This window comes from Kingella sp. (in: b-proteobacteria), assembly GCF_030527935.1.
GTDB lineage: Bacteria > Pseudomonadota > Gammaproteobacteria > Burkholderiales > Neisseriaceae > Kingella_B.
Window position 1 is genome coordinate 1 of the sequence record NZ_JAUMZV010000013.1, and the last position, 54,550, is coordinate 54,550.

Below are 54,550 nucleotides of genomic sequence, written 5' to 3' on the forward strand. Positions count from 1 at the left end.
TAAAACAATTGGTAAGAAGTAATTTATCCTAGTTATCTAGGACAGCCCCTTTTTTAATATCAAGCAAGATTCCCGCCTACGCGGGAATGACGGCATTTCTTGTGTTTCAGGCTTATTTTTCCCAAACTGTTGTGTAAACAACGCGGTTGATTTCTACACCTTAATATAGCCCACATTAGGCAGCCTGAAAACAAAAAAACAGCCAGTTGCAAAAAACAACTGGCTGCTATTCATTATTCACATCAAAAGATTACAACACCACGCGGCGGAAATCTTTCAACAAGTTTGCCAAGAACACGGTAAAGCGCATACCTGCCGCGCCATCAATCACGCGGTGGTCAAACGACAAGCTCAATGGGCACATCAAGCGTGGTTCAAACTCTTTGCCGTTCCAAACAGGTTTGATTTGCGATTTGCACACGCCCAAAATCGCCACTTCGGGTGCGTTCACAATTGGCGTAAAGCCTGTGCCGCCGATGCCACCCAAGCTAGAAATGGTAAAGCACGCGCCTTGCATTTCTTGTGGTTTCAATTTGCCTTCGCGGGCTTTTTTGCTCAATTCGGTCAGCTCTTGGCTGATTTCTTTCAAGCCTTTTTGGTCAACATCTTTGATTACGGGCACAACCAAGCCGTTTGGCGTATCCGCCGCAAAGCCAATGTTGTAGTATTTTTTCAATACCAAGTTATCGCCGTCCAAAGAAGAATTGAACTCAGGGAACGCTTTGAGCGCGGTTACAGACGCTTTGATGATAAATGCCAAAGGAGACACTTTCACGCCCGCTTTTTCCCATTCTTTGTTCAAAGTTTTGCGGAATTCTTCCAACTCGGTCATATCCGCTTCTTCGTTCACGGTAACGTGCGGAATCATTACCCAGTTGCGAGACAGGTTTTGACCCGAGATTTTTTTGATACGAGAAAGCTCTTTCACTTCCACTTCGCCAAATTTGCTGAAATCCACTTTTGGCCATGGCAACAAGTTCAAGCCGCCGCCCAAAGAAGCAGCCGCGCCACCTGATTGCAACACGCCTTTCACGAATGATTTAACGTCATCCGCTGTGATGCGACCTTTTTGACCAGAACCTTTAACCGAACCCAAATCCACGCCCAATTCGCGTGCCAATTTGCGGGTTGAAGGGCCTGCGTGCGCTTTGGAGAATGTGGCTTCGTTGATGGCAGAAGATGCCGCAACAGGAGCGGGAGCGGGCGCAGCGGGAGCAGGCGCAGCAGCTTGTTCTACGGGAGCAGGTGTAGCGGCAGGCGCGGGTGCAGCAGCAGGAGCAGCGTGTGCAGGAGCCTCTGCGGCGGCTACGCCTGTTTCAACGGTCAAAATCACCGAACCTTCGGAAACTTTATCGCCCACTTTAATTTTCACTTCTTTTACTACACCGGCCGCATCAGCAGGCACATCCATTGTGGCTTTATCGGTTTCCAGTGTAATCAGAGTTTGGTCTAATGCGATGGTGTCGCCCGCTTTTACTTCAACGGCAATCACATCTACATTATTGTGCCCGCCAATATCGGGGACTTTAATTTCTACAATGCTCATGAGTTTTCCTTGAATGAGTCTATTTAATGAAAAATGGTTTTCAGGCTGCCTGAAAAACGTGTTTCAGGCTGCCTGAATCAAACGCTGATTACAGATTCCAGCTTGCTTCGCGGTTAGCGTCGATACCGTATTTTTCAATGGCTTGTTGAACCACTTTCGCATCAACTTTGCCTTCTTTTGCCAAACCGCTCAATGCAGCAACCACAACGTTGTAGCGGTCCACTTCAAAGAATTTACGCAAGTTAGCACGGCTATCGCTGCGACCAAAGCCATCAGTCCCCAACACAGTGAACGATTGACCCGCAGGAATACCAGGGCGGATGCGTTCAGCAAAGGCGCGAACATAGTCGGTTGATGCCACAATCGGACCAGCATGACCTTGCAATTGGCGAGTAACAAATGGAACTTTTTGCTCTTTGGTTGGGTTCAAACGGTTGAAGCGTTCAACTTCCATGATGTCGCGGTGCATTTGGTTGAATGATGGGCAAGACCATACATTAGCTTCCACACCGAAGTCGTCTTTCAACAGTTGAGCCGCCGCAATCACTTCTTGCAAGATTACGCCAGAACCCATCAGTTGAACTTTCTTATCGCTCTTACCGCCTTCTTGCAACAAGTACATACCGTTCAAGATTTCTTGCTCAATGCCTTTGCGCGCAGGCATAGCAGGGTGAGCATAGTTTTGGTTCATCACGGTTACATAGTAGAACACGTTTTCATGTTCCACATACATACGGCGCAAACCATCATGCAAGATAACAGCCAACTCGTATTGGAATGTTGGGTCATAAGTGTGGCAGTTTGGAATCAAATCTGCTTGGATGTGGCTATGACCATCTTGGTGTTGCAAGCCTTCGCCGTTCAAGGTGGTGCGACCAGAAGTACCGCCCAACAAGAAACCGCGTGCATTCATATCACCTGCTGCCCAAGCCAAGTCGCCAACACGTTGGAAACCGAACATAGAGTAGTAGATATAGAATGGAATGGTGGTGTAACGGCTGTTTGCGTAAGAAGTTGCCGAAGCAATCCATGAAGAAATCGCACCAGGTTCGTTAATACCTTCTTGCAAGATTTGACCATCAGTTGATTCTTTGTAGTACATCAACTGTTCTTTATCTTGTGGAACGTAGTGCTGACCTTGGGTGTTCCAAATGCCGATTTGGCGGAACATACCTTCCATACCAAATGTACGGCTCTCATCAGGCACGATGGGCACAATGCGTTTGCCCAATTCTTTGTCTTTAATCAAAGTGTTCAAGATGCGAACGAATGCCATAGTGGTAGAAAATTCGCGGTCGCCACTTGATTCTAATTGAGTTTGGAATGCGCTCAATTCGGGGATAGGCAAGGTTTCGTTGTTTGGATTGCGATATGGCAAGTAACCGCCCAATGCTTTGCGCTGACCGTGCAGGTAGTTGTATTCAGGCGTGCCTTCTGCGAAGCGAACGTATGGCAGATGACTGCTTTCAATTTGCGCGTCCGTTACAGGGATGTTGTGGCGGGTACGGAATTGTTTCAATGAAGGAACATCCATTTTTTTCGCTTGGTGGACGGTATTTTGCGCTTCACCTGCTGCGCCCATGCCGTAACCTTTAACGGTTTTAGTCAAGATAACAGTCGGTTTGCCGTTGGCGTGGTGCACTGCTTCGTAGTAGGCGTTGTACACTTTAACGGGGTCATGACCACCAAATTCTAGGTTGTAGATTTGTTCATCGGTTAAATCGGCAACCAATGCTTTCAATTCGGGTGTGTTGAACAGGTGTTCGCGGATGTATGCACCATCTTTGGAATGGAAGTTTTGATAATCGCCGTCCACGATTTCTTCCAAGCGTGCTTTCAATGCACCAGTAGTATCTTTTGCGAACAGGGCATCCCAACTGCCGCCCCAAATTACTTTGATGGCATTCCAGCCTGCGCCACGGAAGATGCCTTCGTATTCTTGCATGATTTTGCCGTTACCGTTTACAGGGCCGTCCAAACGTTGCAAGTTACAGTTAATCACGAAAATCAGGTTGTCCAATTTTTCGCGTGCTGCCAATGCGATTGCGCCTTGTGATTCGGGTTCGGTCATTTCGCCGTCGCCGCAGAAGCACCATACTTTGCGACCTTCGGTTTTGGTTAAACCGCGTGAATCCAAGTATTTCAAGAAGCGTGCTTGGTAGATGGACATGAGCGGACCAAGACCCATAGACACAGTTGGGAATTGCCAGAAATCAGGCATCAGGTGTGGGTGTGGGTAAGAAGACAAGCCATCGGTAAAGGCTTCTTGACGCAAGTTGTCTAGTTGCGCATCGCTCAAACGACCTTCAACATAAGCGCGTGCATAGATACCGGGGGCAGAGTGTCCTTGTGTGAATACCAAATCGCCTTCTACGCCGTCGCCTTTGGCTTTCCAGAAGTGGTCGAAACCTACGTCATACAATGTTGCGGCAGAAAGGAATGAACCGATGTGCCCGCCCAGTTCCAAACCTTTGTGTTGCGCGTTAATCACCATTGCGGCGTTGTTCCAGCGAACAGCGGCGCGGATGGCGTGTTCTAGGCTTGCATCGCCCGGCATGGCAACTTGTTTGCTTGTTGGGATGGTGTTTTGGTAGGGGGTATTGATGCCAGCGGGTACGTTTACGCCTTCATCTTTGGATGTGCCCAAAAGTTGTTCCAACAAGAAACGTGCGCGATCAACGCCTTCGTTTTCCACCACTGAGCGAATTGCATCAACCCATTCCTTGGTTTCAATGGGATCGACGTCGTTTACTGCATTGTAGGTTTGAGACATGGTGTCTATCCTTCCAGGTTGTGAAGTTAAAACTTCGGTTGCGAAATCGTTATTCAATATTAAAGATGCCTTCAAGCACCCTTTCATGACACGAACTTAAAACATTGGAATTGTAGCCCTAATGGGTTTGAATAGCAAACTTAGGCAGCCTGAAAGTTTGTTTTACGTCATAAAACAATGATATGTTTTTCAGGTTGCCTTAGAACCTCTATTCACTATTTTCATGGGCATCTTTTATGCCCTAAAAACGTGGCTACTGCGTTAAAAATGCTCGCAAGGTGTCCAACCTTGCTGTGCTTTTTGCCTTGTATCCGCGATTTTATGCCATCAAATTTGCCTATGAAAATAGTGAATGCAGGTTCTTAATGGGGAATTTTGTTGCTATTGGGCTGTTAAGCGTGGCAAAATTTTGCCCTTTTTAGCGGGCGCGATGGGCGTTGTTATTATGAATAAGTTAGTTCCTACTTTTCATATTTTGTCGCAACTGGGTATGTTTTTTGCCTTGTTGATTTTGATGCCAACAGTGGTGTCGTATGTGTATGAAGATGATGCGTTTCCTGTTTTTTGGCACACGGCGGCGATTTCTGAATTATTGTTTTTTTTGATTTGGTTGTTATGCCGCAAACGGCAGCACGAATTGCGCCCGCGCGATGGTTTTTCGCTGGTGGTGATGCTGTGGCTGGGCTTTGCCTGCATTGCAGCGTTGCCGTTTTATTATTATTTTGCCGAAATATCGTTTACCGATGCGTTTTTTGAAGCGATGAGCGGGCTCACGACCACGGGGGCAACGGTGATTTCGGGCTTGGATAATTTGCCGCCGTCTATCAATTTTTGGCGGCATATGCTCAACTGGCTGGGCGGCATGGGGATTATTGTGCTGGCGGTGGCGATTTTGCCGATGCTGGGCGTGGGGGGGACGCAGTTATTCAAGGCGGAGATTGCGGGCGTGCACAAAGATAAAACTTCGCCGCGCATCTCGCAAACGGCAAAGCAGCTTTGGCAGTTTTATTTGGCGTGCACGCTGTGGATTGCGATTGCGCTGCGTTGGGCGGGGATGAATTGGTTTGACGCGATGTGCCATGCGATGTCGTCTTTTGCGCTGGGGGGATTTTCCACCCATGATGACAATATTGCGTTTTTTAATTCGCCCGCGATTGAATGGGTGATTATTGGCGCAACGCTGCTGGGTGGTATCAATTTTGCCAACCATTTTGCAGCGTTGCGGCAAAAATCGTTGCGCCATTATTGGCAAGATGAAGAATTTCGCACCATGATTTTGTTGCTGGTGGGCAGTATTGTGGTGGTTTCTTTGTATTTGAGTTATAAGGATTTTTATTCGCTGCCCGATGCGTTTCGGTTTGTTACGTTTAATTATGTTTCCATTGGTTTGGCGAGTGGTTTTTCTAATGCCGATTTTGCGACTTGGCCGTTGATTGCTTCGCTGTGGATGTTTTTTTTGGCAAATATTTTGGCGAACACGGGTTCAATGGGCGGCGGGGTGAAGCTGGTACGGATTTTGGCGTTATGCAAAATTTTGAAGCGCGAGATGACGCTGTTGCAGCATCCGAATGCGGTTCATGTGGTGAAAGTGAACGGGCATAAGCTGTCTGACCATGTGGCGATGGCGATTGCGGCGTTTGTGTTTGTGTATTTTTGCACGGTTACGCTGTTTACTTTTATCTTGATGATTTCGGGGCTGGATTTGGTGAGCTCGCTGACGGCGGTGATTGCGTGCATTACCAATGCGGGGCCAGGTTTGGGCGTGGTGGGGCCGAGCCATGATTACACGGTGTTGAGCACGGGGCAAAAATGGATTTGCGCGGTGGTGATGCTGCTGGGGCGGTTGGAGATTTTTACGGTGTTGATGTTGTTTACGCCTGCTTATTGGCGTAAATGATTGTTAAAACGAAACGTGCAGGGCAGGGCGCACGTTGTGCAAATCCAACAATTATCATTTACAAATGAAATGTTTGCGGGGTTTGGTGTGATTTTGCTAGACGGCAAATGTAAACATGGGCAGAATGCGCCAAGTTGGCGTTGTTGGATGGCTTGGTGAACAACGTTGTTTTTTTGTTAAACATATCTGTGAGGTAAATAAAATGGCTCAATCTAAAATTGATGTTAGCGGCATGACCAGCAAACAAGACGGCGACCGTTTGGTGGAAGCCACCAGCAATGTGGCGGGCGTGCGTTTTGTGAATGCGAACCATGAGGGCGGTTATGTGGTGGTTACGCATACGGATGATTTTGATGCTGCGGCTTATAAGGCTGCGGTGAATGCGGCTGGGTTTAGCGCGTAAGATTTTGGATGATAAAAAACGGTTTCAGGCTGCCTGAGACCGTTTTTTTGTTGGGTGGATGGGCAGCCTGAAAATCAAAATGGAACGGCGACGGCTTGTCGCCAAATGATGTCTCAATAAGGCTTTACTGATTGGCAAGATGTCGGCGAGCCGCCGACGCTCCATGAGTGGCGTGTTTCGCTATGCGTTTTCAGGCTGCCTTTCTCTGCGCCAACACGCGCTCTACGGTGTCCACAATGGCTTGCGTTTGTGCGTCAATTTCAATGTTGATGCAATCGCCCACTTGGCGGCTGCCAAATAGGGTGCGTTGCAGGGTTTCGGGGATAAGGTGGACGTTGAATTCTTGTGTGGTTACGTTGCTGATGGTGAGACTGCATCCGTCTAGCCCGATAAAGCCTTTGGGCAGGATGTAGGGCGCGAGTTGCGGGGGCAGCCTGAAATAGAGTGTGCGGTTGTGCGCGTTTTGTTCTATGCGGCTGATGGGGGTGGTGGCGATGATGTGCCCGCTCATAACGTGCCCGCCGATTTCGTCGCCAAAGCGGGCGGCGCGTTCTAAATTGACGCTGTCGCCTGTTTTCAGGCTGCCTAAGTTGGTTTTGGCGAGTGTTTCTGCCATTAAGTCAAAAGTGGCTTGGTTGCCGTTGATTTGGGTGATGGTGAGACAGCAGCCGTTGTGGGCGATGGATGCGCCGATTTGTAGGTCGTGCGCCATGTGCTCGGGCAGGGCGACGGTGTGGCTGCGGAAATCTGCGCTGGGTTGGTGGATGTGGACGATTTTGCCTGTGCCTTGCACGATGCCTGTAAACATGGGGGTTCCTTGTGGTGGGGTGGATTGGGGGGTGGGATTTTAGCATTTTTGTGAGATGGGGTTTCAGGCTGCCTTGGGTGGGTGATTAGGCAGCCTGAAACTCAATCCATCCAGCAAAAAACCGTTTGGCGCAACAGCAAACGGTTCTATTTTCAGGCTGCCTTTGTGGCTTGGCGAAGTGCGCAAGCGGCGTGCGCAGCAAAGCGGCATATCCTACGGCTTGGGCAATAGATTAGGCAGCCTGAAAGTCAATCCATCCGACAAAAACCGTTTGGCGCAACAGCAAACGATTTGGTTTTCAGGCTGCCTTTGCTGCCTACGCTATTCACACCGTGCCAATTTCGCTATCGCACACCACCGCCTGCACGCCGTTCGCCTGCCAAACATCCTGCCAGCACGCCGCCACATCTGCGCTTGCCGCCGCCACAATCGGCATCGGCGCGCCCGCGTGCAACGCATCCGCCAACGCCTGCGCCATCGCGTTATCGTTCACGCGCCAGATAATTGCATCAGCTGCTTGCGCCGCGCGAAACTGCGCCGCATTGTCCACCGCCGCCCACACGCTGCGGTTGGCGTTTTCAGGCTGCCTATTGTGCTGCAATGCGTTGTGTTGCTGCCAATCGTCAAACGGCAGCCAAATGGGGTCGTGCGGGGCTGCCATGTGCGGGGGCATCACGCGGTATGCGCCCGAAGCATTTTCGCCGTGCAAACCCGTTTTCAGGCTGCCTGAAAAGGCGGTTGGCACGGCTAACGAAGCGAGCAATGCGGTGTTGGCGGGCAGCATCGGCGACACGGTGAAATCGCCCGCTTGTTGCCACGCCCATTGCTGCTGCTCCCGTGCTTGCAATGTGCCGCGCCATTCGTGCACCGCCACGCGGAAAAAGCGCAGGTTCACATGGGCGTGTTCATAGCGGTAAAACTTCGTCAGCCACGGCGTAGCGTGCAGGATTTCCACGCCCAATTCTTCCATAAACTCGCGTTGCAGCGCGGCAAATTCGCTTTCGCCTACTTCCACTTTGCCGCCCGCAAATTCCCAGTAGCCCGCATACGGTTTGCCCGCTGGGCGCGATGAGAGCAGAAATTCGCCGCGTTCGTTAAACAAGATGCCTGCGACAACGTGGATTTTGGGGGGCATGGGGTTTCCTTTTTAGTGGATTGGGGGAGACGATGATTGGGGGGTAAAGGCAGCCTGAAATTTAAAATGGAGTGGCGACGGCTCGTCGCCAAAGTTACCAACTATTTAGAACCTGTATTCACTATTTTCATAGGCATCTTTAATGCCCTAAAAACGCGGCTACTGCGTTAAAAATGCTCGCAAGGTGTCCAACCTTGCTGCGCTTTTTGCCTTGTATCCACGCTTTTATGTCATAAAATCTACCTATGCAAATAATGAATACAGATTCTTAATTCAACATGATTTTGTTGGTTAACAAGATGTCGGCGAGCCGCCGACGCCCCATCGGTTACAGGTTTTGCAAAGGTTTCAGGCTGCCTTAATGGTTTGCAAAATCGTTCACAAAACCCGTCCACAAAAAAACAAACAGCGCGAAATCTCACGCTGCTTATTCTGGTAAACACGTTTAGCCGTGCAAACTTTCCATGCGAATCATCACCACAGGCGCGGCAACGGTTTCTTGCGCTTCAATTTCCGCAATCGCCGCCTTGATGTTTTTCTCCACGGTGGAATGCGTCAAAATCACAATCTCGGCGTGGGTGCTGTCTAGCACGCTTTTTTGAATCAAGGCTTCAATGGAAATATCGTATTTTGCCAACACCGCCGCCACCGCCGCCAGCACGCCTGCTTGGTCTTGGGTGGACATCCGCAAATAATAGCTGCTGGTGATGTCGTCAATGGACAAGAAATTTTGCGCTTCCACTTTGTCGGATTGGAAGCCCAGCAGCGGCACGCGGTTCTCGCTGTCGGCATCCAGCAAGCGGCAGATGTCAATAATATCCGCCACCACCGCGCTGGCAGTAGGCAACGCGCCCGCGCCCGCGCCGTAATACAGCGTTTCGCCCACCATATCGGCTTTTACGCGCACCGCGTTCATCACGCCGTTCACATTTGCCAGCAAGCGGCTTTCAGGCAGCAGGGTAGGGTGCACGCGCAGCTCAATGCCTTTTTCGGTGCGTCGCGTGATGCCCAGCAGCTTGATGCGATAGCCCAGCTCTTCGGCGTATTGAATATCGCGGCTGTCTAGCTTGCTGATGCCTTCCAAATAGCACGCGCCAAAGTTCACAGGCGTGCCAAACGCCAGCGCAGACATAATCGTGATTTTGTGCCCCGCATCGTGCCCTTCTATGTCAAAAGTGGGGTCGGCTTCGGCGTAGCCCAAATCCTGCGCCTGCTTCAACACATCGGCAAAGGTTGCGCCTTTTTCGCGCATTTCGCTCAAAATAAAATTGCTGGTGCCGTTGATGATGCCCGCGATGCTGTGAATGCGGTTTGCCGCCAAGCCTTCGCGCAGCGTTTTGATGATGGGAATGCCGCCTGCCACCGCCGCTTCAAAGTGAATCATCACGTTGTTTTTTTCGGCAAGGGCGAAGATTTCGTTGCCGTATTCGGCGAGCAGTTTTTTGTTGGCGGTAACGATGTGTTTGCCGTTTTCAATCGCTTGCAACACGGCATCTTTGGCGATTTCTGTGCCGCCGTATAGCTCCACCACAATGTCCACATCGTCGCGTTGCACCAATTCGGTGGGCTCGGTTACCACCGCCGCTTGTGGGCAAAGCTGCCGCGCCCGCACGGTGTTGCGCGTGCACACGGCGGTTACGCGCACTTCGCGCCCCAATCGCCTGCTGATTTCTGCTGCGTTGTCTTGCAGCACTTGCGCGGTGCCACCGCCGACTGTGCCCAAGCCCAAGATGCCAATGTTTACTGCTTGCATAATGAATGTCCCTGATTAAGAACCTGTATTTACTATTTTCATAGGCATCTTTCATGCCCTAAAACGCGGCTACTGCGTTAAAAATGCTCGCAAGGTGTCCAACCTTGCTGCGCTTTTTGCCTTGTATCCACGCTTTTATGCCATAAAATCTGCCTATGAAAATAGTAAATACAGGTTCTAAAAAATATTTGTAAAATTTGTGAAAAAATAAGCCCGCGATGGTAAACCATTTCAGGCAGCCTGAAAACCAATCAACACAATAAATCTTAATAAATCAACTGAATTGGTGGGCGGATGGGATTGGGCTAAATGATTGGATGCGGTGAAATGGTTTTGGCTTTGCAACGCTGCTTGGGGATTTCAAAGGCAGCCTGAAACCTAAGAACCTGTATTCACTATTTTCATAGGCATCTTTAATGCCCTAAAAACGCGGCTACCACGTTAAAAATGCTCGCAAGGTGTCCAACCTTGCTGTGCTTTTTGCCTTGTATCCGCGCTTTTATGCCATCAAATCTGCCTATGAAAATAGTGAATACAGGTTCTAAAATGGAACAGCGGCTCGCTGCCAACGTTTATTAAACATCGCATGACTGGTTAGCAAAGATGTCGGCGAGCCGCCGCCGCTCCATCGGTTGCAGGTTTTACAAAGTTTTCAGGCTGCCTTAATCGTTCAAAGGCAGCCTGAAACCGCTTAAACGTTTAAAACCGCTGCTATCTCATCAAACCGCATCGGCACAAGGCTTAACCCCAAGCCAAATGGTTTGAACGCCTTGTTAAAGAGTTCCGCCGACACCGCGCGGTCGTTTTCCAGATTGCTCAACGATGGCAGCGAAACGCCCACCAGCTTGGCAAACTGCGCTTGCTTTAAGCCCAGCATTTCAATGCGCAGGCGTTTGAGTGCTTGCCCTTGCGTGAGCTTGCCTTGCCAGAGCTCGCGCAGAATTTGGTTGCGAAATTCGCTGCGCTGTTGGGCGGAAAGCGTGGTTTTGTTTTTGCTGACGCGTGGTTGTTTGAATGCGCGTGGTTGTTTGGGTGTGGTCATAGCAATCCCCAGCGTTTGAATTTGGTGGGTAGGTGGTCGTAGCCCAAGCCCGCCATGTCTAGGATGCGGGTGGGCACGCCGCGTTGTTGTAGGTTGTGTTTCAAATCCAGCAGTTTTTCGGCGGTGGCTTGGAGTGTGGATAGCAGGGTATCGGGGTCGGTTAAATCGGCGAACGATTGGGCGATGGCAGGGAAGTCGTATTCGCCGCCGTTTTCCAGCGGTGCGCCCCAAGTGGTGCTGCGGATGATGCCTTCGGGGTCGGCTTTCATTGGGGCAAAATCGTAAATTGGGGCAAATTCTATGCTGCCTGCGCTGCGGATAAAGGCGGTGTTGCGCCCGTGGTTGTCGCTGTTGCCAAACGCAATATTGAGCAAATCGCGCTGCAACCATTGGCTAATCCACGCGTCAGCATCAAGCTGGAAGCCCTGCGCTTGCGCTAAATGGCTGCGCTGGATTTTGTGCACAATGGCGCGGATGGTGTCGCCGTGGTTTAAATAGCTGCCCACGCCGCGTTCCAATAGGGAATACACGCTTTCCATCGCCAGCCGCGTGGTTTGCCCTTGAGCCTGCGCCACATCAAAGCGCGGCAGCCACAACGATGGATAACGCTCGCCTTCTTCCAGCTTCATCTGCGCCACATCCATGCTGGCAAAGCCCAGCGCGGCTAATGCGTGATAAAAATGAAACTCAGCGCGCAAAATATCGCAATCAATCGGCGTGCGTTGGTTGCGCGGATATTTCACCAAATAATACGCATCGGCTGATGTGCCATCTTGTTGATTGTCAATCCAAATTTCGCCACTTGGTGTTTGGCGCAGCAGCAATTTGGGGGCTTCGCCGCCTGCGCCTGTTGCGCCACCTGCAATTGCGCCGTGTTCTTGCGCGTATTCCAAAAAATCGGCTTGGCGGTTAATCGCTTCGGCAGCCTGAAAATGCCGCGTGGCGGCTTCAGGCGGCACGGCTTGTTTGATGCGCACATTGCCAATCGGCGCAATCGTGCCGCGTTGCAGCAGCGTGTAGTTTTGCTGGTTTTCAGGCTGCCTGCCTATGCCCAAATGCTGCACCCAATAGCGGCGGCTCGCGCCCGATGGGATGATGTCGTCCAAAAAGGTAAACGGCTGATGCGGATAACCCATGATGTTTACAGGATAATTCAGCCCCAGCGCGTACACATCGTCTTTTTCCCAGCAAAGAAAATCGCCGTTTTCGGCTTGGCAAAAGGCGTAATCGTTTAGATAATCCAGCCGCGTGCAGGCAAAATCCGCGTTAAACGATAATTCGGCGGCATCGTGCCATTGCTGGTGATGAAAAATTTGAAGCGTCAGGTTTTCAGGCTGCATGGTGTGGCGCAATAAAAAATAAGAAACCCGAGTATTATAACGAAAATAAGCCGATAATTTATAAAATTTGAGAAATTATTTGTTTTCAGGCAGCCTGCGTAGCGAAGCTAAAACTATTTAAGGCAGCCTGAAAACCATTATTAAGGAATAGACACCATGCAATTGAACGACCAAACCGCACTCGCGCCCATCACCATTGATGGCTACACCGCAGGCGAAATCATCATCAACCAAACCGCCTATCTGCACAACGTGCAATTGGGCGACGATGTTGCCCCTTGTTTACACGCTTCGCCGCATGATTTGGCGTTGCCCGATTTTCAGGCTGCCCTACACGCGGGCGCGGAAATCATCCTGATTGGCACGGGCGCAAAGCAGCAATTTTTGTCGCCCAAGCTGGCGGCGGAATTATCGGCACACGGCGCGGCATTGGAGTGCATGACCACCGCCGCCGCCTGTCGCACCTACGCGCTGCTTGCCAGCGAAGGGCGCAAAGTTTGGGCTTGGCTGTGGGTGTGAAGCCAAGCCAATCCAATCCAGCCTAATAAAGGCAGCCTGAAAATCAGTTTGGCGCAGCTAAAACCATTTGCACCATTGTTCTGCCCATCCATTTGGGCTGGGCTCAACTGTTTTCAGGCTGCCTTACAAACGCTATTTAGCGTAACGATAAAATCCCACGCGCAAATTAGGTAAAACCGCAAAAACTTGTTAAAATGCGCCACTTTGCATTTCAGGCAGCCTTAAAGCCTGCTATTCCAACATCCAACGCACACCATGAAAACCAATCTACTCAACTACAACCTAAACGGCTTAACCGACCACTTCGCGCAAATGGGCGAAAAACCCTTTCGCGCCAAGCAAGTGATGCGTTGGATACACCAAAGCGGGGTGCAAACCTTTGACGAAATGACCGACCTTGCCAAAGCCCTGCGCAGCAAGCTAGAAGACAACGCCGTTATCGGCATCCCTGCGCTGATGACCGCGCAAGAAAGCCGCGATGGCACGCGCAAATGGCTGCTGGATGTCGGCACAGGCAACGGCGTAGAAACCGTATTCATCCCCGAAGCCGAGCGCGGCACGCTGTGCATTTCATCGCAAGTGGGCTGCGCTTTGGAATGCACATTCTGCTCAACAGGGCGACAAGGCTTCAACCGCAATTTATCCGCCGCCGAAATCATCGGGCAGCTCTGGTGGGCAAATAAAGCCTTAGGCGTAACGCCCAAAAACGAGCGTGTGATTTCCAACGTGGTGATGATGGGCATGGGCGAGCCGATGGCGAACTACGACAACGTCATCACCGCGCTGTCTATCATGCTGGACGACCACGGCTATGGATTAAGCCGCCGCCGCGTAACCGTGTCCACATCGGGCATGGTGCCACAAATGGATAGATTGAAAGACGATATGCCCGTTGCCCTTGCCGTGTCGCTGCACGCATCCAACGACAAAGTGCGCGATGAAATCGTGCCGCTGAACAAAAAATATCCGCTCAAAGAGCTGATGGCCGCCTGCAACCGCTATCTTGCCAAAGCCCCGCGCGATTTCATCACGTTTGAATATGTGATGCTGGATGGCATCAACGATAAGCCCGAACACGCCCGCGAGCTGGTGCAGTTGGTAAAAGACACACCGTGCAAATTCAATCTGATTCCGTTCAATCCGTTCCCCAATTCGGGCTACGAGCGGTCTAGCAACAAAAATATCAATATTTTCAAAGAAATTTTAATGGAAGCCGACTTGGTTACCACTGTTCGCAAAACACGCGGCGACGACATCGATGCCGCGTGTGGGCAGTTGGCGGGTCAGGTGCAAGACAAAACCAAACGCCAAGCAAAATGGCAACGAATTTATGTGGAGACCCATAATCATGTTTAAACAACGTTTATCCCGCTTTGTGGTGATGTGTGCAACCGCTTGCGTGTTGGCAGGCTGCGTGTCCGAAAACCCGCAGTTCACGGAATTTAAACCCGAAAGCAAAAGTGAAAAACGCAAAAACAACGCTCGCATCAAAACCGAGCTGGCGATTCAATACACGCAAAACCGCGATTATCGCTCTGCCGTGCAAGCCATTGATGGCGCGATTCAAGACGACCCCAGCTTTGAAATCGCGTGGCTGATTCGCGCCCAAGTGTATCAACACCTGAAAGTGTACGACAAAGCCGAAGAAAACTTCCGCCACGCGCTGTCTATGAAGCCCGATAGCGCGGAAATCAACAATAACTACGGCTGGTTTTTATGCGATGCGATGAAACACCCCAACGATGCGATGGTTTATTTTGACAAAGCCTTGGCCGACCCCACTTATCCCAGCCCTGAAATCGCCAATATGAACAAGGGCATTTGCTCCGCGCGCGCAGGGCAAATTTCTATGGCGGAAACCTATTTTGAACGCGCGTTGCAGCTTAATCCCGATTTTGTGCCCGTGTTTAAAGAACGCGCTCGCGCGCATTTGCAGCAGCATAAAAATGCGGTGGCGGATAAAGAGTTCCGCCACTATCAAAGCCGCGTGGATAGATTAAGCGCGGACGATTTGCTGCTGGGCTGGAAAATCGCCAAAGCCAACAACGAAATGCAGGCGGCTTCTGAATACGAAGCGCAATTGCGCATGAATTACCCCTATTCCCCAGAGCTGGAAGCGGTTGGCGGCAAGGGGGATGATGAGTAATGAGCAAGGCATCTAAAAAACACACCGAAACCGATAATCCCAGCAACAAAGCCGCCGATTTGGGCATTTTGCTGCGCGCCAAGCGTGAGCAAAAACAGCTTTCCATTGGCGAAGTGTCCGAACGCTTGAAATTGCCCGCACGCCAAATTGAAGCCTTGGAAAACGGCGACTACAACAGCTTGCCCGAGCCTGTGTTTGTGCGTGGCTTTTTGCGCAGCTACGGGCGGTTTCTGGATTTGGACGAATCCACGCTCAACGATGCGCTGGAAAACGTTGTCCCCAGCGAAAAAGTGCGCAAAGCCATTCAACACGATGGCAGCCTGAATTTTGCCAACGAAACGCCCAAACGCCCGTTCCCTACTTGGATTTTTGGCATTATCGGTGTCGCCATCATTGGCTTTGGCGTGTACAAATGGCAAACCAAATCGCAAACGGAACACGCCAACGCCAAGCAAGAAGCGGAAAGCAAACCGCTGATTGCCAGCGAAACCGCAAAGCCCGCGTTGGATAACCCCAATGTGGTGGTGAAACCGATGACCGCCAGCGACACGCAAACGCAAACCGCCACCCCGGCCAGTGCGCCCGCAGGCGTGGCAGGCGAATTGGTGATTAATGCGCGTTATCGCACCATGCTTACCGTTACCAACGCCAAGGGCGAAGTGTTGATTAACGAGATTGTGCCCGCGCGCAGCGAGCATCGTTTCCAAAATGGTGCGCCGTTTGAAGTGCGGCTGGGCTATGCCAGCGGCTCAACGGCAACGTTTGGCGGCGAGCCGATTGACATGAACGCCGCGCGTAAAAATGGCAAAACGGCGACCTTTACCGCTGGGGCTTCTGCGCTGCAGTAAAGTTTGCGCCGATAAGGCAGCCTGAAAAACTGTTGCGCTGTTGCTGGCGCGGGATGCGTTTTCAGGCTGCCTTTGCTGAAAAAGCCGTTCACCCGCGCATCCATAGGCAGCCTGAAAACCCGAAATGACCTTTTCCATTCAATCCACACTATTCTTACACCCCTTTTCAGGCTGCCTTCTCCATCATAGGCAGCCTGAAACCCGGTTCAACCAAGTAAACATCACGCACACACCATGAAACCCATCCGCCGCGCCACCCATCAAGTCCAAATTGACCACATCACCGTGGGTTCAGACCACCCCGTTGTTATTCAATCCATGACCAACACCGACACCGCCGATGCGCCCGCCACCGCGCAGCAAGTGAAAGAGCTGGCAGACGCGGGCTCGGAAATGGTGCGGATTACCGTAAACAGCCCCGCCGCAGCGGAAAAAGTGGGCGAAATTCGCCGCCGTTTGGACGACATGGGCTGCGCCGTGCCGCTGATTGGCGATTTCCACTTCAACGGCGAACGCCTGCTCGCCGAGTTTCCCGACTGCGCCCGCGCCTTGTCCAAATACCGCATCAATCCGGGTAACGTGGGCAAGGGCGTGAAAGGCGATGAAAAATTTGCCTACATGATTCGCACCGCCGCCGAACACAACAAAGCCGTGCGCATCGGCGTGAACTGGGGTTCGCTAGACCAAAGCCTTGCCAAAAAAATGATGGACGAAAACCTTGCCGCCGCCGCGCCGAAAACGCCCGAAGAAGTGATGAAAGAAGCGTTGATTGTGTCGGCGTTGCAATCGGCGCAAAAAGCGGTGGATTTGGGGCTGCCTGAAAACAAGATTATCCTGTCGTGCAAGGTGTCTAATGTGCAGGATTTGATTGCCGTGTACCGCGATTTGGGCAGCCGCTGCGCCTATCCGCTGCATTTGGGGCTCACCGAGGCAGGCATGGGCAGCAAGGGCATTGTGGCGAGCACCGCCGCGCTGTCGGTGCTGCTGCAAGAGGGCATTGGCGACACCATTCGCATCTCGCTCACGCCTGAGCCCAACAGTTCGCGCACGCAGGAAGTGATTGTGGCACAAGAGATTTTGCAAACCATGGGGCTGCGCTCATTCACGCCGATGGTTACCGCTTGCCCCGGATGCGGGCGCACCACCAGCACGGTGTTTCAAGAATTGGCGCGGGATATTCAGCAATATCTGCGCGAGCAAATGAGCGTGTGGCGTTGGCAATACCCAGGGGTGGAGAGCTTGAACGTGGCGGTGATGGGCTGCGTGGTCAATGGGCCGGGCGAGAGCAAGCTGGCGGACATTGGTATCAGTTTACCTGGCACGGGCGAAACGCCCGTTGCGCCTGTGTATGTGGACGGCGAGCGCAAGGTTACGCTCAAAGGCGACAATATGGCGGCGGAATTTTTGGCGATTGTGAAAGAATATGTGGAAGCCAATTATGGCGAGGGCGGCAAAAAGCGCAGCCAAAACAAAATCATCCCGATTCAACCGAGTTAAAAAGGCAGCCTGAAAATGAAAAAATCCATCAGCGAACAGCAGGCAGACAACCGCGATTTACGCTTTTTGCTGCTGCAACTTTATATGAAAAATAACGCGAAAATGGAACACCAAGTGTTTATTTACAGCTTTCGCGGCGTGTTGAACGCGCAAGCCAATCCGTTTCACTATGTTTACAGCGCGATACCGCCCAACGTGCGCAAAAGCATCGTGCTGCAAAACTTGGCTTCGGGCGAGATGATGCAGGCGTTTATTTCGTCTGTCCGCATGGATGACGGACAAATGGGCTGGCAGATTGAGAACACGGTGATTTACGCCAACCGCAGCGGCGTGTTGATGCAGATTGGGCTGGATGGCGAGAAAACGGCGAAAACGGATAAATATCGCCAGTTCTTGAATTTGGTGCAGTCGTTTATGCACCAGTTTCAGTAATCGGTTTCAGGCTGCCTTATCTATTGTTGATTGAGGCAGCCTGAAAAGTATTTCAAAGCTGAAATCTTTGGAGCGTCGGCGGCTCGCCGACATCTTGCTAACCAACAAAACCATGTTGAATTAAATTTGGCGACGAGCCGCCGCCGCTTCATTTTAGATTTCAGGCTGCCTGAACCATCCCCACCATGCCCGCATTCCTTTTCCCATCCACCCTTTATCTCGCCGCGTTGTGCCTTGGTATCATCGCCAGTTTCAGGCTGCCCACTGTTGGGGCGTGGCAGCTTTGGGCGGCTGCGCTGGTGGCTGCATCGGCATGGGCGGTTTACAGCGCGAAACGTGGTCGCTCAGCCCATTTTCAGGCTGCCTTTGCGCTTACTTGCGCGCTGGCGGGGGCGGCGTATGGCATTGTGCGCACGCAAAATGCGCTTAATCATCAATGGACTGTTGCCAATTCGGCGCAGTCCGTTTTGTTACGTGTGCAGGTTACGGGACTGCCCGAGCGCGATGAGCAGGGCAGAACGCGCTTTGTCGGCGTGGGGCAGCCTGAAAATGGTCGGGCGTATCGGCTGCTGTTTACGGATTATGCGGCGCGGGATTGGCGCGTGGGCGAAATGTGGCAGGTGAAGGCGCGGGTAAAGGCGGCGGTGGGGATGCGCAATGCGGTGGGGTTTGACAGCGAAGCGTGGGCGTTGGCAAATGGTTTGGATGGCACGGCTTCGTTGGCAAAGGAGCGTTTCAGGCTGCCTGAACGGGCGCGGTGGACGTGGTTTAATCGGCAGCGCGAAGCAGTGGTACGTGGTTGGCAGGGTGCAGCGGCGCGTTATCCGCAGGGGGCGGGGCTGATGCGCGCGCTGGCGGTGGGCGATAAAAGCGGCGTGTCGGCGCAAACTTGGGCGGCGGTGCGTCCGCTGGGGCTGAACCATCTGTTGAGCATTTCGGGCTTGCACGTGGGCATGGTGGGCTGGTTGGCGGCTTGGCTGGCAACGCTGTTGCTGCGCGTGTTGCCGCGTGTGCCGCAATCGCCGCGCGTGTGGGCTTCGGCGGTGGGCTGGGCGGCGTCGGTGGTTTATGCGGGGCTGGCGGGGTTTGATGTGCCTGCGCTGCGCAGCGTGTTGATGATTGGCGTGTTTGCGTGGGCATGGGCGCGGCAGCAGCGGGCAGGCTCGTGGCACACTTGGTGGACGGCGATGACGGTGGTGTTGCTGTGGCAGCCTGCGGCGGTGTTGTCGGCGGGATTTTGGCTGTCGTTTGGGCTGGTAGGCGCGTTGATTTGGGCAACGGCGGGGCGCAAAACGCCGCGCGATGTGCTGGACTACATTCATAACGATGATTTCAGGCTGCCGCAATTAACGTGGCGCGACAAGCTGCGGCTGGCGGCGCAGGCGCAATGGGCGGCGACGCTGCTGGGCGGAGTGGCGACTATTGCGCTGTTTGGCTTGCTGCCTGTGTTTTCGCCGCTTGCCAACGCGCTGGCGATTCCGCTGTTTTCGTGGCTACTCGCGCCGCTGGCGTTGTTGGCATCCGCCTTGCCGTTTGACGCGCCCAAGCTGGCGGCGGCTTGGCTGGGTGAAAACGTGGTGGCGGCGATTCAATGGGCGGGGGCGCGGTTGCCTGAAATGGCGTTTGCCCACGCGCCCGCGCCGTTATTGCTACTGGCGGCGATGGGTGCGCTGCTGCTGTTGTTGCCCAACGGCACGCGCGTGAAACCGCTGGCGTGTTGCGCGTTGGCGGCGTTTGCGCTGTATCGCCCACCCCAGTCTGCCGCACAAGGCAGCCTGAAAATCACCGTGTGGGATGTGGGGCAGGGTTTGTCTGTTTTGCTGCAAACCGCGGCGCACAATCTGCTGTACGACAGCGGCACGGCACACGCCGCCGAAATGGCTCTGTTGCCCAACCTACGCGCCGCAGGCATCACGCGCCTAGATGCCATCATCGCATCGCACCACGACGACGACCACGACGGCGGTTTTCCCGCCGTGCAACAGCGTTACCCCGCCGCCGCGTTATGGGCAGGGCAGCCTGAAAACTACCCCCGCGCCCAATACTGCCAAAGCGGCAAAACATGGAAGGCAGACGGCGTGTATTTTGAATGGCTCACGCTGCCACACACGCCCGCCACCCCCGACAACGACGCAAGCTGCGTGCTGCGCGCCATCGCAGGCAAACACGCGCTGCTGATTATGGGCGACCTAAGCGCACGCGGCGAAGCGCAACTGCTCGCCCAATACGGCGACGCGCTGCAAAGCGATGTGCTGATTTTGGGACACCACGGCAGCAAATCATCCAGCAGCAGCGCATTCATCAACCGCGTCGCGCCACGCTGGGCGATTGCCAGCAGCGGCTTTGCCAACGCCTACCACCACCCGCACCCCGATGTTATTCACCGCCTAGCCGCGCACGGCGTAACCCTGCTGCGCACCGATACCCAAGGCGCGTGGGGCATCACATTGGCAGGCGATGAAATGGATGCGCAGCAGATGGCGCGGGGGAAATATTGGTGGCAGAAAAAGCCGTTTGGGGCGGGGGAGTGAGTTTCAGGCTGCCTGATTGGGTTTTCAGACTGCCTAATTATGCGCACATCGCCGCGCACAAAAAACACGCCTTGCTGAAAAAACAAGGCGTGTTGGGTGGATAGGCTTATCAGTGGATTTTGCTTTCGGGTTAAATAATCGCTTCAATGCCCTTATTTTTCACCAACGTCAGCAGCTTTAACGCCGTGCCGCTGGTTTTTTTTACCCCGCGTTCCCAATCGGAAACTTGGTTTTTGCTGATGTTGAGATGTATCGCAAAGGCAGCTTGCGTAAGCTGCTTTTTTTCGCGTATCGCGCGGATTTCTTCGCCCGTGAGCGGTTCGGCGCGGGTGAGACAAGCGTCGTTGTAATGTTGCATTTCTTTATCATCTATTGCGCCTACTTGATGCAAGGCGGCAGCGATGCTGTGGATGCTTTCGCGGATGTCATTTTTGTATTGCATGTGAAACATTTTTCGGATTGAAAATGACTATGGGGAGTGTGAATACAGGTTCTTATACCTAAAATTGTACCTAAATTTCCTTGCATACAATGGCAAACGCCAGCCAACAAAAAAACCGCCCAAATCGTGATGATTAGGCGGTTTTCTTATTTCCTGCGGTTAGCTAAAAATAGCTGGAAAATAGTGTTTGGTGGAGGCGGGGGGAATTGAACCCCCGTCCGAAAGTCCTCTACAAAGCGTTCTACATACTTAGTTGTGTCAATTTAGAAATCTTGTTTCTATCGCGCCGACCAACAGGCTTTCAAGAAACCAGTTGCCTTTAATCTCGCCCCCTGCCAAGCAACCCGACAGGAAACCAGCCAATGTGAAATGATGTTGCGGCGAGTTGCCCCGCACAGCCCATTGGCGAGCTGCTGCAACAGCTTGGCATTAAGCAGCCAAAGCGTAAGTTTCGTCGTTTGCGACTATTTAGATTCAGTGTTTTACGAGTTACTGAAAACTCGGTATGCCCGCATTTGCTTCGCAACCCCCGTCGAAACCAAGGTCGCCCCCAAATGAGAAAGCGCGATTATACGCGGTTTAGGGCAGCCTGAAAACAAGATTGTAGCGAGATTGGCAACTCGCAAAACCATCAGGCAGCCTGAAAACAAAAAACCTTTATAATGCAGCCCATTCATCAACAGGAAACCCCCATGTACAACGTCAATACCCACGACGTGCGCCGCTTTTTCGCCCACGTTTGGCAACACCGCTTCGCTCCGCTGCAACTGGACGCGCTGCAACGCAAAGCCCTGCGGATTATAGAAGCCCACCCCGAATACGCCCATTATCTTGAAAACATAGAACAATACCTAGACCACAACTGGACACCCGAGCAAGGCGAAACCAACCCGTTTTTGCACCTATCCATGCACCTATCCATACAAGAGCAAGTCGGCATAGACCAGCCCTTTGGCATACGCGCCATACACCAAACCCTGTGCGCCAAGCACCGCGATAACTGGGTTGCCGCCGAGCACGACATGATGGACGCGCTCGCCGAAACCCTATGGGAAGCGCAGCGGTTCAATCGCGGGCTAGATGTCAATAACTATATGACCAAATTGCGAAAACTGGTGCACTTGGGGCAAGAAGACAACGCCCGCATCAACCCGCACGAAGTCCCACTTTCCACCGAAATCACTTCGCGCAAATAAAGGCAGCCTGAAAATGATTTACCCATGGCACGAAGCCGCATGGCAACAACTCGCGCAACATTGGCGCAACCAGCCCAACGCATGGCTGTTCACAGGTAAAGCAGGCACAGGCAAAACCGCCTTTGCGCGGCATTTCGTCCAAGCCCTGCTGTGCGAAACGCCCAGCGAACAGCACCAACCCTGCGGACAATGCGCGTCTTGCCACCTGTTTTTGCAAGGCACGCACCCCGATTTTTACGCGCTGCAACCCGAGCAGCCTGAAAACGACACAGGCAGCCGCAAGCTGTTGCAAATCAAAATTGATGCCGTGCGCGCCATTTTGGAGCCGCTCACGCAATCGTCCATACGCGGCGGGCGGCGCGTGGTGCTGATTAATCCCGCCGAAAGCATGAATATTCAAGCCGCCAACGCGCTGCTGAAAATGCTGGAAGAGCCGCCCGAAGCGGTGATTTTTCTGCTGATTGCCCACAACCGCGACCAACTGCTGCCCACCATCAAAAGCCGCTGCCGCCAAATGCTGCTGCCCGCGCCCAGCCAAGAAGTATCGCTGGATTATTTGCGCGGGCAACAGATAGGGCAGCCTGAAAACCTGCTGGCGTTTCACAGCGGTGCGCCGTTGTTTGCCCACGCGCCCGAGCAAGATGCGCTGCGCGAGAAATTGCTGACGCTGCTTGCCGCGCCGCGCCTGCTGGCGATTTTGGACTACGCGGCGGAATACGATAAACACAAGTTCCCACTCGCCTTTTTGCTGGATTGGCTGCACAAATGGCTGATAGACCTTGCGCTGGCGCAGCAAAGCATCGCGCCGCTGTATTATCCGCAACACACCGCGCCCATCGCGCAAATCGCCGCAAAAACCAATCCCGCCACACTTTTTGCCCTTTCAGGCTGCATCAAACGCCTGCACCCTTACGGTTATCATAGTTTAAATGTTAAAATGCAAGCCGAATTTTTGCTGTGCGAGTATCTTGCCGCCACGCTCAAAAAAAGTTAGAACCTGTATTCACTATTTGCATAGGTAGATTTGATAGCATAAAAGCGTGGATACAAGGCAAAAAGCGCAGCAAGGTTGGACACCTTGCGAGCATTTTTAACGCGGTAGCCGCGTTTTTAGGGCATAAAAGATGCCTATGCAAATAGTGAATACAGGTTCTTAATCAAATGAAGGAAATATCATGAGTTCAGCTCCACAACTGTCCCCCCAACCCGCCGCGCCACAAGCCGCCCCAGGGCGTATGCTGCAACTGCGCTTGGAAAGCAAACCGATTATCTACGCCAGCTATATGTCGTTTTTGGAATACGGTGGCGTGTTTATGCCCAGCGCTGATAAATTCCACATGGGCGAAGAAGTGCTGCTGGTGTTGGAATTGGTCGGCCCATCCAAAACCGAAAAACTATTCATCAAAACCAATGTTTGCTGGATTAACGCCAACCCCAGCGGCAGCGGTCGCCCCAGAGGCGTAGGCTTGGCGTTTGGCTCGGACGAATCGGGGCTAAAAGCCAAAACCTTGTTTGAAAACATCTTAACAGGCTTGCTGCACAACGAACGCCCCACTTATACGATGTAAACATTTTCAGGCTGCCATACAACGATTAGGCAGCCTGAAAGTTTTGTGGATTGCGTAACAGCGTTTCAGGCTGCCCAAGCCTATTTGTTTTTTGCCAGAACACGCGTTGCGCCGCATACCACGCTGGTGTCGCCCAACCATCTGCGCCTTGTAGCGATAAACGTGGTGTCATAAAAATATGCTGCAATGCTGTTCCCTCTCTCGCTGGATGGGGAGGGCTAGGGAGTGGGTGGCTGCTTAATCCACCAACCACCCCCATCCTAGCCTTCCCCCGCCAGCGGGAGAAGGAACAGATTGTAGAATGTTTAACCAACACTGCTTGTCATCAACGAAAAGTAAACCAGCATACTTTTTAGGACTCCACCCGTAGATTTACCCCTTTTCAGGCTGCCTAACCTCCATTCAACGCAGCGCAACCCATCCCCACCCATCCCCAAAACACCATGTACCTTATAGACTCCCATTGTCACATCAATTTCCCCGATTTCGCCGACCGCATCCCCGAGCTGTTAGCCAACATGGCGCAAAACCAAGTCACCCAAGCCCTTGCCATCAGCGTGAGCCGCGACACCTTTGCCGAAGTGTTGGCACTTGCCCAAGCGCATCGCAACATCTACGCCAGCGTGGGCGTGCATCCCGATAGCGAAACCGCCGCCGAGTTTTCCGAAGACGAGCTGGTGCAGCACGCCCAGCATCCCAAAGTGGTCGGCATCGGCGAAACAGGGCTGGATTACCATTGGTGCAGCGGCGATTTAACATGGCAGCACAACCGCTTTATCACCCATATTCAGGCGGCCAAACGCGCCCAAGTGCCGCTGATTGTGCACACGCGTGATGCCGCCGCCGACACGCTGCGCATCCTGCGCGAAACGCAAGCCGAAAAAATCCTGATTCATTGCTTTACCGAAGACACCGCCTTCGCCCAAGCCGTGCTGGATATGGGCGGCTATATTTCGTTTTCGGGCATACTCACGTTTAAAAACGCCAAAGCCATCCAAGCCGCCGCGCAATACTGCCCGCTAGACCGCATTTTGGTGGAAACCGATTCACCCTATCTTGCGCCCGTGCCCTATCGCGGCAAAGAAAACCAGCCCGCCTATGTGCGCCACACCGCCGAGTTTCTCGCCCAACTGCGCGGCGACACGCTGGACAACATCGCGGCGGCGACCACGGCGAATTTTTATCGCTTGTTTGACAAGGTGCAGCCGATTAAGGCAGCCTGAAAATGAAATATGGGCGGGCAACGCATACAGCCTGTTCCATGCGCGTTGGCAATAAGCGATTGCCGTTTCGCCACGCTGAACGGGTTTTCAGGCTGCCGTGTATGCCGTATCCCAATGCAGCCTGAAACGCAGTGAAACCCATCAACCCAGCCCCAGCCCAACCAAGGCAGCCTGAAAATGAAGCCCGCTCCCATCCTTGCCACGCTGCTCACCGCCTGTGGCATCGCCCCGCAAACCGCCCGAGTGCAAGATTTCAGCGCATTGCGCGTGCAGGTTGCCAACACGCCCGCCCGCAGCATCATCACGCTCACGGGGCTGCTTAACGACAGCGCGCTCGGCATCCGCCATGTTGAAATCAGCAGCGACCGCGCCCAACGCACCGTGCATATTGTTGTCCACAAAACCCTAGCCAGCAGCCAGCACACAGGGCAGCTTAACGCCCGCTTCGTGCTAGACCATCCTGTTGAACGCATCCAATTTGGCGCAGACCAGCAAACCATTTGGACAGCCGATTAAGAACCTGTATTCACTTTCAGGCTGCCTTATCGCACCAACAGCAAACTGTGCGTAATAAGGCAGCCTGTCCCCCCCCCAGAAAGCCCCACCCATGCCCCCACATCTCCCACGCGGTGCCATCATGGCAGACATCGCCGCCCACACGCTCAGCGAAGACGACCGCCAACGCCTGCTAGACCCCGCCATCGGCGGCATCATCCTATTTCGCCGCAATTACCAAAACCCCAGCCAGCTCGCCGAGCTGTGCCACCAAATCAAAGCCCTGCGCCAGCCCGAACTCATCATCGCCGTGGACCACGAAGGCGGGCGCGTGCAACGCTTTATCGACGGCTTCACCCGCCTGCCCGCCATGCGCACGCTGGGCGAACTGTGGGACAGCCAAAGCCCCGCCGCCGCCCAATCCGCCGCCGAACAAATCGGCTGGGTGCTCGCCACCGAACTCGTCGCCTGCGGCATAGATTTATCGTTCACCCCCGTGCTGGATTTAGACTGGCAACGCTGCCCCGTTATCGGCAACCGCAGCCTGCATCGGCAGCCTGAAATCGTCATCGCCTTAGCCCTAGCCCTGCAACGCGGGCTCAACCGCGGCGGTATGAAAACCTGCGGCAAGCATTTTCCCGGGCACGGCTTCGTATCAGGCGACAGCCATCTCACGCTCCCGCGCGACAGCCGCACATGGGCAGAACTGCAAACCGACCTAGCCCCCTTTGCCGCCCTTGCCGCGCAAGGCATGGCGGCCATCATGCCCGCCCACGTTGTCTATCAAAATATTGACGACCAGCCCGCAGGCTTCTCTGCCCATTGGCTCAAAACCGTGCTGCGTGCGCAACTGCGCTTCAACGGTGTCATCTTCTCGGACGACATGACCATGGAAGGCGCAGTCAGCGCAGGCAGCATCAGCCAACGCTGCCAACTTGCCTTTGCCGCAGGCTGCGACATTGCCCTTGTGTGCAACCGCCCCGATTGGGTGGACGAACTGCGCCACGGTTTCAGGCAGCCTGAAAACCCCCACCTTGCCGCGCGCTGGAAAAACATGGCCGCCAGCCAAACCCCAGAGCAAGCCCAAGCGACCCTGCGCACCGCCGAATTTCAGGCTGCCCAACAGCTCACCGCCCAGCTTGCCACGCCCAAAGACACCGCCAGCGGCGTGCAAGTGGGCGAAGCGATTTAACCGCGCCCCAAGTTTCAGGCTGCCTAATGATTGCGAACGACGGCATAAGGGACAAATGGCACAAATTAAAAATCCAGCAAACACAAAAGCGCATCACGGTTTAATACGTTTTCAGGCTGCCTTTATTATTCCGCCAGAACGTGGCGTCTTGCCGCCACACCCACGCCCCGCAGCCCCAACATCGCCCCTAACCCCAACCACTCCAAGGACAACACCATGAACCTTACCGAAACCCCCATCAGCAGCACCCCCATAGACCACAGCAGCTTTCTCAAAATCAACCGCGACCAAATCCAACTGCCCAACGGCAACGTACACACCCGCATCGTCGTGCGCCACCCAGGGGCAGCCTGCGTGCTCGCCACCACGCCCGACAACCAAGTCGTGCTGGTGCGCCAATGGCGATACGCCACCAACCAAGCCACGCTAGAAATCCCCGCAGGCAAGCTGGACGATGGCGAAGACCCCGCCGTGTGCGCCCTGCGCGAACTGGGCGAAGAAACCCCCTACACCGCCGAGCGCGTAGAAAAAATCCTAGACTTTTTCAGCGCACCAGGCTTCTGCGACGAAGTGCTGCACCTTTACCGCGCCCGCAACATCACCCCCACCAGCAGCCTGCAACCCGATGAAGACGAACTGGTAGAAACCGAGCTTTATACCCGCGAGCAAATCCGCATCCTGCTCGCCAACGGCGCATTTAAAGACGGCAAAACCCTGATTGCCTTGCAATATTGGCTGTTAAACGAAGCAGAATAAATCGCCTGTCGTGCCGTGTATTCATCACAATAGGCAGCCTGAAACCTTTGCAAAACCCTAACAGCAGCCTGAAAAACAAGAAATGCCGTCATTCCCGCGTAGGCAGGAGTGACGGAGAATTTACTATTTCTTGTGGCGTTTTAGGTTTTGCAAAGGTTTCAGCCTGAAAACGAGATAACCGATTTCAGGCTGCCTAAATGAAGCAACAAACAACTCATCGCCAAAGCACATCAAATAACATTGCGCAGGCTCAACCACCACCGCATCCCATCCCAAAGCAGCCTGAAACCACACTCGTACCCTTTTCAGGCTGCCCTACCCAAGGAGCAACCCCCATGCAAACCCGTTCGGGCGACCTAATCGCGCTTGCCATCGCAGGCGAATTTGATGTCATCATCCACGGCTGCAACTGCCAGCACACCATGGGCGCAGGCATCGCCAAGCAAATCAAAGCCCGCTTCCCCGCCGCATTCGCCGCCGACTGCGCCACGCCCAAAGGCGCGAGCAAACTCGGGCAAATCAGCACCGCGCAAGTGGATTGCAACGGACACCCGCTGGTGATTGTAAACGCCTACACGCAAAACCACTGGCGCGGCAAAGGCGTGCTGGCCGGCTATGCCGCTATCCGAGCCGCCATGCAGCAAGTGAAAGCACAATTTGCAGGCAAGCGCATCGGCTACCCCAAAATCGGCGCAGGCTTGGCAGGCGGCGACTGGGCAACCATCGCCCAAATCATCGACGAAGAATTAGCAGGCGAACAGCACACGCTGGTGTTATACCAAGCCTAATCGCCCACACCCCACCATTTCCATCCGCCCCAGCCCGCCATGCCAACCATCACCCCCATTCCCGCCCTTACCGACAACTACATCTGGCTTATCCAGCACAACAACCAAGCCATCTGCATAGACCCCAGCGAAGCCGCCCCCGTGCTGGATTATCTCCACGCCCGCGGCTTAACCCTAGCCCAAATCTGGATAACCCACGCCCACACCGACCACACCGCAGGCATCGCCGCGCTCACACAACGGTTTTCAGGCTGCCCTGTTTACGGCGCAGAAGACATCCCGCAAGCCACCCGCATCGTGCGCGATGGCGACCGCATTGCATGGCAAAACCACCGCGCTACCGTGTGGCACACCGCAGGGCACACCGCCCGCCACCGCTGCTATCTGCTCAACCAGCAACACCTGTTCACAGGCGACACCCTATTTTCTGCAGGCTGCGGGCGCGTATTCCCCAACAGCCGCCTGCAATGGCTCTACCACAGCCTGCAACGCATTTTCAGGCTGCCCGATGCCACCCAGCTCTACCCCGCCCACGAATACACCGCCGCCAACCTGCATTTCGCCGCCCATATTGAACCCAACAATCCCCACATCGCCGCCGCGCAACAACGCGCCGACAGCATCCCCACGCTGCCCGTAACCCTAGCCCACGAAAAACAAATCAACCCCTTTTTGCGCGTCCACCTGCCCGCCGTGCAACAGCGCATCCGCGAGCTAACTGGGCGCAGCTATGCCAACGAAGAAGCCTATTTTGTTGCCCTGCGCGAGTTGAAAAATCGGTTTTAACGCCTATGCCACAAAGGCAGCCTGAAAACATGGCAAAGCTACTGTTGTAGGTCTCACAAAGGTTTCAGCCAGAAACCCATACGCAACTCATAGCGCAGCAACGGTTTGCCCCATCGCCAACCCATTCAAACCCACCTTCACTTTCAGGCGGAAACCTTTGCAAAACCCCTAACAGCAGCCTGAAACACAAAAAATGCCGTCATTCCCGCGCAGGCGGGAATCTTGTTTGATATTCAAAAATCTAAGCAAAAACAAATCATTATGTAAATTTAACCAAGATTCCCGCCTACGCGGGAATGATGGAGCGTTTACTATTTCTTGTTGTGTTTTGGATTTTGCAAAGGTTTCAGGCTGCCCCAACAGCCCACCCACCGCATAACGTTTTCCACCAAAAAGCCCCCCATTTCCCCCAAATTGCTCCGCAATATCCCACCATCCAAGAACAAAACGCCAAAATTTCCCGCCAGCACGCGCATCATCGCTGCGCCAGCCTAAACCATTCTTCGCAAATTTTGACAATTTTTAACAAATGCCCTATTATGCTCCAATCCATTTGCGTTTCAGGCTGCCTTATCGCCGCCAACACGCAGTCCACCAACCACATAATAATAGGGAGCACTATGAAACCCATTGAACTCAACGCCTATTACACCCTTATCGCCGCCACCATCGTGCTGCTGCTCGGGCGCGTGATTGTGAAAAAAGTTAAGTTTTTCCGAGATTTTAACATCCCCGACCCCGTAGTCGGCGGGCTGCTGGTTGCCGCCATTTTCACCACCCTGTATTACAGCACAGGCATCACGTTTACTTTTGAAAGCTCGCTGCAATCCACCTTTATGCTGGTGTTTTTCTCGTCCATCGGCTTGTCTGCCGACTTCTCGCGCCTGAAACAAGGCGGCTTCCCTTTGGTTGCCTTTTTGATTATCGTCAGCATCTTTATTTTGGTGCAAAACTTCGTGGGCATCGGCTTGGCAACCGCGCTGGGGCAAAACCCGCTAATCGGCTTGATTACAGGCTCTATCACGCTCACAGGCGGGCACGGCACAGGCGCAGCCTATGGCGATACCCTAGCCACTAAATACGGCATCCAAGGCGCGGTGGAAATGGCAATGGTTTCCGCCACATACGGCTTGGTATCAGGCGGCTTGATTGGCGGCCCCGTTGCCCGCCGCTTGGTCAATAAAATGGGGCGCAAACCCCTAGCCGAAACCAGCGATGACAACGACAACAGCGACAGCTACGACGACAAAACCTTTGAGCAAGCCCATCGCCGCCGCTTGATTACCGCCGAATCTGCCATTGAAACCATGGCATTGTTCGCCGCCTGCTTGGCATTCTCATCGTTTATGGTGGGCTACATGAAAGAAATCGCCCCCAATTTCAAACTGCCGCAGTTCGTTTGGGCACTCGGCTTTGGCGTGCTGCTGCGCAACGCGCTCACAGGCATTTTCCGCTTCAATATGTTTGACCGCGCCATTGATGTGTTCGGCAACGCCGCGTTAAGCCTATTCCTTGCTATGGCATTGATGAGCATGAAACTGTGGCAACTGGCTGGCATGGCAGGGCCGATGATGATTATCTTGCTGGTGCAAACCGTGGTCATGATTTTCTACGCCTACTTCATCACCTTCCGCTTTATGGGCAAAGACTACGATGCCGCCATTCTCGCCGCAGGGCATTGCGGCTTCGGGCTGGGCGCAACCCCCACCGCCGTTGCCAATATGCAATCGGTAACAGGCACATTTGGACCATCGCACAAAGCGTTTTTGATTGTGCCGCTGGTGGGCGCGTTCTTCATTGACTTGATTAACGCCGCCATCCTAGACCGCATGATGGCGTTCTTTGGCTAACGGCTTATCGTTTTAGCTTGGTTTATTTTGTTTCAGGCTGCCTTAATCGTTTTGGATAAGGCAGCCTGAAAAACAATTAACGCATGGAGCGGCGACGGCTCATCGCCACATAACACATTGAATTGGGCTGTACCGATTGGATTGGCGAGAACTGGCATTCCATCGGCAACCATAAGCGTTTAACCAAATTTCAGGCTGCCTAATCATCCAAAGGCAGCCTGAAAATATAAGTGGAATATTGATGATGCTCACGCCAAACGCTTTGCACTTCATTGTAGGCTGCCTTAATCGTTTTGGATAAGGCAGCCTGAAAAACAATTAACGCATGGAGCGGCGACGGCTCATCGCCACATAACACATTGAATTGGGCTGTACCGATTGGATTGGCGAGAACTGGCATTCCATCGGCAACCATAAGCGTTTAACCAAATTTCAGGCTGCCTAATCATCCAAAGGCAGCCTGAAAATATAAGTGGAATATTGATGATGCTCACGCCAAACGCTTTGCACTTCATTGTAGGCTGCCTTAATCGCAAAAAATAAGGCAGCCTGAAAACACACCCCCGCCTATTTCCGCAGTAACCGCCATTGATTATCCCCCTGATAAATCAACCGAACTGCCCCATCCTTGGACACAAATCCCCCTTTTGCCACATCCAACAACACCGACTGCGGCAACTTCGCCCAAAATAACTCCGCCGTTTGGCGGTCGTCCGACAGCAGCGCATACGCTGCCAGCGCAGCATTGTCGGGGTCGGGCAAACGAATATCCGCCACGTCAAACACGCGCACACAACGCTGGCGCAGCTGCGAAAACGTCTCCCCCGCGCTGGCGCGACAACCGTGCGCATCCGCATCATTGCCCACCCGCGGTGCAGGCGACTGGCAGGCAGACAGCGCAGCGGCGAGCAGGGCGGCGGTGCTGATTTTTGTAAACATCATCCATCCTTTTTTTGTTCATTTTCGCGGTAAGGCAGCCTGAAACCTTTGCCCCCCAACAACAGCTTGAAATACAAAAAATGCCGTCATTCCCGCGCAGGCGGGAATCTTGTTTGACAGTCAGAAATAATTGCAAAAACAAACCGTTGTTTAAGTTTAGCCAAGATTCCCGCCTGCGCGGGAATGACGGGGAATTGACTATTCCTTGCTGTGTTTTGGGTTTTGCAAAGGTTTCAGCCTGAAAAGCGAAAACGACTGCGTTTCCATTTTTCAGGCTGCCTTAATGCGCGTGGCTTATTTCACGCCTTTATTCAGCAAATCTTGATAACCGCCGTGGTTGGTTACGTTGGTGTAGCCCATTTTTTTCAACTCTTGCAACGCGGCTTCGGCGCGGCGACCCGAGCGGCAATATAGGTTCACAGGGGCCGTTTTATCGGGGCTGATGCGGGCGATTTGGCTGGCGATTTGGTCGTGTGGCACGTTCACCGCGCCTTGCAAATGCCCTTCGTTAAACTCTTCGGGCGAGCGCACGTCAATCCACACGCCTTGGGCGCGGGCAGGCTGCGCGGCGGTTTGGGCTGCGGCTGCGCCTGTTGCGGCGGCTGCGGCTTTTTTCATGGGCGTAGCCTTTTTGGCGTGGGCAGCCTTTTTGGGCGCGGCTTGGCTGGCAAGGGGCGCGGCGATGGCGGCGGCGATTAGGGCGAGATGGAGTAGTTTTTTCATGGGAGTGCCTTTCGGTTGAAAAGTTGGATGATAAGTATAACCCGCGCAGCAGGGCGGGATGGATTTTCAGGCTGCCTTTGGATAATTAGGCAGCCTGAAAACGGTGTGCATTGTGGCAATGCGGGTAAACAATAACTGGTTGTTTTGTCTCAAATGATTGCAGGATTAGGGCATCAGCATCCCGCCGTTTACGTGCAGCGTTTGCCCCGTGATGTAACGCGCTTGGTCGGAAGCCAAGAACAGCACGGCATCGGCGATGTCTTGCGGCGTGCCAAAGCAGCCCAGCGCGGTTTGCGCGGCAAAGGATTGGCGCGTTTCTTCGGGCAGGGCGCGGGTCATGTCGGTGTCAATAAACCCTGGGGCAACGCAGTTTACCGTGATGCCACGGCTGCCCACTTCGCGCGCCAGCGATTTGCTGAACCCTTGCAGCGCGGCTTTGGCGGCGGCATAGTTGGTTTGCCCCGCGTTGCCCATCGTGCCGACCACGGATGTGATGGTGACGATGCGCCCCGCGCGTTGCTTCATCATGCCGCGCAACACGGCTTTGGACGCGCGATAAACGGATTTCAGGTTCACGTTCATAATCTCGTCCCATTCTTCTTCTTTCATGCGCATCAATAGGTTATCGCGCGTGATGCCTGCGTTGTTTACCAAAATATCCAGCTTGCCAAATTCTTGTTCTACGCTGGCAATCAGCTCTTCCACGCTGTTGGGCGCGGCGGCGTTGAGTGCGCGTCCTGTGCCATGCCACGGGGCAAGGCGTTGAGCAATGGCGGTTGCGCCGCTTTCGCTGGTGGCGGTGCCGATAACGGTTGCGCCTGCTTGGGCAAGCGTGTCGGCAATCGCCGCGCCAATGCCGCGTGATGCGCCTGTTACCAGCGCGATTTTTCCTGCAAGTGATTGAATGGTCATGGGAAGTCCTTATGGTTGAGTGGGAAGGGATGGGCAGCCTGAAAACCATATTTACGAGAATAGATTAGGTGTATTTTTATGGTTTTCAGCCTTGCGCTTTGCGCTGCGGCATACCCCTGAGCTTTGCATAAGTTCGCATAGCTAAATCATAGATTTAGATGCTTACTTAATACCCAAATCAAAGATTTGGACAAAGGGGCAAGTCTGCCTATTAGGGCTTGGGTAGCGTGATTTTCTGATGCGGTTCCATATCCAGCATATAGCGCATCCAATTGCCAAAGCTGTATTTTTGTACCACATCATCGGGCAAAAGCTGATACGGCTGGTGCATCCATTCCAGCAAGCCATCAAATTGCACGCCGTCCCATACAAAAATGTTCTCGGGACGGTAAAAACCATACTGCTTGATTTTGGGATTGGTGGTAATCAGCTTTTTGCGATAAATCATTGCTTCAAAAGGGCGAAACGACAAACCGTTGTGAATGGGGTTCAGAAAATCCAGCAGCACACGGCTGTTTTGCAAGGCAGCTAAATTTTCCAAAAACGTTTTGCCGCATGTTAATTCTTGAATGGATGCGCTGGGATAGTATTCACGAAACCGCTCTTTTTCTTGATGCGAAGTAGGCGCAATGCTGAAATCCAGTTGTAAGCTATTTTGTTCCGCAAAATGCACAAAGTTCAAAATCATGCCCATGCGTTCGGCTGAATGCGCTCCCACAAAATAGCAATCGTATTGCGGTGTGTTGGGCGGAAAGGCTAGGCAATCAAAATAAAAATTGGTGGTGGGCAAAAAGCTGGGGTTGTGCTGCCAATCGTCGGTATCAAACACAAAAAAGCGGTCAAAAAATGGGATGCGCTGCCAAATAGCAGGAAACCGCGCCATGCCGTCCCATTGGTAAGCAATCATGCTTTTTTGCACGTTTTGTTTAACGGCGGCGATGACATCGGCATCATGCAAATCGGCACGAATAAACAGCGCGTAGTCTACTTTGCCGATGTTGCGAATGAAGTTCAAAAAATTGGCTTTAAAAACCTGTTGTTTTAATTGTTCTTTAAACCGATTTTTATCGCGCAGGATAATTTTGTGAAATTTGGTTTTTAACCGCGCCCATAGCGATGGATAACGAAACTTGCCGCCTTGTTGGGCGAGATTTAAATAAATGACTTCAAAGCCATAATGCGCGAGATTGCGTTCCACCAAACGATAAATTTCCACATCGGCAGGCATGGCAAGAATAATTTTGGGTTTTGTGTTCATGATTGACTATTAGGCAAGGTAATTTTTTGATGCGGTTCAAGGTTCAGCACATAGTGTATCCAGTTGCCAAAGCTGTATTTTTCGCGGATGGCGGGGTCAATTTCTTGGTAGGGCGTGGCGATAAATTCGTCTAAACCGTCCAGCGTTTTGCCGTCCCAAATAAAGATGTTGCTGGGGTGGTAGAAGTCGTATTTGGCGGTTTCGGGGTTGGTGGTGATGAGTTTTTTGCGGTAGCCCAATGCTTCAAATGGGCGAAACGACATGCCTTTGTGGTCGGGATTTTTGAAATCCAGCAGGATGCGGCTGTGCATTGCGTCTAATAGGTTGTCGCGGAAGTCTTTGCTGTGGCGAATGGGGTGGATAGATGGATGGGGGTAGAGCGTGGGGTGTTCGGCAACGCCGCCATCGTGGATGTGGTAGATGGCGAAGTTGGTTTTAAGCCCTTTGGCTTGGGCGTATTGGGCAAAGCGCACCAGCGCGTCGCTGCGGTTGAGCCCCGGCCAATGGATGCCTGTAAAATAGACATCGGATTGGATTTCGCCGATTTCGGGCATTCGGTCAAACCAAAAATTGGTGGCGGGCAGGGTGGTTAAGCCGTTGTGTTCGCCCACGTCTGCGGGGTCAAACACGTAGTTAATATCAAAGCAATGCAGTTTGTTGAAAATTTCGCCAAAGCGGGCTAGCCCATCCCATTGGTAGTTAATCATTTTGCCGCGTGTTTTGCTGCGAATCAGTTGTAGGATGTCTTCGTCATAGATGTCGCCGCGGATAAATAGGGCGTGTTCGGCGTTGTTTTGTTGGATGGTTTGGATGATGGTTTGTTTGTGTTGCTCAATTTGTTTGAGATTGTTGGCACTGATAACGTGGAGTTTGGCTTCTTTGTCGCCGAGAATTTTTTTGCGGTATTTGATTTGGAATTTTTCGCGCAAGGTGGGGTGGCGGAAGATGTCGTTGTTGTCGGAAAAACTTAAATCGCACACGGTAAAGCCGTGCGCGTTTAGGTGTTGGATGATGAGTTTGTAGATGCCGTTGGTGGTGGGCATGGCGAGAAATAGGTTGCTCATTGGTTTGCGATGTTTGGTAAGGTGATTGGTGTATTGGGTTCAATGTTGAATACGTAGCGTATCCAGTTTTTGAAGCTGTATTTGTGTTTGATGTGTTCGGGCAGCCTGAAATAGGGTTTTTTTAGAAATGTTATCAGTTCTGCGTGGTTGTTGCCTGTCCAGACTAGGATGTTATCGGGGTGGTAGAAGTCGTAGTGGACGATGGTGGGGTTGGTGGTGATGAGTTTTTTCTCAAAGCCGATGGCTTCAAAGATGCGTAGGGATAGCCCGTAGTGTTTGGTGTTGAGAAAATCTACTAACACGCCTGCTTGTTGGGTGAGCAGTAGGTTTTCGCGGTAGGGTAGGGCATCTTGATAGGGGAAGTATTGTATATCAGTTAGCCCTAGCTCGGCGCGGGCTTGGTCTAAATTTTTGGCGGCGATGCGAAAATCTATGGGTAGGTTGAGCTGTTTGGCGGCTTGATAGAAGGCGCGGATGTCGGCAACGCGCTCTTTGTGGTGGGTGCCGATGAAAAATAGGCTGTGGTTGTTTGCGTGGTTTTCGGGCAGGCAGTCAAAATAAAAGCTGGTGATGGGAACGAGCTGTTGGGCGTATTCGGGGCGTTTGCCGATGTCGTAGGGGTCAAAAAACATGAATTTGTCAAAATAGCGGATTTTGTAAAATTCGTGTTCTAGAAATTCTAGGGTTTCCCAGTTGTAGTGCACCATTAGGCGGCTTTTGTCGCGCAGGGTTTGCATGAAACTGCTGGGGAATACACCCGGCCATATCATGAAGCAGTAGTCGGCTTGCCCTTGGATGCGGTTGAGCTTTTGTTGGAACTCGGGCAGATAGGGTTTGAAGAGTTGTTCTTTTTTGTATTCGCGCTGGCGCAGGAGATTGCGGTAGAACAGTTTTTTGATGCGTTGCCAGATGCTGGTGTAAACGAATTTTTGTTCTTCGTAGATAAATTCTATAACTTCAAAGCCGTGGTAGCGTAGGTTTTCGGCGATGACTTGGTAGATGTTGAAGATGGGGGGCATGGCGAGTAGGACGGTTTTTTTGGTTTGCATGGTGGTAAAAGGGGGGTGGGGGTTGTTGAATGGCGTTTTGGCTTCGCTGAAACGCGCTTTGTTCGTTTTCAGGCTGCCTTTCATGTTTTTAGGCTGAAATCTTTGCAAAATCTGCAATTGATATGGAGCGTCGGCGGCTCGCCGACATATTTAGTGAACCAGTAAGCAATGCTCTGTTTAATAAGCAATTTGGCGACGAGCCGTCGCCGCTCCATATTCAGCCTTGCGCGTTGCGCTGCGGCATACTCTTTTATACCCAAATCGGAGATTTGGACAAAAGGGCAAGGCTGCCTTTACAGCTTCGGCAGGCTAATGGGCTGGTGGGGGTGGATGTTTAATACATAGCGTATCCAGTTGCCAAAGCTGTATTTTTCGCGGATGGCGGGGGCGATGTCTTGGTAGGGCGTGGCGATAAATTGGTCTAAACCATCCAGCGTTTTGCCGTCCCAAATAAAGATGTTATTGGGGTGGTAGAAATCGTATTTTTGCACTTCGGCGTTGGTGGTGATGAGTTTTTTGCGGTAGCCGATGGCTTCAAAGGTGCGCAGCGATAGCCCTTTGTGGGTGCTAATCACAAAATCGGCAAGGATGCTGCTGCTTTGGGCGTAGTCTAGGTTTTGTTGGTAGCTGATGCCGTTGTGGAACTGGATGTTGCTAACGGGGTAGTGCTGTTCTATGTTTTGTGCGCCATCGCGGGCGATTTGGAAGTTGAGTGTCCAGCCTGCTTGCTCTGCGTGTTGGCAAAATTGGACGATGGGGGCGATGCGGTCGCTGCGGTGTGCGCCGAGAAAGTAGATGCTGGGGTGGGTGGTGGGCGCGGGGGGCAGGTGGTCAAAATAGAAGCTGGTGGCGGGCAGAAGCTGGGGGTTTTGGGCGATGTCGTTGGGGTCAAAGGCGTAGAAGCGGTCAAACAGGGCGATTTGGCTTTGTGCGGCGGCAAAGCGTGTCATGCCGTCCCATTGGTAGTTCACCATTTGGCGGCTTTTTTGTTTGATTTGGCGCAGGAAGTGTTCGGGGTAGATGTCGGAGCGGATAAATAGGGCGTGGTCGTAGTGGGGGTGTTGGGCTAGGGTGGCGGCGATTTGTTGTTGTTTTTGCGCGATGATGTAGTCGCGTTTGGCGTGTGGGTTACCGAGCAGTTTTTGCGCTTGCACGCGCAGCCTTGCTAATAGGCTGGGATAGCGGAAGGTTAGGGTGTCTAGCGAGTGGTCAATCACGGTGAAGCCGTGGTAGGCAAGGCATTGGGCGACGATTTTGGCGATGCCTGCGTCGTTTATCATGCCGAGCAATAGGGTGGGCTGTGCGGGTGTATTCATGATTTCAGGCTGCCTTGGGGGGTGTGGGTGTGTGCATGGGCGTGGGAATAATATTTTGCAAGGCGGCAATCATTTGCGCAGGGGTGATTTCTTGAATGTGTTGGTTAAACCAGATGATTTGCGCGTGTTCGCTTTTGGGATGCCAGTTGGCGTAGTTTTGCGGGTCTTGGCGGTATAGCCCGATGATGGGTTTGCCCAGCGCGGCGGCGATGTGGATGATAGCGGTGTCGGGGGTGAGCACGGCTTGGGCATGGCGAATGAGAGCGATGCTGTCGTGGATGGTTTGGGTGTGTGGATAGAGCGTGGCGTTGGGGTGTTGTTGGCAAAGGGTGGCTAGGCTGGGGGTGATTTCGGGGTAGGTGAGCAGGATGAATTTTTGCGCGGGAAAGGCAGCCTGAAAAGCGGTCAGTGTGTGCGCGATGGCTTCAAGGCTAAATCGGCGCGAATTGGCTGCGCCGAAGAAGTTAAGCGCGATGTAGTGTTGCAGGCTGTTTTGCTGCAAGAAGGTTTGCACGGCGGCTTCGGATGCGGGATGGTTGGGCAGTTCGGGCTGGGTGCGGATGGGGTCAAAGCCGAGCAGGCGCAGGGCTTGGGCGTACACATCGGCAAAATGCTGCTGGCTGTTGGCGATGTTGAGATTAAACAGTTGATAATCGGCTTTGTTCAGCCCAACGTAGTATTTCGCGTTTAACGTACGCAGCAGCAGCAAATCGCGCGGGCGCAGCGACAGCGTGGGGTCAATCACGGCATCGTATTGCCCTGCGAGCGATTTGCCGACTTGGTAATAGCTTAGGGTGGATTTGGGCTGAACTTCGTGCAACGTATCAATATGCGGATTGTTTTCAAACAGTTGCCGATTTTTTGCGCTGCAAATCACGCCAATCTTAATCGCGGGATGGGCGCGTTTGATTTCGCGAAAGGCAAACGAGCTCACAATATAGTCGCCAATTTTGCCATCTTGGCGCAAAAACAAAATGGCGCGCAGGTTGTGTGGCTGGGGTGCAGGCGCGGCGGCGGGCGCACGGTCTAGCCATGCTTTGCACCAGCGCAGACGCGCGTTGCGCCAACTGGTTTTGAGCTGTTTGAAGCGTTGCTTAAACGACATTTTCAGGCTGCCTAATGTTTACGCTTCATGTTTATGAATGTGCGGCGATAAAGTCTTGCACGGCTTGCTGCGAGATAAGCGCGGCGCATTCCATGTTTTTGTCGGCGCGTTTGGCGAGCCCTGCCAGCACTTTGCCAGGGCTGCATTCGGCAGATTGGGTGATGCCTTCGCGCACCAGCAGTTGCACGGTTTCGGTCCAACGCACGGGGCTGTATAGCTGGCGCACCAGCGCGTCTTTGATTTGGGCGACATCGTTGTATGCAGCGACATCGGCGTTGTGAATCACACGGATTTCAGGCTGCCTAAACGCCACGTCTTGCAAGGCGATGGCGAGTTTCTCGGCGGCGGGCTGCATCAGGCGGCAATGCGATGGCACGGACACGGGCAGCGGCAAAGCGCGTTTTGCGCCCGCTTCTTTGGCGGCCGCCATTGCGCGTTCTACGGCAGCGGCGTTGCCCGCAATCACCACTTGCCCCACGGAATTGAAGTTCACGGCTTCGCACACGTCGCCTTGCTCGGCGGCGGCGCAGATTTGGCGCACGGTGTCGTCTTCCAAGCCCAAAATAGCCGCCATTGCGCCCACGCCTTGTGGCACAGCAGTTTGCATCAATTCGGCACGCAGGCGCACCAGTTTCACTGCATCGGCAAAATTCAGGCTGCCTGCGGCAACCAATGCGCTGTATTCGCCCAAGCTATGCCCCGCCACCACGCTGGGGGCTTTGCCGCCTGCGGCAAGATAGGCGCGATAGGTTGCCACGCCTGCGGACAGCATCAAGGGCTGGGTGTTCACGGTTTGGCTGATAAGCTCGGCATCTGTGCCGTTCATCATCGCCCAAAGGTCTTGATTGAGCGCGGCGGATGCTTCGTCAAACGTGGCTTTCACTTCGGCGATGCCGTCAAAGCCGTTCATCATGTTCAGGCTTTGCGAGCCTTGTCCTGCGAAAAAGAAAGCGAAGTTCATGGGGTGTCCTTGTTAATTAGATGGAAAAGGTGGCGAATTATAGCAAATTGGGGTTTCAGGCTGCCTTGGGGGCATAAGGGATAGGCAGCCCGAAACTTTTGCAAAATCCAAAATGAAATAAAAAATGGTTAATCAGTCGTCATTCCCGCGCAGGCGGGAATCTTGATAGAACGTAAGCAATGGATTGTTTTTGCATGGGTTTCTGAATATCAAGCAAGATTCCCGCCTGCGCAGGAATGACGGCATTTTCTATTTTTCAGGTTGCCTTGGGAGAGCAAAGGTTTCAGGTTATAAGGCAGCCTGAAAGGGGATTTAGGCGTGTTTGGGCTGTCCAAAGCGGCTGTGCCAATAGGGCAGGGCGTAGCGGAAGATGCCGATAACCCACGCCCACACAATCAGCGTGGCGGCGAACAAATCCACAGGAAAATGCGCGCCCAGCTTCACGCGGCTGTATAACACGCCCGCAGCCCATGCGGCGACCAGCAGGCGGGCAACAAGGCGGGCGGGCTTGCGCCAATTTTGTGTGAAGCCAACCACCAGCAGCAGCCACGCCACGGCAAAAGTGGTATGCCCCGATGGGAACGAGTAGCCCAGCTCGTTTTGTTGATAATCGGACAGGATTTGCTCGTTGGGGTTGTGCGCGGATTGGGCGATGAGTTCAAGCCGATTGGCTTTGCGCATGGCGTAGAAACCTGCGGGCGTGATGTGTTGCTGTTGGGCGATTTGCACCGCATAGGGGCGCGGTTCTTGGAAAATGCGTTTCGCGCCTGTTTTGATGGCTTGCGTGCCGACCACGGCGCAGATGCACACGGCAATCACGGTGAGCGGGCGATATTGTTTGCGCACAAAATAGGCAAGGATAAGGGTGAACACGATGGCAAAGCCAATGGCATAGGGCTGGCTGCCGCCTGTTTCGGTTAGCGTAATCAAGGCGCGGTTTAAATCGGGCGTTTGGCTGCTTTGCGCGAGCGTCCAAGTGTAGCCTGTTGCCCAGAAGCTGATAGGGATGAGCAGCATCAGAGCGGTGTAGAGCGTGAGCGAGATGGTGAGATTGGGTTGTTTCATAAGGCAGCCTGAAAACGTGGGATACAAAAAACGCGCTATTGTAGCAGAATGGCGCGGTTATCCGTATTTTCAGGCTGCCTTGGTGAGCAGCCTGAAACGCAGTTCAACAAGGTTAATAGGGCGTTGCCTGTGCTTTGTTAATATTGCTGATGGGTTTGGCTGCGCCAAACTTCCCTCACTGCGCATCTTTTTTTCGGCGCGTGCGAACTAGCCGCACTTCGTGCGTCGTCGAACAAGCGCACGCTTTTTCCCGAGAAAAGGATGCTTCGTTCGGCTGGACGTAGGGGAATGGGCAGTAGCATTAAGCAGTTGTGAAGCGTTAGGCAGCCTGAAAGTCAATCTGTTCAGCAGAAAACCGTTGGGCTAAACACCAAGCAATTTTGTTTTTCAGGCTGCCTTTGCCCACCGCCTTGCCCGCTATGTAAACCCCGCTTCACGCAACCCAACAATATTTTGACGTTTATCACACAAAAAATTTCATCTCGCGTTACAATGCGCCCGTTTTATTCCACCAAAGGGAAAGTCATGCCGCAGGCATCCAAGCAACAATCTATGCCCAAAGTAAACGCCGCCTTTGCCATCTTGCTCGTTGGCATGGTCGGCTATTTTATCTTTTGGGGATTGGGCTACACGCATCACCATCAAGTGCCCCTATTTTTGCTGGCAACGCTGTTTGGCGTGTTTATGGCGTTTAATATTGGCGGCAACGACGTTGCCAACTCGTTTGGCACATCTGTGGGCGCAGGCACGCTTACCGTACCGCAAGCCTTGTTGATTGCCGCCGTGTTTGAAGTGAGCGGCGCGGTGATTGCAGGCGGCGAAGTAACCGACACCATCCGCACAGGCATTGTGGATTTAAACTCCCTGCCCATGCAGCCTTTGAATTTAATCCTGATTATGATGTCTGCGCTGTTGGCGGCGGCGTTGTGGCTGCTGTTTGCCACCAAAAAAGGGCTGCCCGTTTCCACCACCCACGCCATCATCGGCGGCATAGTCGGCAGCTCCGTGTTGCTCGGCTGGCAGCTATCCAACGGGCAAGGCAGCCCCTTTGCGCTGGTGAAATGGCATGAAATCGGCAGAATCGCCGCTTCTTGGGTGCTCTCGCCCATGCTCGGCGGCATCGTGTCCTACACGCTGTACACCATCATCAAGAAAAACGTATTAGAATACAACGACAAAGTCGCCGCAGAACTCAAAGCCATCAAAGCCGAGAAAAAAGCCTATAAAGAACAACACCGCCTGCGCTTTGACGCGCTGGACGAACAACAAAAAATTGAAGTTTCCACCGCGATGGCACGCGACGCGCAAATCTACGGCGAAGACGATTTTGACCCCGCCGAGCTAGAATCCCATTACTACCAAGGTTTGCACGAAATAAACCAGCGCAAAGAGCAAATTGATGTATTTAAAGCGTTTTACACATGGATTCCCGCCATTTCAGGCTTGGGCTGTATGCTGATTTCGTCCATGTTGATTTTCAAAGGCTTGAAAAACCTGCATTTGGGCATCGCGCCCATGACCAGTATGTTTTTGATTTTGATGCTGGGCGCAGGCATTTGGGTGGCAACGTTTCTATACGCCAAAAACCTGAAACGCAAAGACATCGGCAAAGCATCGTTTCAAATTTTCTCGTGGATGCAAGTGTTTACCGCATCGGGCTTTGCGTTTAGCCACGGCGCGAACGATATTTCCAACGCGCTCGGGCCTTTTGCCGTGATTTTGGATGTGATTCGCGCCAACGATGTAAACGCATCCGAGCCATTGCAGCCGATTGTGATGCTCACCTTTGGCGTGGCGTTGATTGTGGGCTTGTGGTTTATCGGAAAAGAAGTGATTCACACCGTGGGCAAAGATTTGGCGGAATTGCACCCATCGTCAGGCTTCACCGCCGAGCTATCCGCCGCTTCGGTGGTGATGGCGGCTTCCGCGCTGGGCTTGCCTGTGTCTAGCACGCATATTTTGGTGGGCGCGATTTTGGGCATCGGCATGGTGAACCGCAACGCCAACTGGAAAATGATGAAGCCGATTGGCTTGGCATGGGTGATTACCTTGCCTGCGGCGGCGATGTTGTCGATGGGCTGTTTTGGGGTGTTGGAGATGGTTTTTTGATTGAATATTGACTGGATAAGATGATTTTTGGGTTTTCAGGCTGCCTTGATGCGTGTGCATTAGGCAGCCTGAAAACGTTTTGGGCGATGCCAGTATGGCGCGGCGATGGTTTATCGCCAAAATAAGATGAAGACGTAGCAATGGTTTTCAGGCTGCCTAAACGCGGGCGCAATGCTGGGGCAGACTGAAAACTGCCCCGCGCTCCTACGGCTTGCTTGCAAGCCGTGCTCTGGCGTTAAAAACAGTAGGCGCGGATGTTGCAAGCGGATGCGGATGGCTTGCTTTGCGCTGCGGGCAAAACAAATAAGGGCAGATGAAAGGTCTGCCCTTTTGTTGTGTTGCAATGGTTTTCTCGTTTTCAGGCTGCCTACTCTGCTTCGCGCAACACCGCTGCAATCAATTCTTGCGCGCCATCGTCTGCCAGTTTTTTGGCAACGGCGCGACCGAGTGCGTCGGCGTATTCGGCGGGAGCTTGGGCTTGGGCGGTTAAAATCAGCGAGCCATCGGGATGCCCCACCAAGCCGTTGAGCGTGAGCAAGCCGCAGTCGTCGGCGGTGCAATAGGCGGCAAGCGGCACTTGGCAGCTTCCGCCCAAGGCGCGGGCAAGGGCGCGTTCGGCGGTTACGCAGGCGGCGGTTTTGGCGTGGTTGAGCGGCAGTAATACGTCAATCAAATCGGTGCGGTGGGCGGCGATTTCTATGCCAAGCGCGCCTTGCCCTGCGGCGGGCAGGCTGTCGGCGGGGGAAAGCACGGCTTGGATGCGCTCGTGCAGCCCTAGCCGTTCCAGCCCTGCGGCGGCGAGAATAATGGCATCGTAGTCGCCGTGGTCTAGTTTCGCCAAGCGGGTTTGCACGTTGCCGCGCAGCGGGCGGATGGTGAGATGCGGGAAGCGGGTGCGCAGTTGCGCTTCGCGGCGCAGGCTGGATGTGCCCACGATTGCGCCGTGTGGTAGCTCTTCCAGCCGCGTGTAGTGGTTGGAAACAAAGGCATCAAATGGGTTGGCGCGTTCGCCAATCGCCGCCAGCTCAAAGCCTTGTGGCAAATCCATCGGCACGTCTTTAATAGAATGCACCGCAAAATCGGCGCGATTCTCTTGCAGCGCGGTTTCCAATTCTTTGATAAACAAGCCCTTGCCGCCGATTTTAGACAGCGTTTTGTCTAAAATCTGGTCGCCTTGCGTGGTCATGCCGATGATGTGGATTGGGCATTGCGGATACAGGTTTTGCAGTTGGGCTTGGATGTGGCGGGCTTGCCACATGGCGAGTGCGCTTTCGCGGCTGGCGATGGTGAGTGTTTTGGGATGGGGCATGATGTTGGGCGGGATGAAATAGGCAGCCTGAAACGGATAAACGCTTCGGGCTGCGTTGGGTGAAAAGATGATTGGTATCGCTGCCAAAATGGTTTTCAGCCTTGCACTTTGTGCTACGGATACCCCTTTATACCCAAATCAAAGATTTGGACAAAGGGGCAAGGCTGCCTTGATGGTGTTTTCAGGCTGCCTTGGGCAGCGGATTGATGGGAATATTGTGCCCGTGTTTGGACGAACACAAAATCTCGCAAGTGGGCGGGTTCACCAAATCTGCCAGCGTGTAGCCATCCAAATGATTGATAAACGCGATTAAGCCGCTGTTTAAAATTTGGCTTAACCGGCAAGCGGGGGTAATCAAGCATTGGTTGTTGTCGCCAAAGCATTCGGCAAGCTGCAACGGCTCGGTTACGCGCACCACCGTGCCCACGCGGATTTTTTCGGGCGGCTGGGCGAGCTTTAAGCCGCCACCTTTGCCGCGTATGCTGGTTAAAAATCCGCCTTTTACCAGCGCGGTTACTACTTTCATCAAATGGCTTTTGGAGATGTTATACGTTTCGGCAATCGTGCCAATATTCACAAGGCTTTGGTCGTTTACTGCCGCGTAAATCAGCACGCGCAGGGCGTAGTCGGTTTGTTGGGTTAAATACATTTTGTTATTTTGTTGCAGGGTTGAAGGCAAAGTTTCATAATACGCGCATCTTATACATCAAGTTTTAACACAACACAACAAATTGTGAACACACATTAACATAGGACACGCAAATCATGAAACGCCATTCTACCCTAATTGAACTATCACAAGAACACCATCACACGCTGGCTTTGTGCCTGCGCATTTTGCGCGCGCCAGAGCAAAATCATCAAAAAGACATCACCGAGCATTATGTTGATTTGGAACAGCATTTTATCCACGAAGAAACGCTGTTCGCGCCCTTGTGGGATAAATTAAACCGCCCCGAATTGCGCCAACGCTTTGAATACGACCACGCCGAGCTGCGCCGCTTGTTTCGCGAAGCGCAGTTTGACCATGACGAATGGAACACCACTTTTGCCACCATGCTGCGCGACCATGCGCGGTTTGAAGAGCGCGAGCTGTTCCCCGCGATGGAACAGAATGCCTTGCCACCCGAATGATTTTCAGGCTGCCTGATGCGGTAACAAAAGGCAGCCTGAAAATATAGTTCTCTTATCCATTCGCTTGCTTACCAAGCCACCAATATTCCAACAACCATAAAACACTCCCAAGGAAACCCACCATGAGCCTAGAAACCATCGCCGAGCCCACTCCGCCCAAAATCCCCAAATCCACCCTATCCTATCTCAACCCCAATCATCCCGTGTGGGCGATGGCGTTTCGCCCGCTGTATTTGCTCTCCGCGTTGTATGCCGTGGTCTCCATTTTGCTGTGGGGTTTTGGCTACACAGGCACGCGCGCCATGTCCGCCTTTTTGTGGCACGCGCACGAAATGGTGTGGGGCTACGGCGGCGCGGTCGTGGTCGCCTTTTTGCTTACCGCAGGCGCAACGTGGACAGGACAGCCGCCTGTACGCGGCAAATTTTTGATGGCGATTGTGGGCTGCTACATCGCCGCCCGCATCACCGCCTTTTTGCCGTGGGGCTGGCTCACGGGCATTTTTGGCACGGCGTTTTACTGGCTCGCCAGCTATGGCATGGGAGAAGCCGTGTGGGTGAGCCGCAATCAGCGCAACTACATCGCCGTGGTCGCCCTGTTTTTGCTGGGGTGCAGCCATCTCGCCTTTCACATCGCGCTGAGCAACAACCCATCCGCGCTTACCAACGGCTTGTTATCAGGCTTAATTTTGGTGGCGGGCTTTATTGGCTTGGTGGGCGGGCGCATCATTCCATTTTTCACGTCCACGCGGCTGAACACGCCCCGCATCAATAGCCCGCAATGGGCGATGGTCGGCTCGCTTGCCGCGCCCATGGCTGCCGCCGCGCTGATGATGACGCAAACTGCCGTTGCGCTGGCGTTTTACTTTTTGCTGTTTGCGGGCATCATGGGCTGCGTGCAAAGCAAACGCTGGTTTCAAAAAGAAATACTGGGCGAGCCAATGCTGTGGACGCTGCATTTGGGCTATGCGTTTACATCGCTGGGGCTGGTGGTGCTTGCGCTGGGTTTTATCAACCCGAAACTGACCAGCCTTGGCACGCATCTGATTGCCGTGGGCGGCATCGGCTTGCTGACGTTGAGCATGATGACGCGCACCGCGCTGGGACACACAGGGCGCACGCTCTACCCCGCGCCAAAATATCTGCCTTACGCTTTTTGGCTGATGGTTGCCGCCACCATCATGCGCGTGCTGGCGGCGTTTGTGCTGCTGCTTGCGCCAAGCTGGTATCAACACGCCCTAGCCTGCGCGTCGCTGCTATTTGCTGCATCGCTGGCGATTTATTTCATCCGCTATTATCCGTGGCTCACCCAACCGCGCGTTGATGGCAAAGCGGGGTAGGCTTGTAAACAAAGGCAGCCTGAAAATGAAGCAAATGGATTTAACCCCGCTTACTCGTTTTAGCTTCGTTACACAGGCTAAAACCTTTGAAAAACCCTCAGCAGCAGCCTGAAAAATAAGAAATGCCGTCATTCCCGCGTAGGCGGGAATCTTGTTTGATATTCAGAAACCTCCGTAAAAACAATTTGTTGTGCAAAGCTCAACCAAAATTCCCGCCTACGCGGGAATGACGGGGAATTTACTATTTCTTATGGCATTTTTAGGTTTTGCAAAAGTTTCAGACTGCCTTCGCTCAATCATCGCACTCAATGTTGTAGCAACGAATTTCCATCCAACTCATTAGGCAGCCTGAAACGCGGTTCAACACCACCCAAACCCCATTTCAGGCTGCCCAATCATCAAGAGTAAAACCACCATGTCCACCCTAACCATCGCCGCCATCCAGCTTACCAGCACCCCCCGCATCGCCGACAACATCGCCACCATGCAAAAGCTCGTTGCCCAAGCCGCCGCGCAAGGCGCAAACTGGGTGCTGCTGCCCGAATACTGGGCAATAATGGGGCTGCGCGACAGAGACAAACTCGCCCACGCCGAACCCTACGGCGCAGGCATCCTGCAAACCGCGCTCGCCCAAGCCGCCCAGCAACACCAAATCCACCTATTCGGCGGCACCATTCCACTCGCCGGCCCCACGCCCCACAAAGTCCACAACAGCCTGCTGGTTTACAGCCCCAGCGGCGAATGCCTATCGCGCTACGACAAAATCCACCTATTTAACTACCAAACCGCCAGCGAACGCTATTGCGAAAGCGACACCTTGATGGCAGGCGAGCAAATCCCCCAGCTTTGTATCAACGGCTGGCGCATCGCCCAAGGCATCTGCTACGACCTGCGCTTCCCTGAGCTGTTTCGCGCCCAAGCCCCTGCCGACATCATCATGCTGCCCGCCGCGTTTACCCACACCACAGGCAAAGCCCATTGGGAGCTGCTGCTGAGCGCCCGAGCCGTGGAAAACCAATGCTATCTTGTTGCCGCCGCGCAAACAGGCACGCACGAAAACGGACGGCGCACCTTTGGGCACAGCATGATTATTGACCCGTGGGGCGACATCATCGCCATGCAGCCTGAAAACGAAGGCATCGCGCTGGCAACCATAGACACCGCCCGCATCCAAGCCATCCGCGAAAGCCTGCCCGCATTGCAGCATCGCGTGTTGTGATGGGGTAAATGGATTTCAGGCTAAAACCTTTGCAAAACTCCTAACAGCAGCCTGAAACACAAGAAATGCCGTCATTCCCGCGCAGGCGGGAATCTTGTTTGATATTCAAAAATCTACGCAAAAACAATCCATTGCGTAAATTTAACCAAGATTTCTGCCTGCGCGGGAATGACGGAGCGTTTACTATTTCTTGTTGTGTTTTGGGTTTTGCAAAGGTTTCAGGCTGCCTAATGCAATCCACATCAAGGCAGCCTGAAATATTGCTCCGCGCTCCTACGGCTTGCTGGCAAGCCGTGCGCTGGCTTTGAATACGGGTTCTTACAGCCATTGTTTCAGGCTGCTTACGGGGATGTCCCATTGCCATACGCCGTTGGGGGTGATGCCGTCTAGTCCGCGTAGGAATAGGTAGCGGATGTGGAGTGTGGGGGTGGGGGTGTGGCGGCTGGCGAGATAGCGGGCGGTGGCGATGGCGTAGAGTAGGGCTTGTAGGGCGTAGTGGTGTTGGGCGATGGCTTGGTTTAGGGCGGCTTGGGTGTAGTCGCTGGGGCTGTTGCCGAGCCAGTTGGATTTGTAGTCTAGGATGATGGTGCCGCCTTGTGGGGTTTGGGCGAGTAGGTCTATGTAGCCGTTGATGTAGCCTTGTATGTCGCGGAAGTTGAGATTTTGGCTGGCGGTGATGATTTCGGGGGGGAGTTGGCTGTGTTGGGCGAACCATGTTTTCAGGCTGCTTAGGGTGAGGCTGTGGGTGTGCAGTAGGAAGCCGAACTCGGTGAGTATGTTGCTGGGGGGTAGGGTGCTGAGACTGGTGTGGGGCAGCAGGGGGGTGTGGCGGGTGTTGTCTAGCATTTGGGCGATGGTGTCTTGCCATTGTTGGCTGTTGATGTTGTGTTGGTCTAGGGTGGTTTGGATGAGTTGGCTGTGTTGGTGGCTGGGTTGGGCGTGGGGGTAGCGTTCTAGTAGGCTGTGTAGGCAGATGCCTGCGGCTGTGCCTTGGGGGAATTGGGCGATGGTGGGGGGGGTGTTGGTTTGTGTTTCGTTGGTTTTCAGGCTGCCTTGTGGGGGGATGGTTTGTTCGCTGGGGTCTAGTGGGGTGTGGTCGCTGGGTTGGGTGGTGCTGTGGCGGCTGAGTGCGGTGAAGCTGGTGTGTTGGGGGCTGCGGTAGCTGCGGGGTGGGATGGGGGTGGCTTGGTAGGTGGGGTGGGCTGGGCTGGGTTGGGCTTTTGTTTTGGCTTCGCCGAAACTCGCTTCGCTCGTTTTCAGGCTGCTGCTGTATTGGGGCAGGGTTAGTGTGTCGTGCCATTGGATGTGGCTGGGGTGTTGGGCGATGAAGTTTTGCCAGCTTTGGCGGTAGGCTTGGGCTTGGATGTGGGCGTATTCGGTTTTGTTGCTTTTGCCTTTTTCGGGCTGTTGGTGGTTGATAAGGTAGGCTAGGGGGCTGTGTGGGGTGTGGTTGTAGCTGGCGAGATAGACGTTGAGCTGTTCTTCGGCGCGGGTTAGGGCGACGTAGAGCAGGCGTAGGTCTTCGGAGCGTTGTTCGGTTTGGTATTGTTGGGTGTCGCTGTCGGTGAGTTGGGTTTTGTGGATGAGTTGGGTGTGTTGGTCTTGGTGGATGATTTGCCATTCGGGGGCTTGTTGGTTGCTGGCTTTCCATGCGAATGGGCAGTATACGATGGGGTATTGCAGTCCTTTGGCGGCGTGCATGGTTACGATTTTGACGAGATTTTCGTCGCTTTCTAGGCGCAATAGGGCGTGGTCTTGGGGGGTGGCGTTGTCGCGGTTGGCTTGGATTTGTGCGCCGAGCCATTGTTGCAGCGCGCTGGGGGGTTGTCCTTTTTCGTCTTGGGTGGCTAGGATTTCTAGGATTTGGTGGAGATTGGTTAGGGTGCGGTCGTTGCGTTGGGCGAGTAGGGTGGTTTCGGCGTGGGATTGGTGGAGAAATTGTTGTAGGGCGGGGTAGATGCCGTGTTGTTGCCATGTTTGGGCGGCTTGGTGGGCGGCATCGGTCCATTGGGTGAGCTGGGCTTCGTTTTGGTTGAGCTGTTGGATTTGCGCGGCGGTGTGGTTGTATAGGCAGCCTGAAAGTAGGTAGATAAGGTGGGCTGTGCGTTGGGGGTTGAGTATGAAGCTCATCAGGGCGTAGATGGCTTGGGTTTCTTCTTCGGCGTAGATGCTGTCGCGGCTGAGTAGCACGCTTTGGATGTTGTGTTTTTTGAGCTGGCGTTGCATGAGCGTGCCTTCTTTGCGGGCGCGCACAAGGATGGCGATTTGCCCTGCGCTGATGGGGGTTTTGCCTTGGGCGTGGGCGGTTAATGTGGCAGCGATTTCTTGGGCGCACCATTGGGCGGCGCGTTGGGTGAGTGTGTCGCTGTTGTCGGCGGCGGGGTCTTGGTTGAGCCATGTTAGGCGCAGGGGGGCGGTGCCGCTGGGCAGTTTGCTTTCGCTGCGGGCGGCTTGGGCGGGAATGTAGGGGATTTTGTCTAGCGCGAAGGGGTTGGGGCGGGAAAATAGGGCGTTGAGTGTTTGAATCAGCGCGGTGTGGCTGCGGTGGTTTTGGGTTAGGGTGTGGCGGTTGGTGCTGGGGACGGTGTCGGCGGCGTTTAGGTAGGCGTAGATGTCTGCGCCGCGAAAGCTGTATATGGCTTGTTTGGGGTCGCCGACCATGTAGCAGGCGGGTTTTGGGTTACGCTCGCTTTGCTCGTTTTGGCTTTGCCGAAATTCGTTGCACTCGTTTTGGCTTTGCCGAAATTCGCTTTGCTCATTTTCAGGCTGCCTTTGGGTGGGCATAAAGATGGCTTGGAAGATGGCGTATTGCAGGGGGTCGGTGTCTTGAAATTCGTCGATTAGGGCGGTTTGCCAGTTGGCGGCAAGGGCTTGGGCTAGGTCGGATGCGTGGGGGTTTTGCGGGCTTAGGGCGTGGTAAACATCCAGCAACAGGTCGTCAAATTGGCGATTGGGGCTGTTTTTTTTGTTGGCTTCGTTTTGCGCGCGCAGGTAGTGGATGATGTTGTGGGCAAGCTGGATAAGGGCTTGATCTTGGGCTTGGATGCAGCGTTGGGCGGCGGTGGCGAGCGCGCCTAGGGTGTTGTTTATCAGGGCGAGTGGCTCGGTGGGGAGTAGGGTTTTTTGTTTGGTTTTTTTGTCTTGATTGGCTTTGTTTTGCAGAAATTCGGCGGTGAAGATGATTTGGGTGTGGCTGCTTTCGGTAAGCAGTTCCCAAAGGGTGGCGGGGCTGGGGCAGCCTGAAAATTGGTGTAGCTGGGCGAAGCGGTCTTCGCATTTGTCTTGGGCGTAGCTGCGTTTGTTGAGATGGGGGTGCAGTTGCCAAAAGGCGGTTTGGATTTGGGGAAGCTGCTCGCGCACGCTTTGCCATGTTTGTTGGAATGCTTGCTGGGTTTGGGCGATGTGGGCGTTTTGGCTGTGCGCAAACTCGCTTTGCTCGTTTTGTCTTCGCCGAAACTCATTACATTCGTTTTCAGGCTGCATAAATTGCAAATAGGGGCGGGATAGGTAGGGGGCTAGGGCGTGCAGTTGTTTTTCGGGGGTTTGATTGTATTGATAGACAAGCTGGGCTTGGATGGGGTCGCTGGCGATTTGGGTGCGCCAGTAGTCTTGGATGGCGGTTAGGTTGGGGTTGTCGCTGGGGTCGTCGTTGAGTTGGATGTTGAACGGGGCTTGGCAGTAGAAAGCGAAATCTTGCAGGATGCGTTGGCAGAAGCTGTGGATGGTGTAGATGGCGGCGTTGTCAAAATTGCTGATGGCGGCGGTTAGGCGCAGTTGCAGGCGTTCTTGGCTTTCGTTGGCTAGGGCTTGGTTGAGCAGGTTGAATAGGAAATCGTCGGGGTGGTTTTTGTCGTCTAGGCTGTTTTGGCGCAGGGTTTCAGGCTGCGTTTGGGCGTTGGGCGTGCGTTTGAGCGCGGTTAGGGCTTGGTCTAGGCGGGCGCGCAGGCGGGTTTTGAGCTCGGCGGTGGCGGCTTTGGTAAAGGTTACGACTAGGATTTGTTCTACGTTTTGTTTTTCCAGCAGCACAAGGCGGGTGAACAGGGCGGCGATGTTCCATGTTTTGCCTGTGCCTGCGCTGGCTTCTATAAGGTGCGTGCCGTGAACGGGGATGGTGAGCGGGTTGAGTTGGGCGGGGGTGGTCATGATTAGGCAGCCTGAAAATGGGGAAAACGATGGGGCAATGATAGCACGGTGGGGTGTTTTTAGGCGGCGTGGTAAAATCGCGTTTTGTTTATTGGAAAGGGCTGGCAATGGCGATTAAACGATTGGGCAGTGGCGCGCGGCTATCGGAAGCGGTGGTGGCGAACGGCTTTGTGTTTTTATCGGGCATGGTGCCTGAGATGGACAGTAGCGGCGACATCACGGCGCAAACGGCGGATGTGTTGCGGCAGATTGATGATTGGCTGGCGCAATGTGGCTCGGACAAGGCGCATATTGTGGAAGCGACAATTTTTTTGGCGAACATGGCGGACTATGCGGGGATGAATGCGGCGTGGGACGCTTGGGTGGACGCGAACCATTCGCCTGCCCGCGCTTGCGTGGAAGCCAAGCTGGCGCGGGGGGAGTGGCTGGTGGAGATTAAGGTGTCGGCGGTGGTGAAAACGGCATAGGCAGCCTGAAACGCGCTGCGTGAATTATTTTCAGGCTGCCTAATCGCGCGGCTTAACCTTGTTTACATTGATAACGATTTTTCAGGCTGCCTAATAACGCGCAGCATAACCCTGTTTACAAAAAGGAAACCCCATGACAATCCAAGCCCCCATCCAAGCCGTCGCCTTTGACCTAGACGGCACACTCTGCGATTCCATCCCCGACCTTGCCGCCGCCGCCAACGCCATGCGCCAAACGCTCGGCATGACCGCGCTGCCCGATGCCACCGTGCAAAGCTATGTGGGAGACGGCATCGGCGTGTTGGTGCACCGCGCCCTAACCGACAACCCGCAAGGCACCGCCACCGAAGCGCAATGGCAACAAGGCTACACCGCCTTTATCCAGCACTACGCCGACCACATCGCCGACCACACCCGCCCCTACCCCGAAACCGAGGCAGGCTTAGGGCTGCTGCAAACGCTCGGCATCCCGCTTGCCGTCATCACCAACAAAAACGAAATACTCGCCGTTAATCTGCTCAAAGCCTTGCAACTGGACAGCTATTTCAGCATCGTCATCGGCGGCGACACCCTGCCCGAAAAAAAACCCAGCCCCGAGCCGCTGCGCCACGTCGCCCAAGTGCTCGGCGTGAACCCCGCCCACATCATCATGGTGGGCGATTCCAAAAACGACATTATCTCCGCCAAAGCCGCAGGCAGCATCGCCGTAGGCGTAACCTTTGGCTACGGCGATATGGCGCAATTAAGCCAAACCCCCGCCACCACGCCCGACTGGACGATTAACGCCCTGCCCGATATTTACGAACATCTGCGCCCGCAAAAGCCCAGCGCAGAGTAACCGACCATAAGGCAGCCTGAAACCTTTGCAAAACCCTAAAATACAACAAGAAATCGTTAATTCTCCGTCATTCCCGCGTAGGCGGGAATCTTGATTGAACTAACGCAATAGTTTGTTTTGCATGAATTTATGAGTATTTAGAAAGATTCCCGCCTACGCGGGAATGACGGCATTTCTTGTGTTTCAGGCTGCTGCTAGGGGGTTTGCAAAGGTTTCAGGCTGCCTAATATTGTTTACACACTTGATTAGGCAGCCTGAAAACAGGTTGCGTGGCGTTCTAAAAAGCATGCTGGCTTGATGGTTGATGACAAACAGCATGGATTAAAAATTCAGCAAACTGTTCCTTCTCCCGCTGGCGGGGGAAGGTTAGGATGGGGGTAGCTGTTTAACCCACTGAACGCCAAATCTTTTAGAACACCCCATTTTTATACGGTTTTTAGCGAGCCAAAACATTGCTTTGCAAAAATCTACATCACACGTTTTAACCCCACTTCACCACGCAAGCCACTTCAACACTCGTCCCCTCCCCCACCATGCCACCCAAATCCCTACGCGCCCGCGCCCTAGACATCCTAGCGCGCCGCGAAATCAGCCGCCAACAGCTCTACCGCAAACTCGCCCCCTACGCCGAAGACC

At 53.6% G+C, this 54,550-nt stretch carries 61 protein-coding genes and 1 other RNA gene (1 of these 62 cut by a window edge); 31 read left to right on the forward strand and 31 right to left on the reverse strand.

Annotation, left to right across the window (positions count from 1 at the left end):
* Window positions 1–250 precede the first annotated feature (250 nt).
* Both aceF and aceE read right to left on the reverse strand, forming a co-directional pair.
* Complete coding sequence (gene aceF / locus Q4A85_RS05555) at window positions 251–1,546, reverse strand: dihydrolipoyllysine-residue acetyltransferase (RefSeq protein ID WP_303108390.1); 1,296 nt, start codon at window positions 1,544–1,546, stop codon at window positions 251–253.
* An 88-nt stretch (window positions 1,547–1,634) separates the two neighbouring features.
* Window positions 1,635–4,319, reverse strand: a complete 2,685-nt coding sequence (gene aceE, locus Q4A85_RS05560; protein WP_303108392.1) for a pyruvate dehydrogenase (acetyl-transferring), homodimeric type — start codon at window positions 4,317–4,319, stop codon at window positions 1,635–1,637.
* 445 nt (window positions 4,320–4,764) lie between these two features.
* Here aceE and Q4A85_RS05565 point away from each other — a divergent pair, with 445 nt between their 5' ends.
* Window positions 4,765–6,216 (forward strand): TrkH family potassium uptake protein, encoded by a 1,452-nt coding sequence (locus tag Q4A85_RS05565; protein WP_303108394.1) that lies wholly within the window; start codon window positions 4,765–4,767, stop codon window positions 6,214–6,216.
* 202 nt (window positions 6,217–6,418) lie between these two features.
* Entirely contained in the window at window positions 6,419–6,619 is a 201-nt protein-coding gene (locus Q4A85_RS05570; RefSeq protein ID WP_303108395.1) for a hypothetical protein, read from the forward strand.
* Between the two features lie 24 nt (window positions 6,620–6,643).
* Here Q4A85_RS05570 and Q4A85_RS05575 read toward each other — a convergent pair whose 3' ends face one another.
* The 7 genes from Q4A85_RS05575 to Q4A85_RS05605 form a co-directional block, all read right to left on the reverse strand.
* Window positions 6,644–6,784: a hypothetical protein gene (locus Q4A85_RS05575; RefSeq protein ID WP_303108397.1), complete on the reverse strand. Its 141-nt coding sequence runs from the start codon at window positions 6,782–6,784 to the stop codon at window positions 6,644–6,646.
* A gap of 25 nt (window positions 6,785–6,809) precedes the next feature.
* Window positions 6,810–7,427 carry a riboflavin synthase subunit alpha gene (locus tag Q4A85_RS05580; RefSeq protein ID WP_303108399.1) on the reverse strand — a complete coding sequence of 206 codons (618 nt, stop codon included), beginning with the start codon at window positions 7,425–7,427 and terminating at the stop codon, window positions 6,810–6,812.
* A gap of 63 nt (window positions 7,428–7,490) precedes the next feature.
* Window positions 7,491–7,637, reverse strand: a complete 147-nt coding sequence (locus Q4A85_RS05585) for a hypothetical protein (RefSeq protein WP_303108401.1) — start codon at window positions 7,635–7,637, stop codon at window positions 7,491–7,493.
* 115 nt (window positions 7,638–7,752) lie between these two features.
* Complete coding sequence (locus Q4A85_RS05590) at window positions 7,753–8,562, reverse strand: NUDIX domain-containing protein (RefSeq protein WP_303108403.1); 810 nt, start codon at window positions 8,560–8,562, stop codon at window positions 7,753–7,755.
* A 445-nt stretch (window positions 8,563–9,007) separates the two neighbouring features.
* A complete protein-coding gene (locus Q4A85_RS05595) occupies window positions 9,008–10,315 on the reverse strand; it encodes a homoserine dehydrogenase (RefSeq protein WP_303108405.1) in 1,308 nt (435 codons plus the stop codon).
* A 691-nt stretch (window positions 10,316–11,006) separates the two neighbouring features.
* Window positions 11,007–11,357 (reverse strand): helix-turn-helix transcriptional regulator, encoded by a 351-nt coding sequence (locus tag Q4A85_RS05600; protein WP_303108407.1) that lies wholly within the window; start codon window positions 11,355–11,357, stop codon window positions 11,007–11,009.
* Window positions 11,354–12,697: a type II toxin-antitoxin system HipA family toxin gene (locus Q4A85_RS05605; protein ID WP_303108409.1), complete on the reverse strand. Its 1,344-nt coding sequence runs from the start codon at window positions 12,695–12,697 to the stop codon at window positions 11,354–11,356. The genes Q4A85_RS05600 and Q4A85_RS05605 overlap by 4 nt, the downstream gene beginning before the upstream one ends.
* Before the next feature lie 156 nt (window positions 12,698–12,853).
* Between Q4A85_RS05605 and Q4A85_RS05610 the strand changes: the two genes are divergently transcribed.
* The 6 genes from Q4A85_RS05610 (at window position 12,854) to Q4A85_RS05635 (ending at window position 18,139) form a co-directional block, all read left to right on the forward strand.
* Complete coding sequence (locus Q4A85_RS05610) at window positions 12,854–13,216, forward strand: Mth938-like domain-containing protein (RefSeq protein WP_303108410.1); 363 nt, start codon at window positions 12,854–12,856, stop codon at window positions 13,214–13,216.
* 255 nt (window positions 13,217–13,471) lie between these two features.
* Entirely contained in the window at window positions 13,472–14,572 is a 1,101-nt protein-coding gene (gene rlmN, locus Q4A85_RS05615; RefSeq protein WP_303108411.1) for a 23S rRNA (adenine(2503)-C(2))-methyltransferase RlmN, read from the forward strand.
* Window positions 14,562–15,362, forward strand: a complete 801-nt coding sequence (gene pilW, locus Q4A85_RS05620) for a type IV pilus biogenesis/stability protein PilW (protein WP_303108485.1) — start codon at window positions 14,562–14,564, stop codon at window positions 15,360–15,362. Before rlmN ends, pilW begins: the two co-directional genes overlap by 11 nt.
* On the forward strand, window positions 15,362–16,210 hold the full coding sequence (locus Q4A85_RS05625) for a helix-turn-helix domain-containing protein (RefSeq protein ID WP_303108412.1): 849 nt from the start codon (window positions 15,362–15,364) through the stop codon (window positions 16,208–16,210). Before pilW ends, Q4A85_RS05625 begins: the two co-directional genes overlap by 1 nt.
* Before the next feature lie 234 nt (window positions 16,211–16,444).
* The gene (gene ispG / locus Q4A85_RS05630; protein WP_303108413.1) at window positions 16,445–17,707 is read left to right on the forward strand and encodes a flavodoxin-dependent (E)-4-hydroxy-3-methylbut-2-enyl-diphosphate synthase; all 1,263 of its coding nucleotides are present in this window, start codon (window positions 16,445–16,447) and stop codon (window positions 17,705–17,707) included.
* Between the two features lie 15 nt (window positions 17,708–17,722).
* A complete protein-coding gene (locus tag Q4A85_RS05635; protein WP_303108415.1) occupies window positions 17,723–18,139 on the forward strand; it encodes a hypothetical protein in 417 nt (138 codons plus the stop codon).
* 20 nt (window positions 18,140–18,159) lie between these two features.
* Here Q4A85_RS05635 and Q4A85_RS05640 read toward each other — a convergent pair whose 3' ends face one another.
* Window positions 18,160–18,291, reverse strand: coding sequence for a hypothetical protein (locus tag Q4A85_RS05640; protein ID WP_303108417.1), 132 nt, complete (start codon window positions 18,289–18,291; stop codon window positions 18,160–18,162).
* 33 nt (window positions 18,292–18,324) lie between these two features.
* Here Q4A85_RS05640 and Q4A85_RS05645 point away from each other — a divergent pair, with 33 nt between their 5' ends.
* A complete protein-coding gene (locus Q4A85_RS05645) occupies window positions 18,325–20,670 on the forward strand; it encodes a DNA internalization-related competence protein ComEC/Rec2 (protein ID WP_303108419.1) in 2,346 nt (781 codons plus the stop codon).
* The gene (locus tag Q4A85_RS05650) at window positions 20,637–20,774 is read left to right on the forward strand and encodes a hypothetical protein (protein WP_303108421.1); all 138 of its coding nucleotides are present in this window, start codon (window positions 20,637–20,639) and stop codon (window positions 20,772–20,774) included. Before Q4A85_RS05645 ends, Q4A85_RS05650 begins: the two co-directional genes overlap by 34 nt.
* Before the next feature lie 26 nt (window positions 20,775–20,800).
* Here the strand turns inward: Q4A85_RS05650 and Q4A85_RS05655 are convergent, their stop codons facing one another.
* Window positions 20,801–21,112, reverse strand: a complete 312-nt coding sequence (locus tag Q4A85_RS05655; RefSeq protein WP_303108423.1) for a DNA-binding transcriptional regulator — start codon at window positions 21,110–21,112, stop codon at window positions 20,801–20,803.
* 188 nt (window positions 21,113–21,300) lie between these two features.
* Window positions 21,301–21,664: a transfer-messenger RNA gene (gene ssrA, locus Q4A85_RS05660) on the reverse strand.
* Between the two features lie 140 nt (window positions 21,665–21,804).
* Between ssrA and Q4A85_RS05665 the strand changes: the two genes are divergently transcribed.
* From Q4A85_RS05665 to Q4A85_RS05675, 3 genes are all read left to right on the forward strand, one after another.
* Entirely contained in the window at window positions 21,805–22,308 is a 504-nt protein-coding gene (locus tag Q4A85_RS05665) for a DUF1841 family protein (protein ID WP_303108425.1), read from the forward strand.
* Between the two features lie 13 nt (window positions 22,309–22,321).
* Window positions 22,322–23,302, forward strand: coding sequence for a DNA polymerase III subunit delta' (holB, locus tag Q4A85_RS05670; protein WP_303108426.1), 981 nt, complete (start codon window positions 22,322–22,324; stop codon window positions 23,300–23,302).
* Window positions 23,303–23,480: 178 nt separating this feature from the next.
* The gene (locus Q4A85_RS05675; RefSeq protein ID WP_303108487.1) at window positions 23,481–23,876 is read left to right on the forward strand and encodes a pilus assembly protein; all 396 of its coding nucleotides are present in this window, start codon (window positions 23,481–23,483) and stop codon (window positions 23,874–23,876) included.
* Window positions 23,877–23,901: 25 nt separating this feature from the next.
* On the opposite strand, the gene Q4A85_RS05680 is transcribed toward Q4A85_RS05675, so the two are convergent.
* Window positions 23,902–24,048, reverse strand: a complete 147-nt coding sequence (locus tag Q4A85_RS05680; RefSeq protein ID WP_303108427.1) for a hypothetical protein — start codon at window positions 24,046–24,048, stop codon at window positions 23,902–23,904.
* Between the two features lie 271 nt (window positions 24,049–24,319).
* On the opposite strand from Q4A85_RS05680, the gene Q4A85_RS05685 reads away from it, so the two are divergent.
* The 5 genes from Q4A85_RS05685 (at window position 24,320) to Q4A85_RS05705 (ending at window position 27,542) form a co-directional block, all read left to right on the forward strand.
* Complete coding sequence (locus Q4A85_RS05685; protein WP_303108428.1) at window positions 24,320–25,099, forward strand: TatD family hydrolase; 780 nt, start codon at window positions 24,320–24,322, stop codon at window positions 25,097–25,099.
* Window positions 25,100–25,101: 2 nt separating this feature from the next.
* A complete protein-coding gene (locus Q4A85_RS05690; protein ID WP_303108430.1) occupies window positions 25,102–25,224 on the forward strand; it encodes a hypothetical protein in 123 nt (40 codons plus the stop codon).
* A gap of 52 nt (window positions 25,225–25,276) precedes the next feature.
* Window positions 25,277–25,615 carry a hypothetical protein gene (locus Q4A85_RS05695; protein WP_303108432.1) on the forward strand — a complete coding sequence of 113 codons (339 nt, stop codon included), beginning with the start codon at window positions 25,277–25,279 and terminating at the stop codon, window positions 25,613–25,615.
* A 91-nt stretch (window positions 25,616–25,706) separates the two neighbouring features.
* Entirely contained in the window at window positions 25,707–26,786 is a 1,080-nt protein-coding gene (nagZ, locus tag Q4A85_RS05700; protein WP_303108433.1) for a beta-N-acetylhexosaminidase, read from the forward strand.
* A gap of 216 nt (window positions 26,787–27,002) precedes the next feature.
* Complete coding sequence (locus tag Q4A85_RS05705; protein WP_303108435.1) at window positions 27,003–27,542, forward strand: NUDIX hydrolase; 540 nt, start codon at window positions 27,003–27,005, stop codon at window positions 27,540–27,542.
* A 123-nt stretch (window positions 27,543–27,665) separates the two neighbouring features.
* Here Q4A85_RS05705 and Q4A85_RS05710 read toward each other — a convergent pair whose 3' ends face one another.
* Entirely contained in the window at window positions 27,666–27,836 is a 171-nt protein-coding gene (locus Q4A85_RS05710; RefSeq protein ID WP_303108437.1) for a hypothetical protein, read from the reverse strand.
* 41 nt (window positions 27,837–27,877) lie between these two features.
* On the opposite strand from Q4A85_RS05710, the gene Q4A85_RS05715 reads away from it, so the two are divergent.
* The 3 genes from Q4A85_RS05715 to gltS all read left to right on the forward strand — a co-directional run bounded on the left by Q4A85_RS05715 (window position 27,878) and on the right by gltS (window position 30,966).
* Window positions 27,878–28,330 (forward strand): macro domain-containing protein, encoded by a 453-nt coding sequence (locus Q4A85_RS05715; protein WP_303108439.1) that lies wholly within the window; start codon window positions 27,878–27,880, stop codon window positions 28,328–28,330.
* A gap of 39 nt (window positions 28,331–28,369) precedes the next feature.
* On the forward strand, window positions 28,370–29,116 hold the full coding sequence (gloB, locus tag Q4A85_RS05720; protein ID WP_303108441.1) for a hydroxyacylglutathione hydrolase: 747 nt from the start codon (window positions 28,370–28,372) through the stop codon (window positions 29,114–29,116).
* A 620-nt stretch (window positions 29,117–29,736) separates the two neighbouring features.
* The gene (gene gltS, locus Q4A85_RS05725; RefSeq protein WP_303108488.1) at window positions 29,737–30,966 is read left to right on the forward strand and encodes a sodium/glutamate symporter; all 1,230 of its coding nucleotides are present in this window, start codon (window positions 29,737–29,739) and stop codon (window positions 30,964–30,966) included.
* A 32-nt stretch (window positions 30,967–30,998) separates the two neighbouring features.
* On the opposite strand, the gene Q4A85_RS05730 is transcribed toward gltS, so the two are convergent.
* The 8 genes from Q4A85_RS05730 to Q4A85_RS05765 all read right to left on the reverse strand — a co-directional run bounded on the left by Q4A85_RS05730 (window position 30,999) and on the right by Q4A85_RS05765 (window position 36,911).
* Entirely contained in the window at window positions 30,999–31,124 is a 126-nt protein-coding gene (locus Q4A85_RS05730) for a hypothetical protein (RefSeq protein ID WP_303108443.1), read from the reverse strand.
* 41 nt (window positions 31,125–31,165) lie between these two features.
* Entirely contained in the window at window positions 31,166–31,366 is a 201-nt protein-coding gene (locus Q4A85_RS05735; protein ID WP_303108445.1) for a hypothetical protein, read from the reverse strand.
* A 167-nt stretch (window positions 31,367–31,533) separates the two neighbouring features.
* A complete protein-coding gene (locus Q4A85_RS05740) occupies window positions 31,534–31,905 on the reverse strand; it encodes a hypothetical protein (RefSeq protein WP_303108447.1) in 372 nt (123 codons plus the stop codon).
* Between the two features lie 294 nt (window positions 31,906–32,199).
* Window positions 32,200–32,628: a rhodanese-like domain-containing protein gene (locus Q4A85_RS05745; RefSeq protein ID WP_303108449.1), complete on the reverse strand. Its 429-nt coding sequence runs from the start codon at window positions 32,626–32,628 to the stop codon at window positions 32,200–32,202.
* Window positions 32,629–32,793: 165 nt separating this feature from the next.
* On the reverse strand, window positions 32,794–33,540 hold the full coding sequence (fabG, locus tag Q4A85_RS05750; protein WP_303108451.1) for a 3-oxoacyl-ACP reductase FabG: 747 nt from the start codon (window positions 33,538–33,540) through the stop codon (window positions 32,794–32,796).
* 211 nt (window positions 33,541–33,751) lie between these two features.
* The gene (locus Q4A85_RS05755; protein ID WP_303108453.1) at window positions 33,752–34,798 is read right to left on the reverse strand and encodes a hypothetical protein; all 1,047 of its coding nucleotides are present in this window, start codon (window positions 34,796–34,798) and stop codon (window positions 33,752–33,754) included.
* Window positions 34,795–35,862 carry a hypothetical protein gene (locus Q4A85_RS05760; RefSeq protein ID WP_303108455.1) on the reverse strand — a complete coding sequence of 356 codons (1,068 nt, stop codon included), beginning with the start codon at window positions 35,860–35,862 and terminating at the stop codon, window positions 34,795–34,797. The genes Q4A85_RS05755 and Q4A85_RS05760 overlap by 4 nt, the downstream gene beginning before the upstream one ends.
* Window positions 35,859–36,911: a hypothetical protein gene (locus Q4A85_RS05765; RefSeq protein ID WP_303108456.1), complete on the reverse strand. Its 1,053-nt coding sequence runs from the start codon at window positions 36,909–36,911 to the stop codon at window positions 35,859–35,861. The genes Q4A85_RS05760 and Q4A85_RS05765 overlap by 4 nt, the downstream gene beginning before the upstream one ends.
* Window positions 36,912–37,033: 122 nt before the next feature.
* Here Q4A85_RS05765 and Q4A85_RS05770 point away from each other — a divergent pair, with 122 nt between their 5' ends.
* Entirely contained in the window at window positions 37,034–37,249 is a 216-nt protein-coding gene (locus Q4A85_RS05770; RefSeq protein WP_303108457.1) for a hypothetical protein, read from the forward strand.
* Here Q4A85_RS05770 and Q4A85_RS05775 read toward each other — a convergent pair.
* From Q4A85_RS05775 to Q4A85_RS05790, 4 genes are all read right to left on the reverse strand, one after another.
* Window positions 37,205–38,227, reverse strand: a complete 1,023-nt coding sequence (locus Q4A85_RS05775) for a hypothetical protein (protein WP_303108459.1) — start codon at window positions 38,225–38,227, stop codon at window positions 37,205–37,207. The genes Q4A85_RS05770 and Q4A85_RS05775 overlap by 45 nt on opposite strands.
* 4 nt (window positions 38,228–38,231) lie before the next feature.
* On the reverse strand, window positions 38,232–39,332 hold the full coding sequence (locus Q4A85_RS05780) for a glycosyltransferase family 9 protein (protein WP_303108461.1): 1,101 nt from the start codon (window positions 39,330–39,332) through the stop codon (window positions 38,232–38,234).
* 31 nt (window positions 39,333–39,363) lie between these two features.
* Complete coding sequence (gene fabD, locus Q4A85_RS05785) at window positions 39,364–40,293, reverse strand: ACP S-malonyltransferase (protein WP_303108463.1); 930 nt, start codon at window positions 40,291–40,293, stop codon at window positions 39,364–39,366.
* Window positions 40,294–40,605: 312 nt separating this feature from the next.
* Window positions 40,606–41,358 (reverse strand): phosphatase PAP2 family protein, encoded by a 753-nt coding sequence (locus Q4A85_RS05790; protein ID WP_303108464.1) that lies wholly within the window; start codon window positions 41,356–41,358, stop codon window positions 40,606–40,608.
* 220 nt (window positions 41,359–41,578) lie between these two features.
* On the opposite strand from Q4A85_RS05790, the gene Q4A85_RS05795 reads away from it, so the two are divergent.
* Complete coding sequence (locus tag Q4A85_RS05795) at window positions 41,579–41,725, forward strand: hypothetical protein (RefSeq protein ID WP_303108465.1); 147 nt, start codon at window positions 41,579–41,581, stop codon at window positions 41,723–41,725.
* A gap of 185 nt (window positions 41,726–41,910) precedes the next feature.
* On the forward strand, window positions 41,911–43,467 hold the full coding sequence (locus Q4A85_RS05800) for an inorganic phosphate transporter (protein WP_303108466.1): 1,557 nt from the start codon (window positions 41,911–41,913) through the stop codon (window positions 43,465–43,467).
* A 110-nt stretch (window positions 43,468–43,577) separates the two neighbouring features.
* On the opposite strand, the gene Q4A85_RS05805 is transcribed toward Q4A85_RS05800, so the two are convergent.
* The 3 genes from Q4A85_RS05805 to Q4A85_RS05815 form a co-directional block, all read right to left on the reverse strand.
* Window positions 43,578–43,811: a hypothetical protein gene (locus Q4A85_RS05805; protein WP_303108467.1), complete on the reverse strand. Its 234-nt coding sequence runs from the start codon at window positions 43,809–43,811 to the stop codon at window positions 43,578–43,580.
* Between the two features lie 23 nt (window positions 43,812–43,834).
* A complete protein-coding gene (hemC, locus tag Q4A85_RS05810) occupies window positions 43,835–44,776 on the reverse strand; it encodes a hydroxymethylbilane synthase (protein WP_303108489.1) in 942 nt (313 codons plus the stop codon).
* A gap of 181 nt (window positions 44,777–44,957) precedes the next feature.
* Window positions 44,958–45,425 carry an Rrf2 family transcriptional regulator gene (locus tag Q4A85_RS05815; RefSeq protein ID WP_303108468.1) on the reverse strand — a complete coding sequence of 156 codons (468 nt, stop codon included), beginning with the start codon at window positions 45,423–45,425 and terminating at the stop codon, window positions 44,958–44,960.
* Between the two features lie 116 nt (window positions 45,426–45,541).
* Between Q4A85_RS05815 and Q4A85_RS05820 the strand changes: the two genes are divergently transcribed.
* From Q4A85_RS05820 to Q4A85_RS05830, 3 genes are all read left to right on the forward strand, one after another.
* Entirely contained in the window at window positions 45,542–45,910 is a 369-nt protein-coding gene (locus Q4A85_RS05820; protein ID WP_303108469.1) for a hemerythrin domain-containing protein, read from the forward strand.
* Window positions 45,911–46,032: 122 nt separating this feature from the next.
* Window positions 46,033–47,247 (forward strand): NnrS family protein, encoded by a 1,215-nt coding sequence (locus tag Q4A85_RS05825; RefSeq protein WP_303108470.1) that lies wholly within the window; start codon window positions 46,033–46,035, stop codon window positions 47,245–47,247.
* A 415-nt stretch (window positions 47,248–47,662) separates the two neighbouring features.
* Window positions 47,663–48,466 carry a carbon-nitrogen hydrolase family protein gene (locus tag Q4A85_RS05830; RefSeq protein WP_303108471.1) on the forward strand — a complete coding sequence of 268 codons (804 nt, stop codon included), beginning with the start codon at window positions 47,663–47,665 and terminating at the stop codon, window positions 48,464–48,466.
* Window positions 48,467–48,506: 40 nt separating this feature from the next.
* Here the strand turns inward: Q4A85_RS05830 and Q4A85_RS05835 are convergent, their stop codons facing one another.
* Window positions 48,507–48,794, reverse strand: a complete 288-nt coding sequence (locus Q4A85_RS05835) for a hypothetical protein (protein ID WP_303108472.1) — start codon at window positions 48,792–48,794, stop codon at window positions 48,507–48,509.
* The gene (gene recB, locus Q4A85_RS05840) at window positions 48,785–52,609 is read right to left on the reverse strand and encodes an exodeoxyribonuclease V subunit beta (protein WP_303108473.1); all 3,825 of its coding nucleotides are present in this window, start codon (window positions 52,607–52,609) and stop codon (window positions 48,785–48,787) included. The genes Q4A85_RS05835 and recB overlap by 10 nt, the downstream gene beginning before the upstream one ends.
* A gap of 107 nt (window positions 52,610–52,716) precedes the next feature.
* On the opposite strand from recB, the gene Q4A85_RS05845 reads away from it, so the two are divergent.
* The 4 genes from Q4A85_RS05845 to recX all read left to right on the forward strand — a co-directional run.
* The gene (locus tag Q4A85_RS05845) at window positions 52,717–53,076 is read left to right on the forward strand and encodes a RidA family protein (protein WP_303108491.1); all 360 of its coding nucleotides are present in this window, start codon (window positions 52,717–52,719) and stop codon (window positions 53,074–53,076) included.
* Between the two features lie 133 nt (window positions 53,077–53,209).
* The gene (locus Q4A85_RS05850) at window positions 53,210–53,914 is read left to right on the forward strand and encodes a phosphoglycolate phosphatase (protein WP_303108474.1); all 705 of its coding nucleotides are present in this window, start codon (window positions 53,210–53,212) and stop codon (window positions 53,912–53,914) included.
* A 163-nt stretch (window positions 53,915–54,077) separates the two neighbouring features.
* On the forward strand, window positions 54,078–54,212 hold the full coding sequence (locus tag Q4A85_RS05855) for a hypothetical protein (protein ID WP_303108475.1): 135 nt from the start codon (window positions 54,078–54,080) through the stop codon (window positions 54,210–54,212).
* A gap of 235 nt (window positions 54,213–54,447) precedes the next feature.
* Window positions 54,448–54,550 carry the beginning of a recombination regulator RecX gene (gene recX, locus Q4A85_RS05860; protein WP_303108476.1) on the forward strand. Its footprint extends 359 nt past the window's final position, so the window shows 103 of its 462 coding nt (coding positions 1–103); its start codon is at window positions 54,448–54,450; the stop codon falls past the right edge of the window.

Bases quoted from the DNA above. Each gene is read 5' to 3' on its own strand.
- gltS (WP_303108488.1), top strand. From the start codon at position 29,737: ATGAAACCCATTGAACTCAACGCCTATTACACCCTTATCGCCGCCACC.
- Q4A85_RS05680 (WP_303108427.1), bottom strand. From the start codon at position 24,048: ATGACACCACGTTTATCGCTACAAGGCGCAGATGGTTGGGCGACACCA.
- Q4A85_RS05695 (WP_303108432.1), top strand. From the start codon at position 25,277: ATGAAGCCCGCTCCCATCCTTGCCACGCTGCTCACCGCCTGTGGCATC.
- gloB (WP_303108441.1), top strand. From the start codon at position 28,370: ATGCCAACCATCACCCCCATTCCCGCCCTTACCGACAACTACATCTGG.
- Q4A85_RS05655 (WP_303108423.1), bottom strand. From the start codon at position 21,112: ATGCAATACAAAAATGACATCCGCGAAAGCATCCACAGCATCGCTGCC.
- Q4A85_RS05815 (WP_303108468.1), bottom strand. From the start codon at position 45,425: ATGTATTTAACCCAACAAACCGACTACGCCCTGCGCGTGCTGATTTAC.
- Q4A85_RS05575 (WP_303108397.1), bottom strand. From the start codon at position 6,784: ATGGAGCGTCGGCGGCTCGCCGACATCTTGCCAATCAGTAAAGCCTTA.
- Q4A85_RS05665 (WP_303108425.1), top strand. From the start codon at position 21,805: ATGTACAACGTCAATACCCACGACGTGCGCCGCTTTTTCGCCCACGTT.
- Q4A85_RS05635 (WP_303108415.1), top strand. From the start codon at position 17,723: ATGAAAAAATCCATCAGCGAACAGCAGGCAGACAACCGCGATTTACGC.
- Q4A85_RS05740 (WP_303108447.1), bottom strand. From the start codon at position 31,905: ATGTTTACAAAAATCAGCACCGCCGCCCTGCTCGCCGCTGCGCTGTCT.
- Q4A85_RS05715 (WP_303108439.1), top strand. From the start codon at position 27,878: ATGCAAACCCGTTCGGGCGACCTAATCGCGCTTGCCATCGCAGGCGAA.
- Q4A85_RS05685 (WP_303108428.1), top strand. From the start codon at position 24,320: ATGTACCTTATAGACTCCCATTGTCACATCAATTTCCCCGATTTCGCC.
- nagZ (WP_303108433.1), top strand. From the start codon at position 25,707: ATGCCCCCACATCTCCCACGCGGTGCCATCATGGCAGACATCGCCGCC.
- Q4A85_RS05605 (WP_303108409.1), bottom strand. From the start codon at position 12,697: ATGCAGCCTGAAAACCTGACGCTTCAAATTTTTCATCACCAGCAATGG.
- Q4A85_RS05640 (WP_303108417.1), bottom strand. From the start codon at position 18,291: ATGAAGCGGCGGCGGCTCGTCGCCAAATTTAATTCAACATGGTTTTGT.
- Q4A85_RS05580 (WP_303108399.1), bottom strand. From the start codon at position 7,427: ATGTTTACAGGCATCGTGCAAGGCACAGGCAAAATCGTCCACATCCAC.
- Q4A85_RS05790 (WP_303108464.1), bottom strand. From the start codon at position 41,358: ATGAAACAACCCAATCTCACCATCTCGCTCACGCTCTACACCGCTCTG.
- Q4A85_RS05825 (WP_303108470.1), top strand. From the start codon at position 46,033: ATGAGCCTAGAAACCATCGCCGAGCCCACTCCGCCCAAAATCCCCAAA.
- Q4A85_RS05705 (WP_303108435.1), top strand. From the start codon at position 27,003: ATGAACCTTACCGAAACCCCCATCAGCAGCACCCCCATAGACCACAGC.
- Q4A85_RS05585 (WP_303108401.1), bottom strand. From the start codon at position 7,637: ATGCCGCTTTGCTGCGCACGCCGCTTGCGCACTTCGCCAAGCCACAAA.
- Q4A85_RS05600 (WP_303108407.1), bottom strand. From the start codon at position 11,357: ATGACCACACCCAAACAACCACGCGCATTCAAACAACCACGCGTCAGC.
- Q4A85_RS05770 (WP_303108457.1), top strand. From the start codon at position 37,034: ATGGAGCGTCGGCGGCTCGCCGACATATTTAGTGAACCAGTAAGCAAT.
- Q4A85_RS05570 (WP_303108395.1), top strand. From the start codon at position 6,419: ATGGCTCAATCTAAAATTGATGTTAGCGGCATGACCAGCAAACAAGAC.
- Q4A85_RS05625 (WP_303108412.1), top strand. From the start codon at position 15,362: ATGAGCAAGGCATCTAAAAAACACACCGAAACCGATAATCCCAGCAAC.
- Q4A85_RS05590 (WP_303108403.1), bottom strand. From the start codon at position 8,562: ATGCCCCCCAAAATCCACGTTGTCGCAGGCATCTTGTTTAACGAACGC.
- Q4A85_RS05800 (WP_303108466.1), top strand. From the start codon at position 41,911: ATGCCCAAAGTAAACGCCGCCTTTGCCATCTTGCTCGTTGGCATGGTC.
- Q4A85_RS05855 (WP_303108475.1), top strand. From the start codon at position 54,078: ATGACGGCATTTCTTGTGTTTCAGGCTGCTGCTAGGGGGTTTGCAAAG.
- Q4A85_RS05760 (WP_303108455.1), bottom strand. From the start codon at position 35,862: ATGAGCAACCTATTTCTCGCCATGCCCACCACCAACGGCATCTACAAA.
- recB (WP_303108473.1), bottom strand. From the start codon at position 52,609: ATGACCACCCCCGCCCAACTCAACCCGCTCACCATCCCCGTTCACGGC.
- Q4A85_RS05565 (WP_303108394.1), top strand. From the start codon at position 4,765: ATGAATAAGTTAGTTCCTACTTTTCATATTTTGTCGCAACTGGGTATG.
- hemC (WP_303108489.1), bottom strand. From the start codon at position 44,776: ATGCCCCATCCCAAAACACTCACCATCGCCAGCCGCGAAAGCGCACTC.
- Q4A85_RS05745 (WP_303108449.1), bottom strand. From the start codon at position 32,628: ATGAAAAAACTACTCCATCTCGCCCTAATCGCCGCCGCCATCGCCGCG.
- ispG (WP_303108413.1), top strand. From the start codon at position 16,445: ATGAAACCCATCCGCCGCGCCACCCATCAAGTCCAAATTGACCACATC.
- Q4A85_RS05735 (WP_303108445.1), bottom strand. From the start codon at position 31,366: ATGCCAGTTCTCGCCAATCCAATCGGTACAGCCCAATTCAATGTGTTA.
- Q4A85_RS05690 (WP_303108430.1), top strand. From the start codon at position 25,102: ATGAAATATGGGCGGGCAACGCATACAGCCTGTTCCATGCGCGTTGGC.
- Q4A85_RS05845 (WP_303108491.1), top strand. From the start codon at position 52,717: ATGGCGATTAAACGATTGGGCAGTGGCGCGCGGCTATCGGAAGCGGTG.
- Q4A85_RS05765 (WP_303108456.1), bottom strand. From the start codon at position 36,911: ATGCAAACCAAAAAAACCGTCCTACTCGCCATGCCCCCCATCTTCAAC.
- Q4A85_RS05820 (WP_303108469.1), top strand. From the start codon at position 45,542: ATGAAACGCCATTCTACCCTAATTGAACTATCACAAGAACACCATCAC.
- Q4A85_RS05610 (WP_303108410.1), top strand. From the start codon at position 12,854: ATGCAATTGAACGACCAAACCGCACTCGCGCCCATCACCATTGATGGC.
- Q4A85_RS05755 (WP_303108453.1), bottom strand. From the start codon at position 34,798: ATGAACACAAAACCCAAAATTATTCTTGCCATGCCTGCCGATGTGGAA.
- holB (WP_303108426.1), top strand. From the start codon at position 22,322: ATGATTTACCCATGGCACGAAGCCGCATGGCAACAACTCGCGCAACAT.
- Q4A85_RS05780 (WP_303108461.1), bottom strand. From the start codon at position 39,332: ATGTCGTTTAAGCAACGCTTCAAACAGCTCAAAACCAGTTGGCGCAAC.
- fabD (WP_303108463.1), bottom strand. From the start codon at position 40,293: ATGAACTTCGCTTTCTTTTTCGCAGGACAAGGCTCGCAAAGCCTGAAC.
- Q4A85_RS05830 (WP_303108471.1), top strand. From the start codon at position 47,663: ATGTCCACCCTAACCATCGCCGCCATCCAGCTTACCAGCACCCCCCGC.
- Q4A85_RS05850 (WP_303108474.1), top strand. From the start codon at position 53,210: ATGACAATCCAAGCCCCCATCCAAGCCGTCGCCTTTGACCTAGACGGC.
- aceF (WP_303108390.1), bottom strand. From the start codon at position 1,546: ATGAGCATTGTAGAAATTAAAGTCCCCGATATTGGCGGGCACAATAAT.
- fabG (WP_303108451.1), bottom strand. From the start codon at position 33,540: ATGACCATTCAATCACTTGCAGGAAAAATCGCGCTGGTAACAGGCGCA.
- Q4A85_RS05775 (WP_303108459.1), bottom strand. From the start codon at position 38,227: ATGAATACACCCGCACAGCCCACCCTATTGCTCGGCATGATAAACGAC.
- Q4A85_RS05835 (WP_303108472.1), bottom strand. From the start codon at position 48,794: ATGGCTGTAAGAACCCGTATTCAAAGCCAGCGCACGGCTTGCCAGCAA.
- Q4A85_RS05730 (WP_303108443.1), bottom strand. From the start codon at position 31,124: ATGCCAGTTCTCGCCAATCCAATCGGTACAGCCCAATTCAATGTGTTA.
- Q4A85_RS05595 (WP_303108405.1), bottom strand. From the start codon at position 10,315: ATGCAAGCAGTAAACATTGGCATCTTGGGCTTGGGCACAGTCGGCGGT.
- aceE (WP_303108392.1), bottom strand. From the start codon at position 4,319: ATGTCTCAAACCTACAATGCAGTAAACGACGTCGATCCCATTGAAACC.
- Q4A85_RS05645 (WP_303108419.1), top strand. From the start codon at position 18,325: ATGCCCGCATTCCTTTTCCCATCCACCCTTTATCTCGCCGCGTTGTGC.
- rlmN (WP_303108411.1), top strand. From the start codon at position 13,472: ATGAAAACCAATCTACTCAACTACAACCTAAACGGCTTAACCGACCAC.